54 protein-coding genes (1 of these 54 only partly in view) are annotated in these 57039 nt (G+C 58.8%); 40 read left to right on the top strand and 14 right to left on the bottom strand.

Annotated elements, in window-relative coordinates; genetic code table 11:
* The 9 genes from EJA70_RS07740 to EJA70_RS07700 form a co-directional block, all read left to right on the top strand.
* Window positions 1–11, top strand: the 3' portion of a protein-coding gene (locus tag EJA70_RS07740; RefSeq protein ID WP_158830368.1) for an SMP-30/gluconolactonase/LRE family protein. 865 nt of this gene lie to the left of the window's left edge; 11 of the gene's 876 nt are visible here — the last part of the coding sequence; its start codon lies off the left edge, out of view; it ends in the stop codon at window positions 9–11.
* Window positions 12–281: 270 nt separating this feature from the next.
* Window positions 282–1100, top strand: coding sequence for an SDR family oxidoreductase (locus EJA70_RS07735; RefSeq protein ID WP_008087255.1), 819 nt, complete (start codon window positions 282–284; stop codon window positions 1098–1100).
* Window positions 1101–1237: 137 nt separating this feature from the next.
* On the top strand, window positions 1238–2242 hold the full coding sequence (locus EJA70_RS07730) for a substrate-binding domain-containing protein (protein WP_008087257.1): 1005 nt from the start codon (window positions 1238–1240) through the stop codon (window positions 2240–2242).
* A gap of 53 nt (window positions 2243–2295) precedes the next feature.
* Window positions 2296–3840, top strand: coding sequence for an L-arabinose ABC transporter ATP-binding protein AraG (araG, locus tag EJA70_RS07725; RefSeq protein WP_158830367.1), 1545 nt, complete (start codon window positions 2296–2298; stop codon window positions 3838–3840).
* Between the two features lie 12 nt (window positions 3841–3852).
* On the top strand, window positions 3853–4821 hold the full coding sequence (gene araH, locus EJA70_RS07720) for an L-arabinose ABC transporter permease AraH (protein ID WP_026000669.1): 969 nt from the start codon (window positions 3853–3855) through the stop codon (window positions 4819–4821).
* 517 nt (window positions 4822–5338) lie between these two features.
* Entirely contained in the window at window positions 5339–6052 is a 714-nt protein-coding gene (locus EJA70_RS07715; protein ID WP_158830366.1) for a GntR family transcriptional regulator, read from the top strand.
* Entirely contained in the window at window positions 6049–7047 is a 999-nt protein-coding gene (locus tag EJA70_RS07710) for an ADP-ribosylglycohydrolase family protein (RefSeq protein WP_158830365.1), read from the top strand. The genes EJA70_RS07715 and EJA70_RS07710 overlap by 4 nt, the downstream gene beginning before the upstream one ends.
* Before the next feature lie 228 nt (window positions 7048–7275).
* A complete protein-coding gene (locus EJA70_RS07705; protein ID WP_158830364.1) occupies window positions 7276–8742 on the top strand; it encodes a cytosine permease in 1467 nt (488 codons plus the stop codon).
* Window positions 8735–9664 carry a PfkB family carbohydrate kinase gene (locus EJA70_RS07700; protein ID WP_158830363.1) on the top strand — a complete coding sequence of 310 codons (930 nt, stop codon included), beginning with the start codon at window positions 8735–8737 and terminating at the stop codon, window positions 9662–9664. Before EJA70_RS07705 ends, EJA70_RS07700 begins: the two co-directional genes overlap by 8 nt.
* Before the next feature lie 192 nt (window positions 9665–9856).
* Here EJA70_RS07700 and EJA70_RS07695 read toward each other — a convergent pair whose 3' ends face one another.
* The 4 genes from EJA70_RS07695 to EJA70_RS07680 all read right to left on the bottom strand — a co-directional run bounded on the left by EJA70_RS07695 (window position 9857) and on the right by EJA70_RS07680 (window position 12539).
* Window positions 9857–10111, bottom strand: coding sequence for a hypothetical protein (locus EJA70_RS07695; protein WP_008085501.1), 255 nt, complete (start codon window positions 10109–10111; stop codon window positions 9857–9859).
* Between the two features lie 44 nt (window positions 10112–10155).
* Complete coding sequence (locus EJA70_RS07690) at window positions 10156–10497, bottom strand: hypothetical protein (protein WP_008085503.1); 342 nt, start codon at window positions 10495–10497, stop codon at window positions 10156–10158.
* An 82-nt stretch (window positions 10498–10579) separates the two neighbouring features.
* On the bottom strand, window positions 10580–11776 hold the full coding sequence (locus EJA70_RS07685; protein ID WP_158830362.1) for an MFS transporter: 1197 nt from the start codon (window positions 11774–11776) through the stop codon (window positions 10580–10582).
* Between the two features lie 109 nt (window positions 11777–11885).
* Window positions 11886–12539, bottom strand: coding sequence for an HD domain-containing protein (locus EJA70_RS07680; RefSeq protein WP_158830361.1), 654 nt, complete (start codon window positions 12537–12539; stop codon window positions 11886–11888).
* 219 nt (window positions 12540–12758) lie between these two features.
* On the opposite strand from EJA70_RS07680, the gene EJA70_RS07675 reads away from it, so the two are divergent.
* The 13 genes from EJA70_RS07675 to EJA70_RS07615 all read left to right on the top strand — a co-directional run bounded on the left by EJA70_RS07675 (window position 12759) and on the right by EJA70_RS07615 (window position 23862).
* Window positions 12759–13238, top strand: a complete 480-nt coding sequence (locus EJA70_RS07675; protein ID WP_008085506.1) for a GNAT family N-acetyltransferase — start codon at window positions 12759–12761, stop codon at window positions 13236–13238.
* 149 nt (window positions 13239–13387) lie between these two features.
* Window positions 13388–13900 carry a hypothetical protein gene (locus EJA70_RS07670; protein ID WP_158830360.1) on the top strand — a complete coding sequence of 171 codons (513 nt, stop codon included), beginning with the start codon at window positions 13388–13390 and terminating at the stop codon, window positions 13898–13900.
* Window positions 13901–14023: 123 nt separating this feature from the next.
* The gene (locus EJA70_RS07665) at window positions 14024–14944 is read left to right on the top strand and encodes a hypothetical protein (RefSeq protein WP_158830359.1); all 921 of its coding nucleotides are present in this window, start codon (window positions 14024–14026) and stop codon (window positions 14942–14944) included.
* 297 nt (window positions 14945–15241) lie between these two features.
* Window positions 15242–15904 (top strand): hypothetical protein, encoded by a 663-nt coding sequence (locus EJA70_RS07660; protein WP_158830358.1) that lies wholly within the window; start codon window positions 15242–15244, stop codon window positions 15902–15904.
* Window positions 15901–16395, top strand: coding sequence for a PAAR domain-containing protein (locus EJA70_RS07655; RefSeq protein WP_158830357.1), 495 nt, complete (start codon window positions 15901–15903; stop codon window positions 16393–16395). Before EJA70_RS07660 ends, EJA70_RS07655 begins: the two co-directional genes overlap by 4 nt.
* A gap of 5 nt (window positions 16396–16400) precedes the next feature.
* Window positions 16401–17123, top strand: coding sequence for an alpha/beta hydrolase (locus EJA70_RS07650; protein ID WP_158830356.1), 723 nt, complete (start codon window positions 16401–16403; stop codon window positions 17121–17123).
* Entirely contained in the window at window positions 17123–17617 is a 495-nt protein-coding gene (locus tag EJA70_RS07645) for a hypothetical protein (RefSeq protein WP_158830355.1), read from the top strand. Before EJA70_RS07650 ends, EJA70_RS07645 begins: the two co-directional genes overlap by 1 nt.
* Window positions 17618–17677: 60 nt before the next feature.
* Complete coding sequence (locus EJA70_RS07640) at window positions 17678–18559, top strand: hypothetical protein (protein WP_158830354.1); 882 nt, start codon at window positions 17678–17680, stop codon at window positions 18557–18559.
* Between the two features lie 107 nt (window positions 18560–18666).
* The gene (locus tag EJA70_RS07635; RefSeq protein ID WP_158830353.1) at window positions 18667–19656 is read left to right on the top strand and encodes a 2-dehydro-3-deoxygalactonokinase; all 990 of its coding nucleotides are present in this window, start codon (window positions 18667–18669) and stop codon (window positions 19654–19656) included.
* 19 nt (window positions 19657–19675) lie between these two features.
* Window positions 19676–20296, top strand: coding sequence for a 2-dehydro-3-deoxy-6-phosphogalactonate aldolase (locus EJA70_RS07630; protein WP_158830352.1), 621 nt, complete (start codon window positions 19676–19678; stop codon window positions 20294–20296).
* 62 nt (window positions 20297–20358) lie between these two features.
* Window positions 20359–21507, top strand: coding sequence for a galactonate dehydratase (dgoD, locus tag EJA70_RS07625; protein WP_095188559.1), 1149 nt, complete (start codon window positions 20359–20361; stop codon window positions 21505–21507).
* A 180-nt stretch (window positions 21508–21687) separates the two neighbouring features.
* Window positions 21688–22998, top strand: a complete 1311-nt coding sequence (locus EJA70_RS07620) for an MFS transporter (protein ID WP_158830351.1) — start codon at window positions 21688–21690, stop codon at window positions 22996–22998.
* A gap of 60 nt (window positions 22999–23058) precedes the next feature.
* Entirely contained in the window at window positions 23059–23862 is an 804-nt protein-coding gene (locus EJA70_RS07615; protein WP_008085521.1) for an IclR family transcriptional regulator, read from the top strand.
* A 6-nt stretch (window positions 23863–23868) separates the two neighbouring features.
* Here the strand turns inward: EJA70_RS07615 and EJA70_RS07610 are convergent, their stop codons facing one another.
* Window positions 23869–24921, bottom strand: coding sequence for an NAD(P)-dependent alcohol dehydrogenase (locus tag EJA70_RS07610; protein WP_158830350.1), 1053 nt, complete (start codon window positions 24919–24921; stop codon window positions 23869–23871).
* A gap of 191 nt (window positions 24922–25112) precedes the next feature.
* Here EJA70_RS07610 and EJA70_RS07605 point away from each other — a divergent pair, with 191 nt between their 5' ends.
* Window positions 25113–26003 carry an AraC family transcriptional regulator gene (locus EJA70_RS07605; RefSeq protein WP_008085522.1) on the top strand — a complete coding sequence of 297 codons (891 nt, stop codon included), beginning with the start codon at window positions 25113–25115 and terminating at the stop codon, window positions 26001–26003.
* 183 nt (window positions 26004–26186) lie between these two features.
* Here EJA70_RS07605 and EJA70_RS07600 read toward each other — a convergent pair whose 3' ends face one another.
* Both EJA70_RS07600 and EJA70_RS07595 read right to left on the bottom strand, forming a co-directional pair.
* Window positions 26187–27851, bottom strand: a complete 1665-nt coding sequence (locus EJA70_RS07600) for an electron transfer flavoprotein-ubiquinone oxidoreductase (protein WP_158830349.1) — start codon at window positions 27849–27851, stop codon at window positions 26187–26189.
* 14 nt (window positions 27852–27865) lie between these two features.
* Complete coding sequence (locus EJA70_RS07595; protein ID WP_158830348.1) at window positions 27866–28282, bottom strand: hypothetical protein; 417 nt, start codon at window positions 28280–28282, stop codon at window positions 27866–27868.
* Between the two features lie 120 nt (window positions 28283–28402).
* Here EJA70_RS07595 and EJA70_RS07590 point away from each other — a divergent pair, with 120 nt between their 5' ends.
* From EJA70_RS07590 to EJA70_RS07545, 10 genes are all read left to right on the top strand, one after another.
* Entirely contained in the window at window positions 28403–29152 is a 750-nt protein-coding gene (locus EJA70_RS07590) for an electron transfer flavoprotein subunit beta/FixA family protein (protein ID WP_007908338.1), read from the top strand.
* 2 nt (window positions 29153–29154) lie between these two features.
* Entirely contained in the window at window positions 29155–30084 is a 930-nt protein-coding gene (locus tag EJA70_RS07585; protein WP_042560399.1) for an electron transfer flavoprotein subunit alpha/FixB family protein, read from the top strand.
* Window positions 30085–30164: 80 nt separating this feature from the next.
* Window positions 30165–30986 (top strand): ABC transporter substrate-binding protein, encoded by an 822-nt coding sequence (locus EJA70_RS07580; protein ID WP_158830347.1) that lies wholly within the window; start codon window positions 30165–30167, stop codon window positions 30984–30986.
* A gap of 9 nt (window positions 30987–30995) precedes the next feature.
* Window positions 30996–31352, top strand: coding sequence for a DUF4398 domain-containing protein (locus EJA70_RS07575; RefSeq protein WP_178116840.1), 357 nt, complete (start codon window positions 30996–30998; stop codon window positions 31350–31352).
* Window positions 31349–32161, top strand: a complete 813-nt coding sequence (locus tag EJA70_RS07570) for an OmpA family protein (protein WP_158830346.1) — start codon at window positions 31349–31351, stop codon at window positions 32159–32161. The genes EJA70_RS07575 and EJA70_RS07570 overlap by 4 nt, the downstream gene beginning before the upstream one ends.
* 304 nt (window positions 32162–32465) lie before the next feature.
* On the top strand, window positions 32466–33905 hold the full coding sequence (locus EJA70_RS07565; RefSeq protein ID WP_008087402.1) for a PLP-dependent aminotransferase family protein: 1440 nt from the start codon (window positions 32466–32468) through the stop codon (window positions 33903–33905).
* A gap of 78 nt (window positions 33906–33983) precedes the next feature.
* Window positions 33984–34454 (top strand): translation initiation factor 2, encoded by a 471-nt coding sequence (locus tag EJA70_RS07560; protein WP_158830345.1) that lies wholly within the window; start codon window positions 33984–33986, stop codon window positions 34452–34454.
* 166 nt (window positions 34455–34620) lie between these two features.
* Window positions 34621–34875 carry a YkgJ family cysteine cluster protein gene (locus tag EJA70_RS07555; protein ID WP_008087400.1) on the top strand — a complete coding sequence of 85 codons (255 nt, stop codon included), beginning with the start codon at window positions 34621–34623 and terminating at the stop codon, window positions 34873–34875.
* 41 nt (window positions 34876–34916) lie between these two features.
* Entirely contained in the window at window positions 34917–35522 is a 606-nt protein-coding gene (locus tag EJA70_RS07550) for an START domain-containing protein (protein WP_008087399.1), read from the top strand.
* Between the two features lie 306 nt (window positions 35523–35828).
* A complete protein-coding gene (locus EJA70_RS07545; protein ID WP_158830344.1) occupies window positions 35829–37922 on the top strand; it encodes an LTA synthase family protein in 2094 nt (697 codons plus the stop codon).
* A gap of 72 nt (window positions 37923–37994) precedes the next feature.
* Here EJA70_RS07545 and EJA70_RS07540 read toward each other — a convergent pair whose 3' ends face one another.
* The gene (locus EJA70_RS07540; protein WP_169432680.1) at window positions 37995–38153 is read right to left on the bottom strand and encodes a DUF3309 family protein; all 159 of its coding nucleotides are present in this window, start codon (window positions 38151–38153) and stop codon (window positions 37995–37997) included.
* A gap of 324 nt (window positions 38154–38477) precedes the next feature.
* Between EJA70_RS07540 and EJA70_RS07535 the strand changes: the two genes are divergently transcribed.
* The 3 genes from EJA70_RS07535 (at window position 38478) to csrA (ending at window position 40013) form a co-directional block, all read left to right on the top strand.
* Window positions 38478–39293, top strand: coding sequence for an SDR family oxidoreductase (locus tag EJA70_RS07535; RefSeq protein WP_158830343.1), 816 nt, complete (start codon window positions 38478–38480; stop codon window positions 39291–39293).
* 63 nt (window positions 39294–39356) lie between these two features.
* On the top strand, window positions 39357–39689 hold the full coding sequence (locus tag EJA70_RS07530) for a YnfA family protein (protein WP_008088571.1): 333 nt from the start codon (window positions 39357–39359) through the stop codon (window positions 39687–39689).
* Between the two features lie 138 nt (window positions 39690–39827).
* On the top strand, window positions 39828–40013 hold the full coding sequence (csrA, locus tag EJA70_RS07525; RefSeq protein ID WP_008088573.1) for a carbon storage regulator CsrA: 186 nt from the start codon (window positions 39828–39830) through the stop codon (window positions 40011–40013).
* Between the two features lie 3 nt (window positions 40014–40016).
* Here csrA and EJA70_RS07520 read toward each other — a convergent pair whose 3' ends face one another.
* From EJA70_RS07520 to EJA70_RS07505, 4 genes are all read right to left on the bottom strand, one after another.
* Window positions 40017–40244 (bottom strand): YheU family protein, encoded by a 228-nt coding sequence (locus EJA70_RS07520; RefSeq protein ID WP_003192759.1) that lies wholly within the window; start codon window positions 40242–40244, stop codon window positions 40017–40019.
* A gap of 201 nt (window positions 40245–40445) precedes the next feature.
* Window positions 40446–41636, bottom strand: a complete 1191-nt coding sequence (locus EJA70_RS07515) for an osmoprotectant NAGGN system M42 family peptidase (RefSeq protein WP_158830342.1) — start codon at window positions 41634–41636, stop codon at window positions 40446–40448.
* A 167-nt stretch (window positions 41637–41803) separates the two neighbouring features.
* Window positions 41804–43552 (bottom strand): N-acetylglutaminylglutamine synthetase, encoded by a 1749-nt coding sequence (ngg, locus tag EJA70_RS07510; RefSeq protein WP_158830341.1) that lies wholly within the window; start codon window positions 43550–43552, stop codon window positions 41804–41806.
* A 3-nt stretch (window positions 43553–43555) separates the two neighbouring features.
* Window positions 43556–45328 (bottom strand): N-acetylglutaminylglutamine amidotransferase, encoded by a 1773-nt coding sequence (locus EJA70_RS07505; RefSeq protein ID WP_158830340.1) that lies wholly within the window; start codon window positions 45326–45328, stop codon window positions 43556–43558.
* A gap of 358 nt (window positions 45329–45686) precedes the next feature.
* Here EJA70_RS07505 and EJA70_RS07500 point away from each other — a divergent pair, with 358 nt between their 5' ends.
* Entirely contained in the window at window positions 45687–50465 is a 4779-nt protein-coding gene (locus tag EJA70_RS07500) for an NEL-type E3 ubiquitin ligase domain-containing protein (protein ID WP_256677636.1), read from the top strand.
* 3 nt (window positions 50466–50468) lie between these two features.
* Here EJA70_RS07500 and mnmC read toward each other — a convergent pair whose 3' ends face one another.
* On the bottom strand, window positions 50469–52448 hold the full coding sequence (gene mnmC, locus EJA70_RS07495; protein WP_158830338.1) for a bifunctional tRNA (5-methylaminomethyl-2-thiouridine)(34)-methyltransferase MnmD/FAD-dependent 5-carboxymethylaminomethyl-2-thiouridine(34) oxidoreductase MnmC: 1980 nt from the start codon (window positions 52446–52448) through the stop codon (window positions 50469–50471).
* A gap of 227 nt (window positions 52449–52675) precedes the next feature.
* Here mnmC and pap point away from each other — a divergent pair, with 227 nt between their 5' ends.
* Together pap and EJA70_RS07485 are read left to right on the top strand one after the other, a co-directional pair.
* Complete coding sequence (gene pap / locus EJA70_RS07490; protein WP_158830337.1) at window positions 52676–54190, top strand: polyphosphate:AMP phosphotransferase; 1515 nt, start codon at window positions 52676–52678, stop codon at window positions 54188–54190.
* A gap of 102 nt (window positions 54191–54292) precedes the next feature.
* Window positions 54293–55477 (top strand): thiolase family protein, encoded by a 1185-nt coding sequence (locus EJA70_RS07485; protein ID WP_158830336.1) that lies wholly within the window; start codon window positions 54293–54295, stop codon window positions 55475–55477.
* Between the two features lie 135 nt (window positions 55478–55612).
* On the opposite strand, the gene EJA70_RS07480 is transcribed toward EJA70_RS07485, so the two are convergent.
* Complete coding sequence (locus tag EJA70_RS07480; RefSeq protein ID WP_158830335.1) at window positions 55613–55807, bottom strand: DUF6316 family protein; 195 nt, start codon at window positions 55805–55807, stop codon at window positions 55613–55615.
* Between the two features lie 210 nt (window positions 55808–56017).
* Here EJA70_RS07480 and EJA70_RS07475 point away from each other — a divergent pair, with 210 nt between their 5' ends.
* The gene (locus EJA70_RS07475) at window positions 56018–56971 is read left to right on the top strand and encodes a DMT family transporter (RefSeq protein ID WP_158830334.1); all 954 of its coding nucleotides are present in this window, start codon (window positions 56018–56020) and stop codon (window positions 56969–56971) included.
* Window positions 56972–57039: the final 68 nt, after the last annotated feature.

The following is a 57039-nucleotide window of genomic DNA, read 5'->3' as shown; positions in this document are numbered from 1 at the left end:
TTGCTGGATGATCCCAGAATATGGGATGCAAAATTATATATTGAGATTATTTGGCGGTCGGGTTTATAGTCGGCTGCAGCAGTAACACGCACTCACACTTAAAAAGAACAAAACAGGTGAAGTGATGCAGCGAATTTCTATCGCACTCCCGAGTGGGGTCAGCGTCTCGCAACGGCTCGATGCCGTCGGCGACGCCTGCCTGTTTCGTTCAAAACGCCTTCCAGACCGGACATCATTAGATGCCCGGTTTTTTTGTGCCTGCGAAACAGGAGTTCTGATCCATGGCTGAACCTCTTTCCCTGCCGCCGGTGCCCGCACCGCCGAAGGGCGAGCGTCTGAAAAACAAGGTCGTGCTGCTGACCGGTGCCGCGCAAGGTATCGGCGAAGCCATCGTTGCTGCCTTCGCCTCGCAGCAAGCGAAGTTGGTGATCAGCGATATCCAGGCTGAAAAAGTCGAAAAGGTCGCCGCGCACTGGCGCGAGCAGGGCTTTGACGTGCAGGCGCTGAAGGCGGATGTCTCGCGTCAGCACGATCTGCACGCCATGGCCAAACGCGCCGTTGAGCTGCACGGTCGTATCGACGTGCTGGTCAACTGCGCCGGGGTCAACGTGTTCCGTGATCCGCTGGAAATGACTGACGAAGACTGGCATCGCTGCTTTGCGATCGACCTCGATGGCGCCTGGTTCGGCTGCAAAGCCGTGCTGCCGCAGATGATCGAGCAGGGCGTCGGCAGCATCATCAATATCGCCTCGACCCATTCCAGCCACATCATTCCCGGCTGCTTTCCGTACCCGGTGGCCAAACACGGTTTGCTTGGGCTGACCCGCGCCCTCGGCATCGAATACGCGGCGAAAGGCATTCGCGTCAACGCCATCGCGCCGGGCTACATTGAAACGCAACTGAACGTCGATTACTGGAACGGTTTCGCCGACCCGCACGCCGAACGTCAGCGCGCCTTCGATCTGCACCCGCCGAAACGCATCGGTCAGCCGCTGGAAGTGGCGATGACTGCGGTGTTTCTGGCCAGTGATGAAGCACCGTTTATCAACGCGTCATGCATCACCATCGATGGTGGCCGCTCGGTGATGTACCACGACTGAGCGCTGCAGCTTTCACGCGGATAGATCCGGGTGAAATCCAATCATCATACGATATGACTATTTTCAACAGGCTTTGCAGGAACACGCTTTAACGCTTTTCAAAACATTGCTCAAAAAAAATAACAAGGAGTCAGCTTATGAAACGTCGTTTCGGGATTCGTACCCTGTGCACTACCGCCCTGGCGGTCACTGCGTTCAGCCTGAGCAGTTCGCTGCTCGCTGCCGACACCGTGAAAATCGGTTTTCTGGTCAAGCAGGCTGAAGAGCCGTGGTTCCAGACCGAGTGGGCCTTCGCCGAGAAAGCCGCCAAGGACAAGGGCTTCGAACTGATCAAGATTGCTGTGCCAGATGGCGAGAAAACCCTCTCGGCCATCGACAGTCTCGCCGCCAACGGTGCCAAGGGCTTCGTGATCTGCCCGCCGGACGTGTCGCTCGGCCCGGCAATCATGGCCAAAGCCAAACTCAATGACCTGAAAGTGATTGCCGTCGATGACCGTTTCGTCGACGCCAACGGCAAGTTCATGGAAGACGTGCCGTACCTCGGCATGGCCGCGTTCGAAGTCGGCCAGAAGCAGGGTAACGCGATGGTCGCCGAAGCGAAAAAACGCAACTGGGACTGGAAAGACACCTACGCGGTGGTCAACACCTACAACGAACTCGACACCGGCAAGAAACGCACTGACGGCTCGGTGAAATCCCTTGAAGACGCCGGCATGCCGAAGGATCACATCCTCTTTGCCGCGCTGAAAACCCTCGACGTACCGGGCAGCATGGACGCCACCAACTCGGCGCTGGTGAAACTGCCGAGCGCGGCGAAAAACCTGATCATCGGCGGCATGAACGACAACACCGTGCTCGGCGGCGTGCGCGCCACTGAAGCCGCAGGTTTTGCCGCGACCAACGTGATCGGCATCGGCATCAACGGCACCGACGCCATTGGCGAATTGAAAAAGCCTAACAGCGGCTTCTTCGGCTCGATGCTGCCAAGCCCGCACATCGAAGGCTACAAAACCGCCGAGATGATGTACGAGTGGGTCACCACCGGCAAAGAGCCGCCGAAGTACACCGCGATGGACGACGTTACCCTGATCACCCGCGAGAACTTCAAGCAAGAGCTGGAAAAAATCGGCCTGTGGAACTGATGCCGCGACGGCCCGGGCAGCCGGGCCGTTTTTCGGTGTGAAGAGGTGGCTTTATGCACGCGCAAGTCCAGACACAACAACACAGCTCCAGCGGCAGCCTGCGCTTCAACGGGATCGGCAAAACCTTTCCCGGTGTGAAGGCGCTGGACGCCATCAGCTTCGTCGCGCATCCGGGGCAGGTTCACGCCTTGATGGGCGAGAACGGCGCCGGCAAATCGACCCTGCTGAAAATCCTCGGTGGCGCTTACATCCCGAGCAGCGGCGAGTTGCAGATCGGCGAGCAGACCATGGCGTTCAGGTCGACCGCCGACAGCATCGGCAGCGGCGTCGCGGTGATTCACCAAGAGCTGCATCTGGTGCCGGAAATGACCGTCGCCGAAAACCTGTTTCTCGGCCATCTGCCAGCGAGTTTCGGTTTGATCAATCGCGGTGTGTTACGCCAGCAAGCGTTGAATTGCCTCAAAGGCCTGGCCGACGAAATCGATCCGCAGACCAAAGTCGGACGCCTGTCACTCGGCCAACGGCAACTGGTAGAAATCGCCAAAGCGCTGTCACGCGGGGCGCATGTCATCGCTTTCGACGAACCGACCAGCAGCCTCTCGGCCCGTGAGATCGACCGCTTGATGGCGATCATTGGTCGTCTGCGTGACGAGGGCAAAGTGGTGCTCTACGTCTCGCACCGTATGGAAGAAGTGTTCCGTATCTGCGACGCGGTGACGGTGTTCAAGGACGGTCGCTACGTGCGCACCTTCGAGGACATGAGCCAGTTGACCCACGATCAACTGGTGACCTGCATGGTCGGTCGCGACATTCAGGACATCTACGATTATCGCCATCGTCCACGCGGCGCCGTCGCGCTGAAGGTCGATGGCTTGCTAGGCCCTGGCTTGCGCGAGCCGATCAGTTTCGAAGCGCACAAGGGTGAAATCCTTGGCTTGTTCGGCCTGGTTGGGGCAGGGCGCACCGAGCTGTTTCGCCTTCTCAGCGGACTGGAACGCAACACCGCTGGACGCCTCGAATTGCGCGGTCACGAATTGAAACTGCGCTCACCGCGCGACGCGATTGCCGCCGGGATTCTGCTGTGCCCGGAGGATCGCAAGAAGGAAGGCATCATCCCGCTGGCCAGCGTCGCCGAGAACATCAACATCAGTGCCCGTGGCGCACATTCGGGGCTCGGCTGCCTGATTCGCGGTTTGTGGGAAAAGGGCAACGCCGACAAACAGATCAAAGCGCTGAAAGTGAAAACCCCGCATGCCGGTCAGCAGATCAAGTTTCTTTCCGGTGGCAATCAGCAGAAGGCCATTCTCGGCCGTTGGTTGTCGATGCCGATGAAGGTCTTGCTGCTCGACGAACCAACGCGCGGCATCGACATCGGCGCCAAAGCGGAGATCTACCAGATCATCCACAACCTCGCCGCCGAGGGTATTTCGGTGATCGTGGTGTCCAGCGACCTGATGGAAGTGATGGGCATTTCCGACCGCATTCTGGTGCTCTGCGAAGGCGCCCTGCGCGGCGAAATCAGCCGTGACCAGGCCAATGAATCCAACCTGCTGCAACTGGCTTTGCCGCGCCACCGCGCTGACGGCGTGGCGAACTGAGAGGTGACTATGATGACAACCCAAAACGAAACCCTGCCCAAAGAGCGCAAACCGCTGGACATGCGCCGCTTCCTTGATGACTGGGTCATGCTGCTGGCGGCGGTGGGCATTTTCGTTGCCTGTACGCTGCTGATCGACAACTTCCTTTCGCCGTTGAACATGCGTGGTCTGGGCCTGGCAATTTCCACCACCGGGATCGCCGCGTGCACGATGTTGTACTGCCTGGCGTCGGGGCATTTCGACTTGTCGGTGGGCTCGGTGATTGCCTGCGCCGGCGTGGTCGCGGCGGTGGTGATGCGTGACACCAACAGCGTGTTTCTCGGTGTCAGTGCAGCGTTGGTGATGGGCTTGATTGTCGGGTTGATCAACGGAATCGTGATTGCCAAGTTGCGCGTCAATGCATTGATCACGACGTTGGCGACCATGCAGATTGTTCGCGGTCTGGCTTACATTTTTGCCAACGGCAAAGCGGTGGGCGTGTCGCAGGAATCATTTTTCGTTTTCGGCAACGGTCAGTTGTTTGGCGTGCCGGTGCCGATTCTGATCACCATTGTCTGCTTTCTGTTTTTCGGCTGGCTGCTGAATTACACCACCTACGGGCGCAACACCATGGCCATTGGTGGCAACCAGGAAGCGGCGTTGCTGGCGGGTGTGAACGTTGACCGCACCAAGATCATTATCTTTGCCGTGCACGGTGTGATTGGTGCGCTGGCGGGGGTGATTCTGGCGTCGCGGATGACCTCCGGGCAGCCAATGATTGGCCAGGGTTTTGAGCTGACGGTGATTTCGGCTTGCGTGTTGGGCGGGGTGTCGCTCAGCGGCGGGATCGGCATGATTCGGCATGTGATTGCCGGGGTGTTGATTCTGGCGATCATTGAGAATGCGATGAATCTGAAGAACATCGATACCTTCTACCAATACGTCATCCGCGGTTCGATTTTGCTGCTGGCCGTCGTCATCGACCGCCTCAAACAACGCTGATCCCATCCTCGATACGCAAACCTGTGGGAGCTGGCTTGCCAGCGATTGCGGTAGATCATTCAACATCAACTTTGAATGTTCCGCCGCCATCGCTGGCGAGCCAGCTCCCACAGGGATTCGCGGTCAACACTGAACACCGGTTCGCCGCAAAACTGTAGGAGTGAGCCTGCTCGCGATAGCGTACTTTCAGTCACGTTGATGTTGGATGTGCCGCCGTTATCGCGAGCAGGCTCACTCCTACAGGGATTCGCGGTCAGATGTTGGATGTTCCGCCGCCATCGCTGGCGAGCCAGCTCCCACAGGGATTCGCGGTCAACACTGAACACCGGTTCACCGCAAAACTGTAGGAGTGAGCCTGCTCGCGATAGCGTACTTTCAGTCACATTGATGTTGGATGTGCCGCCGTTATCGCGAGCAGGCTCACTCCTACAGGGGATTGCGTATGCCCCTGCGCCTTTTGTCAGCTTGCTGAAATTGTTCTTGCCCGTTAGCGCCCGTTTCGGTTATCACTTTGTACATGATTAGACAGGTACGATTTGACAAGAAACAACGGGTGGTCGACGAACTCGTCCGACGCATCGAAAGCGGTCTCATGGAGGACGGCTTTCTGTTGCCCGGCGAGCATCAGTTGGCTCAAGAATTCAACGTCAGCCGTGGCACGTTGCGCGAAGCGCTGGCCGAACTGAAGCGGCGCAAATACATCGCCACGCAAGGCGGCGTCGGCTCGATCGTCACCTTCGATGGTGTCGCCCTCGACCAACGCAGCGGCTGGGCGCAGGCGCTGGCCGACAGCGGCGCGATGATCAACACCGAAGTGTTGCGCCTGGAAGCCGTGACCCGCCCCGACCTGCTGTCGCGGTTCGGCACTGACCAATTCATCACCCTCGACCGTCGTCGCCGTTCCACCGAAGGCACGCTGGTGTCCCTTGAACGTTCTTTGATGCCGGCCACCGGCGGCCTGGAAAGCCTGCCGCGCGTCGGTCTGATCGACAATTCCCTGACCATCACCCTGGCCGCTTACGGCTACATCGGCGAGCGCGGTGATCAATGGATCGGCGCCGAACCGCTGAACGCTGTTGACGCTGAACTGCTCGGCCGCCCGGAAGGCACGGTGTTCCTCAAAGCCCTGCGCACCACCTACGACCGCCAGAACCGGTTCATGGAGCAGGTCGAAAGCCTGCTCGACCCGGTGCATTTCCGTCTGCACCTGCAATTTGGAGAATCGAAATGACCCCGCTCAACCGTGCCCTCGGCGCTTTTTATGGCCTGGCTCTCGGCGACGCGCTGGGCATGCCGACGCAATCGCTGAACCGCGAAACCATCAAGGCGCGCTTCGGCCAGATCAGCGATCTGCAAGATGCCGGGCCATTGCAACCCATCGCCGCGAACATGCCCAAGGGCTCGATCACCGACGATACCGAACAGGCCATCCTGGTCGGCGAATTGCTGGTCGAAGGCAAGGGCCATATCGAACCGGCGATCCTCGCGCAACGCCTGATCGAGTGGGAAGCCGAGATGCAGGCCAAGGGCTCGCAGGATTTGCTCGGGCCGTCGACCAAACGCGCCATCGAAATGATCCTTGCTGGTCATTCGCCGGAAGAGGCTGGGCGTTACGGCACCACCAATGGCGCGGCAATGCGCATCACCCCCGTCGGGATCGCGGCGGATGTTGCCGATCCCGAGCGCTTTATTGCGGCGGTGGTGCAGGCCTGTCAGGTGACTCACAACACCACGCTGGGGATTTCCAGCGCGGCGGCGGTGGCGGCGGTGGTCTCGGCCGGCATCAACGGCATGGACCTGGGCGAGGCGTTGAACCTCGCTCAGCAAATCGCTCAGCAAGCGGAAGCGCATGGTCACTGGGTCGCCGGTGGACGAATCGCCTCGCGCATCAGTTGGGCGCGCACGATCAGTGTCGATAGCGACAAGGCTCTGCTGGCGGATTTGCTCTACGACGTGATCGGTACTTCGGTGGCGTCGCAGGAATCGGTGGTGGTCTCGTTCGCGCTGGCGCAGCAAGTTGCGGTCGGTGAGATGAGCGCGTTTGATGCGCTGTGCATGGCCGCCAGTCTGGGTGGCGACACTGACACCATCGCGGCGATTCTCGGCGCGATGCTCGGGGCCTGCCTGGGCTTTGAGAGCTGGCCTGCCGAGATGATCAATACGGTGAAAACCGTTAATCATCTTGAGCTTGAGCCGTTGGTGCAGGGGCTGTTGGCCTTGCGCTGATTGAACTGACGCTATCGCTGGCAAGCCAGCTCCCACAGGTTTTTGCTGTGAACACACATTTGTGTACACCCTGATCCCTGTGGGAGCTGGCTTGCCAGCGATAGGCGCACCGCAAATTTCGAATTTCCAACCCGCAATGGATCGCGCAGACAGGCCGAGGACGGCCGCGATGTCTTGTCGTTTTGCATCATTGCCACAACCACAAAAAAGGCAAACAGGAGCACCTTCATGAGTTCAGCAAACGCCGGGCAAAGCGCCGGGCAACTGGAAACCCGCGGCATCGAACCGGTGCCGGAAGCCGAGTGCAACGGTCATCCGCTGCAATTGTTCTGGGTCTGGTTCGCCGCCAACATTTCTATCCTCGGTCTGCCATTGGGCGCCACGCTGGTGGCGTTTCGCGGGCTGGCGATCTGGCAGGCAATCATCGTCGCAATCATCGGCGCTGCCGGTTCGTTCGCGGTGGTCGGGATCATCTCGATTGCCGGTCGCCGTGGCCGTGCGCCGAGCCTGACGTTGTCGCGAGCGATCTTCGGCGTACGCGGCAATATCGGCCCGACGCTGGTCTCGCTGATGTCGCGTCTGGGCTGGGAAACCGTCAACACCACCACCGCCGCATTTGTGCTGCTGTCACTGTGCTCGATCCTGTTCGGCTCGCCGGTCGAAGCGAAAAGCGCACCGGTACTGACGCTGATCTTCATCGCCATTTTCGTCTTGCTGACCCTGTCGGTGTCGGGCCTCGGCCACGCGACCTTGCTGGTGATCCAGAAGTGGGCGACCTACGTGTTCGGCGCGCTGAACCTTCTGGTCGGCGGCTTCCTCTGCGCGACCATCGACTGGAGCGCGGTGTTCAACGCCACGCCAGCACCGATGAGCGCCATGATCATTGGCATCGGTACCATGGCCGCCGGCACCGGCATCGGTTGGGCCAACGCCGGCGCCGATATGTCGCGCTATCAGCATCGCAGCGTCAAAGCCGTGCGTCTGGTCGCGTCCGCGGCATTCGGCGCGGGCATTCCGCTGGTGCTGTTGATCACCCTCGGCGGCTTGTTGTCGGTGGGCAACAACGACCTCGCTTCGGCGACTGACCCGATCGTGGCGATCCGCGACATGCTGCCAACGTGGATGGCCGTGCCGTACCTAATCACCGCGTTCGGTGGCCTGCTGCTGTCGAACAACCTGTCGGTGTACTCCGCCGGTCTGACCACGCTGACTCTCGGCCTCAAGGTCAAACGCGTCTACGCGGTGGTGGTCGACATCGTTGCGATCTTCGCCGGTTCGATCTACTTCATGCTGATCGCCGACAGCTTTTACGGCCCGTTCATCACCTTCATTTCCCTGCTGGCGGTGCCAATCACCGCGTGGGTCGGGATCTTCGTCGTCGACCTGATTCACCGTCACTACTACAGCCCCAAAGACCTGCTCGATGTCAGCCCGAGCAGCGCCTACTGGTATCGCGGCGGCATCGAGTGGCGCGCGTTCGGCGCGTGGGCGATTGCCATCATCCTCGGCTTCAGCTTCACCACCATCGGCACCACCGCCGAGAACGTCTGGTTCAAAGGCTTTTTGTCCGACTCCTGGCTGGGCCATAACGGCCTCGGCTGGATCGTGACCTTTGTCGTCGCCGGTGGCATTTACTTCGTCCTCGGCGGGGCGAAAGATCGCCGCGCCGCGCCAACCGAGAATGCTCATGCCTAAGATGTTGCACACCGGCCAGGTCATCATCGACCTGGTCATGGCCGTGGATAAACTGCCGCAGATTGGCGGTGATGTGCTCGCGCAGTCGGCAGGTTTCGAAGCGGGTGGCGGTTTCAACGTGATGGCCGCGGCGGCGCGTAATGGCTTGCCGGTGGTCTATCTCGGTCGCCACGGCAGCGGGCGTTTCGGCGATCTGGCGCGTGAGGCGATGAACGTTGAAGGCATTCATATCGGCATCAAGGAGCGTGCGCAGCGCGACACCGGTTTGTGCGTAGCGCTGACCGATGCGTCGGCGGAGCGCAGTTTCATTTCCTACATCGGCGCTGAAGGTGAGGTGACCGAGGACGATCTGAACAGCGTTGCCGCCGAGGCCGGCGATTACGTTTATCTCAGCGGCTACAGCCTGTTGCACGCAGGCAAGGCGCAAGCGCTGCTCGACTGGACGCTGGCGCTACCGGGCTCGATCAACGTGGTGTTCGATCCAGGCCCGCTGGTGGAGTCGCCCGACTCGCCGATGATGCAGGCGCTATTGCCGCGCATTGATGTGTGGACCAGCAACAGTGTCGAGGCGCTTAGGTTTACCGGCGCTGAAGAGCTTGCTGTGGCGCTGGATCGAATGGCTGAGCATTTGCCTGAAGACGTGTTGATCGTCGTGCGCGATGGCCCGCAAGGCTGCTGGATTCATCAGCGCGGTGAGCGTCGGCATGTGCCGGGGTTTGCCGTCAAAGCGGTGGACAGCAATGGCGCGGGCGATGCACATGCCGGGGTGTTTGTGGCGGGGTTGGCGCAGGGTTTGACTGCGCACGAATCGGCGCGGCGGGCGAATGCGGCGGCGGCTATCGCGGTGACGCGCTGGGGGCCGGCGACCTCGCCGGGGGTGGCTGAAGTGGATGCGTTTATCCGCGAGTCCAGCGGCGCCTGATTTATAGCAATCGCTGGCAAGCCAGCTCCCACATTGAATCTGTGTCGCACATAAACCCAATGTAGGAGCTGCCGAAGGCTGCGATCTTTTGATCTTCAAAGTCAAAAGATCGCAGCCTGCGGCAGCTCCTACATGATTAATGATCACACGATCACACGATCACACGATCACACGATCACACGATCACATTGCTCAGCTTTCGAGCTTGCGTGCAGCCTCGACACCGGCAGCGCTGAGCTTGATTGGCAGGTTCAACGAATGTTCGCCGGCCTCGTTGCAGGTCACATGCCCGTGGTGAATCAGGCCGCGATCCTGAAGGGCGGCGAGGGCGCCAGCCACGACCTTTTCGCCCCGGTAATTGTCCAGCACCTCCTTGCCCAGGCCACTCGGGTGGGCGTGCAGCAGGCGGGTGAGGACTTCTTTTTCCAGGTTTTTATCGACGTTCATGGTTACCTCTTCATTGGATTGAATAGGACGCTCGCGTCGGCGAACTACTGACCGGAGCCTTCGGAACCGGAGCCACCGGTGGTGGTTTTCGAGCCGATGCCGGGGCCCGCGTTGTCTGGCGTGGCAGGGGCATCGGGGGTGTTCATGCCGCCCTGGCGACCCGGGTCGCTGCCTTGGGTGCGCGGATCAGTGCCGGTGGCGGGCGGCTGATTGATCAACGGTACGCCGGAACCATCGGTGTTCATGCCGGGAGCACTGTTGATGGCGGGGGCGCGGGGCGGGGTCGGATCGGTAGGGCCGGTGCCCGCAGCGGTGGCGGATGCGGCGAAAACCGCAGGGCAGAGTAGGGCGCTGAATACGAAAGCGGTCAACCTTGACGGGATCATAGGGCTTCTCCAGTGATTGGAATCCTTACCTGTCGTTGGTCTGCCCGGTGCTCGGATTGGTGCCTGATGAACGACGAACGGTCTAGGCCGGCGTCGCCGTTTTGACGTTGAGTCGACGCCAGAGCAGACGAGCCACGGTGATCAGCCAGTTCGCCAGCGCCACGGCCAATAGCGTGAGCAGCAGTGTCGCCATCCCCTGTTCGACGATGATTTTCCCGGCCAGCAATGGAAAACCGAACACGCCGATAAAATACGAAAGACTGAACAGCAACAACGCCTGCGAAGTGCTGCCGGTCGGCGCTTCGTTGGCGGCGAGCCCGTTGATCACCGAATACGTCAGGCCATAGCCGACGCCGAGCATCAGCGCCGCCAGCAGATAGGTGAATCCACTGTGCACGCCGAAGGCGAACAGCACGATCGAGCCGAGCATCAGCCCCGACAACAGGCAGGAAGCGCGCAGCGGATCACGCTTGACCACATAACCTGCAATCAGCATCCGGCTGCTGATCGCTGCGCTCATAAAGCCGAGGAAGAACAGCGAGTAATCCAGCGAGCGCGCGGTCGCGTAACTGGTCTGGAAACTCGACAGACCGCCAAATACACAGCCGCCGAGCCCGACCATGATGATCGGAAACACCGCGCGCGAGCCGAGGACTTGAGTGGTCGCTTGCCAGGTGATTTTTGCCGCCGACGTGGCTTGGGTGCTTTTCAATCGAGCACCGAGGCGCCAGAACAGCAGCACACCGATCAGGCTCGCCAACGCCGCCAGATAAAACGCCGAAGTCACCGGCCAGCCCAGCGCGCTGGCGGCGCGCCCGAGCAACGGGCCGCTGCCGATCCCGGTCATCATGCTGCCCGAAAGCAAGGCAAAGTACTTCGCACGCTGCGCCGGGGTCACCAGGCTCGCAACGATGATCGGCCCCAGGGTGTAGAAAACGCCCCAGCCCAGACCTAACAGCAAACCGAAGAACAGCAGCAGATGGCCGAACCCCGGCGTCATCGCAAAGCCCAGGCTTGCCGCCACCAGCAACAGCCCGAACAGCGCAATCGACCGCGCCGCCCCGAGCATGTCGGACAAGTGCCCGGACACCAGCACCGCGACAAACGTACTGAGCATTGCCGCCGAAATCACACTGCCGGCATCGTGTTCATTGCCGCCGCGCGAACTGATCAGCAGCGACAGCAAAAACGTCGAGCCATACGACAGCGACAACAGGTAACTGGCGAGGCAGAACAGGCCAAACAGCTTGCCTGACACTTGCGGCGTTGCTTGCGACATGACGCGTTCCTTGACCGGAAAAAATTGAGCGTCATCTGTTTAACACGTCGCCCGGGCGGGTTAGGTCTGAGGTTGGCGAAGTCAGGTTCAGCACAGGCCGGAGTAACGCTCAGACGATGCCGATTTCTTCCAGCAATTGCTCCATGAAGCCTTTCAAGCGCTGATGACGTATCTGCGCCAGACGCTGGCCGGCGGTGGTCTGGAAGCCGTCGGCGAGGTGCAGCAGTTTGGTCTGGAAATGATCGAGGCAAAAACGTTTGTCGTCGTAGTCGCGTTGCTTCGCTTGGGGATCTTGCGGGTCGTACAGCGCCGAGCCCATGCGTCCGGCAATGTAGAAGGTACGGGCGACGCCGAGCATGCCCAGCGAGTCGAGACGGTCGGCGTCCTGGACGATTTTAGCTTCGAGGGTGAGCGGGTTGATGTTGGCGGAAAAACTGTGGGCTTCGATGGCGTGGGCGACGGCGGCGATTTTTTCGCTGGGCCAATGCATCTCCGCGAGCACCGCCGCCGCTTTTTCTGCCGCCAGACGTGAGGCGTGTGCACGCAGTGGCGAGTTTTTCTCGACGGCCACGCAGTCGTGCAGCAGTACGGCGGCGAGCAAGACTTGCAGATCGCCGCCTTCGTCTTCGTGCAACGTGCGCACGTTGTGCCAGACCCGCAGCAGGTGCGCGAGGTCGTGCGCGCCGTCGTTTGAGGGTTCCAGGGCGTGGGGCAGCAGCTTGGCAGCGAGTGAGGCGAGCGGAGCAAAAGCAGTTTCGTTCATGAGCATCCTTGCAGGCTGTCGTGGATTTTCGCTTGATGATACTTCTGTGGTGAGGGGATTTATCCCCGATGGGCGCGTAGCGACCCGCAAAAAAGGGGCTGCTGCGCAACCCGTCGGGGATAAATCCCCTCACCACAGGGTTCTCTACCACGTTTGGAGTGTGACGAGCGCCGCCCACGGCCTTAGTATGGCGTTTTCCTTTTCCGACAAGGCCCGTCCATGACGATCGAAATCCGCCCGGCGACCCCCAGTGATGCCCCGCAAATCCTCGCCTTCATCACCGAACTGGCCGATTTCGAAAAAGCCCGCCACGAAGTCATCGCCAGTGTCGCCGACATCGAGCGCAGCCTGTTCAGCGAAGGCGCCACCGCCCACGGCCTGATCTGCCTGCGTGACGGCTTGCCGATCGGCTTTGCGGTGTTCTTCTTCAGCTATTCAACCTGGCTGGGCAGCAACTGCCTGTACCTCGAAGACCTCTACATCACCCCCGAACAACGTGGCGGCGGCGCCGGCAAGACCTTGCTGCGGCACTTGGCGAAAATCGCCTGCGCCAATGACTGCGGTCGCTTCGAATGGAGCGTGCTCGACTGGAACACGCCGGCCATCGATTTCTACAAATCCCTTGGTGCGCAACCGCAGGAGGAGTGGGTGCGCTACCGCATGGATGGCAAGGTCTTGCGCGAGTTTGCCGAGGGCTGAACAACGTTGGCGTGAATTCGATTGTCGGCACTTTGCCAGTCCGGCATTCTACGCGCCATTTTTGCGCGCTCATGGATGACACCTGCAATGCTTCAGGCACCCCTTCTCCACGCCCGTGGAGCCTTCGCTGCGTCAACGAGTGACCGGCGATGAGCACACTGCGGGCGGCAATGCGCCGGTACATAGCGCTCGTCTTTTTGCTTTGCTGTTCATGTACTTCGAATCACGGCAGGCCCATAGCGAAGCTTGATTTCGAAAGTGTTGCAATGACGTCGAGCGCAAGTTCGTTTTTCGTACGGTTTTCAAGTGATACGGATCTTTTGACATTGTTCCAATCCAGGATCGGCCAAGAGCTGGTCTGTGCCTTGGACGGCGATGCGGATTTTTCGATTGGCCATTACCAGAAACGCTACGGCAGCGGCATCGTTGAGTTGAGCGGAAACGCTTCGAAAGGAAATTATATCTCCCGGGTCATTTTTCGAGAGACCGGAGCTGTGCGGGGTACACAACGTATTCTTGCGGGAGATGAATTGCGCAGAGCTTTAAGGGTGAGCGACGTGGTTGTGTGCGTTTTTAGAGTGCATACAACGAAATACAAAACCTATTTTTCAGATTTTATGCGTATCCCGGCCATGGATTTTATAAGGGCGCTCGGCACGTGAGCGCTGATTATTTGAACTGCTGTGTGCATCAAGATCGGGTTGTTGTTAATTGACAGGATCTCCCGTCGGTATTCCGAGTTCCGAATTTATTCTCGTGATAGAGCGGGGGGTAAACCGTTGAATATGCGTATCTTCAAGTGGATGCTGATTGGCAGTTTTTTATCCTGCACGGCGTGCATGCACCTGAACGTTCCCGCCGCCAGACTTGAGTTTGTTTCAATCGAGCGCGCCAACTCTTCTTATTACGACCTGCGTTTCACCTCAGATCGAAACCTTATCAATCTGTATGAGGATTACGGCAGGCAAGGCCAGATCAGTACGACGATTCATTGTTCGCTGAATGGCGATGCTGATTTTTCCATCGAACATCGAATCGAGATGGAGGCGTCGGGACGCGTCAGCGCCATGCGTCTGATCGAGGGAGATCGGCGGTACGAGATGCTTGCGCATATCAGGGTCGAGAATCACGGCATCAATGATGGTTTTAATGACATCAGGCCGATTGAACTGGTGCGCATGCTCAAACCGCAGCAATACATACCGTGCAAGGTAGTGATTACGGCGTTCCCGTTCGTGGCGTATTACTCGAAAGTCATGTACCTGCCAACTTCACGCTTTATTGATCAAGTGCGCAGTCCGCGGGTAGCACCGCCACGGGTCACTCTACTGGCCGAGGATCGCATGCGTACGCTGTTGCCAGAGGCCCCGATTTGCATCGTGCGCTGGCGACACATTGCCGAAACACCGTATGACGAACTCGATCGTATTGGCCTTTGCGACGACCTGCCCTACGTCGGATTACTTGCCTCGTTTGCACCGTATCGATTGGCTCTGAGCATCGTGTCCTCGTCGGATCTGACGCCAAAACCGCTGACGACTTACGTCATTGTGCGCGGGGATGGCCGTCAGGAACCGGGGGTTTCTGACGAGCATGGTCACACTCATCACCTTGGCGCAGAAGATTATGAGGTCGTGAAAGTGTTCGCTGAAGAGGGCGTGACCAGTGTTGATCGGTCGACGAAATGGATTGATGCCGCTCCTTGATATGCGGGCGACTGACTCGATGTGCAGCAGGATTGTCCGGTGGTTAGCTCAGCATGGTCGGCAGTGCGCAATCTCGGAACAGGGATGAGTGCGCTATCGCATGGATCGCAAGGTCCTGCGCGAGTTTGCCGAGGGCTGAAAACAATGATGGCAATCCAGTACTATTCGATTGTCGCCAGCGCTCGAGTCCGGCATTCTACGCGCCATTTTTGCGCGCTCACGGACGACACCTGCAATGCCTCTGGCACAACTTCTCCACGCCCGTGGAGCCTTCGCTGCGTCAACGACTGACCGGCGATGAGCGGACTACGGGCGTCAATGCGTCTGTATGGCCTGGTGAAAAACTCAGGCTCCACTGACAACCCCCAGCGGCAACCGGTCGATATTCTGTGCATCACAAATCGTACGGGCGCAATCGCCATTCGTGCGTTCGTGTCACGCCTCGATGCCGAGTTGATGACGCGCAGTGCCGGGCTCGACGATTACCGCGTGATACCGCTGCGCACTTTCGATCCGACAGCGTTTATCGACGCCCATCAAGGCTGGCTGACGCTGCACATTTGTTGTGGTTTCGTCGCCCCTGCCGAGCATTCGCTGCTCAAGGACGGCGGATTGATGCCGATGGGCTGGTACGCCTATTCCGAGATCGGTCAGTGGACGGCCGAACATCATCTGGACCTCGGCACACAGATGGCCGAACTGCTGCAATCGACTTACCAGCGCAATCACCTTAGCAACTACAACGCTTGGCTCAACGAACTCGACGATGCGACATCTGCCGAGCTGGCATGGCAGGTCGACGAAGCCTGGCAGCTTCTGCAATTCGCTACACCCCCCGACAGCCGTGAGCATTGCCACGCCCTGTTCGATCCCGTCGACAACCGCTGGCGCTTTGCCGCGACCGACGTCGATCTCCACCAGCCGCACCCGGAACCCCAGAAGCAAGGAGCTTTGAATTGAGTGGTAAACCCGCTGCACGCGTCACCGACCCGACCGCCTGCCCACTGCCAGGGCATGGCACCAACCCGATTGCTTCCGGCTCGCCGAACGTCTTCTTCGACGGCCTCGCCGCTGCGCGCATGACCGATAAATCGGCGTGTGGCAGCCCGATTACCGGAGCCGTTTCCGGCACGGTTTTCATTAACGGCTTGAATGCTGCAACGCTCGACAGCACCGGAGGCCATGGCAATGTCGTGGTCGGTGGCTCTGGGACGGTGATCATTGGCCAGAGCGGCGGAGGCGCAGCGTTTAGTGGGCTGTTGCCGATGCCGGTGCATTTTACGGACAAGATGCAACTGGTCGATGAGTTCTCAGGAGAGCCTGTCGCGAATCATCCCTACACGATCAAACGCGGAGATGGCAGCGAAGAACACGGCGTTACGGATGCAGCAGGCTTTACACATGCCGTCAGCTCTCATCTTGCTGAAACCATCGAACTGTTTGCGGAGTAACTGCAGTGGGAACGGATAACACGGCTGCGAATGACAAAAAAAACCTTGGCTCGCATACGCTCACATGCCCAACAGATGAGGCGGTCAAACAATTTAAATACATGCGACGGGCATCGGCTTTCTTCATCGGAGGCGCTGGTGATAAGGAAAGCTATTATGGCTTTGGGCCGAAAAATAACGTTGCACGTGCAAAAAAGTCTTTTGATGATTCAGTGGTCAAAGCCGATTATTTTCCTGGAGTAACGTCTTACCATCTTGGGTATAACCAAGTAATTGGTGAGGAAAATATTAAATTAAACGTGCTTCAGGGGCTATGTAAAAGTGACGCTATTTATATTGTGGGGCACAGCCTGGGAGGATGGAATGGCGCTCATCTGTCTAGCCACTTGAGTAGCCTGGGATACTCCGTAAAAATGCTGATTACTCTCGATCCGGTTGGAGTGGGTGCGTTGGTTGGCGGTATTTCGAATATCTACCCGGATACACCGCAACCCAGTGCCGGTTTGTGGATAAATATATTGGCGAAATCATCAGACGCTAATCTGTCAGACTGGATCGCCGGAATCGGTGAACAATGGCGCGTGGAAAGCGGGCCGAACGTAAACAGTATCATGGACGTAAATCACGAATCAGCGGGTATCATGTATACCACGGTGCTGGCGGATGGGAAGTCGGCTTTGAATTACATGATTAACTCGGTCAATAAGCATTTCAGGGGAGAAATGTAATGATAATGAGGACGGTTTTTCTACTGTGCATGTGCGTGGTGGCAGGCTGCACATTTAAACAGGCCAAGCCTCCTGCAAATCTTCAGTTCTCTAAAATCGAACGCGTTGGTAATGCGCCCTTGTACGATCTGCACTTTTCTTCTGATATTGATATTTTGGGGCCCTATAAATCGTTGATTGGCGTGGGATTGCTTTGCGCTCTAGAAGACGATACCGATTTTAGTGAGGGGCATCAGATGAAGCGCTTTATGAGCGGTGGAGTTTCAGATGATGCATCAGGGTCACATTTGGATTTTGTTTCGCCAGTGGTTTTCAGTGAATCGGTTGCCAATGGGAATAGCGAAAGGCATCTGACGCCCGCAGAAATAAGAAAATTGTTGGTTAATAAAAAGCAGTTGCCTTGTAAGTTTTTCGCCAGTGCGACAATGATAGATACTTATTTTTCCAATGTTATGTATGTTCCGGTTGAAAGTATTATTCGTGTTTTGGATTAGGAGTGAATTCTGAAAGATTGATATCTATAGTTGTTGTGTATCTGGTTTCTCGGGGTGGTGATGCATAGGTTGATTTTAATTGTCTTGTTTGTTTTCTGTTCTTCGTGTATGCAGTTGCATGTGCCAGCGCCGCGAGTTGAATTCACATCTATTGAATACAAGGGCGGAGATTATAATTTTCGCTTCAGGTCTGATAGGGATTTGGTCAATTTATACAGGGCGCACGGTATTAATGAGCAGGTTGGTACTTGGTTGAAGTGCTCGCTGGATGGTGATGTTGATTTTTCCATACTTCACAAAATTCGTCTTTACGGAAAAGGTGCCGTCAGCGATGTTCGTATTGTGGAGGGTGATCGACGTTATGAGTTTGATGTATGGTTCAGGTTTGAAGAGGATGTCAATCAGGGTAGTAGTTTCAGAATAATCAGAAAGGAGGTGTTATTGTCGTTGTTGGGCAAGCAAGACTATATTCCGTGTCAGGTGACAATAACGGCTACTTTTTATAAGGCTTATTATTCAAAGGTTATGTATGTTCCCACCTCTCGGATCATTGCTGAGGTTGAAAAAGTGATCACGGCGCCGGAGTATGTAATATTGTCGCCAGAACTGCGGCCGCTGTCATGGCTGCAATTCGAGCAGATTTGCATTACGCAGAGACGCTATCACGCAGGAGACACCATTGTTCATGGAGGCGTGTGCAGTGGCCTGCCTTACAGTGGGTTATTAAGTTCGTTTGCGCCACTGAAAGGCAAGTTTCGAATTGTCGATGCCCAGACGCGAAAACCCCGGCAGAACGTGCGATACATCATTAAACGTTCGGATGGAAGGAAAGAAGAAGGGCTGAGTGATGCTCAGGGCGATACACATGTCTTTGGTTCGAATTACCCCGAAAACTTCAGGCTTTTCCTGTTTGGAGAAGAGCTGGAAGCCGTGGCGATGTAAATCTTATGAGTCCCATAATATGGGATGCAAAATTACATATTGAGATTTCCCATCTGAGAGGTCTATAGTCCATCGCACTCACTGCCAAAAACAAAACAGGTGAAGCGATGCTGGCGCAATTGATCGCGCTCGACTGGGGGACGACCTCATTACGTGCTTACAAACTCGCGGCGGGCGGTGTGGTGCTGGAGCAGCGCGCGCTGTCGTCCGGGATCATGCAGTTGCCCAAGACCCCGCGAATCATCAACGGTCGCGAATGCGCCGATGGTTTTGAATTGGCCTTCGACGACGCGTGCGGCGACTGGCTCGATGCGCAGCCGGATCTGCCGGTGATTGCCTGCGGCATGGTCGGCAGTGCGCAGGGCTGGCGCGAAGCCGCCTACTGCGAGACGCCGGCAAACGTCGCCAATCTCGGAAACTCCCTACAAACAATTGTCAGTCTGCGCGGCACGCGGGTGCATATCGTGCCGGGCGTGATTCAGCGTTCGCACTTGCCGAATGTGATGCGCGGCGAGGAGACCCAAGTGCTCGGCGTCCTGCAGAATCTGCCGGTCGAGGCGGGCGCTGATCTGCTGATCGGGCTGCCGGGCAGTCACTCGAAATGGGTGGACGTGGTCGATGGTTGCATCACTCATTTCGATACGTTCATGACCGGCGAAGTGTTCGCCGTGCTCAGTGAGCACAGCATTCTCGGCCGGACCCTGAAGCAAGGCGCGGCGTTCGATGCTCAGGCGTTTGACCGCGGTGTGCAGATCGCGCAGTCGGCGGACGGCGAGCTCGGCGTGCTGTCGACCTTGTTCAGTGCCCGAACCCTGGGCCTGACCGGCGAACTCAGTGCCACGGCGCAGGCGGATTATCTGTCCGGCCTGATGATCGGCCATGAACTGGCAGCACTGGCTGGCGCGCAACGCCGTCGCCGTAACAATCTCAATCTTCCTTCGATCATCCTGATTGGCAACGCGCAACTTTGCGCGCGCTACAGCCGCGCCCTTGATGCCTGTGGTTTCGCCAACGTGACGCTGGCCGAGCAGGCCACCGAGCGTGGTTTGTGGCAACTGGCGCTGGCCGCCGGACTGATCGATTCCTCATCCCGTTAACCCTGACTGGAGGCCTGACATGCTCAAGCAAGCATTGGCGCAAAACGGTCTGATCGCGATTCTGCGTGGCCTGCATCCGCAGGAAGCTGCCGCTGTCGGAGAAGTCCTGTATGCGGCCGGATTTCGCGTCATCGAAGTACCGCTCAATTCCCCTTCGCCGTACGAAAGTATCCGCATCCTGCGCAAGACCTTGCCCGCCGATTGCCTGATCGGTGCTGGCACGGTGTTGACGCCGGAACAGGTCGCGTTGGTGAAAGAGGCCGGCGGCCAAGTGATCGTCATGCCGCACAGCGATGCCAAGGTTTTACGCGCAGCAAAAGCGGCGGGGCTGTTTCTGTCGCCGGGTGTTGCCACGCCAACGGAAGCGTTCGCGGCGCTGGCGGAGGGTGCGGATATTCTCAAACTGTTCCCGGCCGAGCAGATGGGTCCGGCAGTCGTCAAAGCCTGGCTTGCGGTGTTGCCGTCCGGGACGGTGCTGGCGCCGGTCGGCGGCATCACGCCGGACAATATGCAGGCGTTCATCGACGCTGGCGTGAAAGGTTTCGGCCTCGGTTCCGGCCTGTTCAAACCGGGCATGACCCCGGAGCAAGTGGCGGTGAATGCCAAGGCCTACGTGGCCGCGTGGAAGGCCCTTCGCTAAGACTTTTTGGCGCTGCGTGCGCTGCATCTAATAAGAGCTGCATTTACAAAAAGAGAGCAGAGATGAAAATCACCAAACTCACCACCTTTATCGTTCCGCCGCGCTGGTGCTTCCTCAAGATCGAAACCGACGAGGGCGTGACCGGTTGGGGCGAGCCTGTGGTCGAAGGCCGCGCGCACACCGTCGCCGCCGCCGTCGAAGAGTTGTCCGATTACCTGATCGGCAAAGATCCACGCAACATCGAAGACATCTGGACGGTGCTGTATCGCGGCGGTTTCTACCGTGGCGGCGCGATTCACATGAGTGCGCTGGCCGGTATCGACCAGGCGCTGTGGGACATCAAGGGCAAGGCCCTCGGTGTGTCGGTCAGCGATCTGCTTGGTGGTCAGGTGCGTGACAAGATTCGTGTGTATTCGTGGATCGGCGGCGATCGCCCGGCCGACACTGCGCGTGCGGCGAAAGAGGCGGTGAGCCGTGGTTTCACTGCGGTGAAAATGAACGGCACCGAAGAGCTGCAATTCCTCGATACCTTTGAAAAAGTCGATCTGGCGCTGGCCAACGTAGCCGCCGTGCGTGATGCGGTCGGGCCGAACGTCGGCATCGGCGTCGACTTCCATGGCCGCGTGCACAAGCCGATGGCCAAGGTGCTGATGAAGGAGCTCGATCCGTACAAGCTGATGTTTATCGAAGAGCCGGTGCTCAGCGAAAACTACGAAGCGCTGAAAGAACTGGCGCCGCTGACCAGCACGCCGATTGCCCTCGGCGAGCGCTTGTTCTCGCGTTGGGACTTTAAACGCGTGTTGAGCGAAGGCTACGTCGACATCATCCAGCCGGATGCTTCTCACGCTGGCGGTATCACCGAAACCCGCAAGATCGCCAACATGGCCGAAGCCTACGACGTGGCGCTGGCGCTGCATTGCCCGTTGGGCCCGATTGCGCTGGCAGCGTGTTTGCAACTGGACGCGGTTTGTTACAACGCGTTTATCCAGGAGCAGAGCCTCGGTATCCATTACAACGAGAGCAACGATTTGCTCGATTACGTGAAAGATCCGCGGGTGTTCGATTACGACAAAGGTTTTGTGAAGATTCCGAACGGGCCGGGGTTGGGCATCGAGATCAACGAGGAATACGTGATCGAGCGTGCGGCGGTCGGGCATCGCTGGCGCAACCCGATCTGGCGCCATGCCGATGGCAGCTTTGCCGAGTGGTGAGTCTGCGCTGACACACCGAAAGTCCCTGTGGGAGCTGGCTTGCCAGCGATGATGGCGGCACATCCAGCATTGATTTGACAGACACACCGCCATCGCTGGCAAGCCAGCTCCCACAGTTTGATCTCCATGGATGGGAGATTTGCGTCATGACCTCAATAAACATAAAAAGAGGCTCTCCCCATGCAACCGCAAACCCTCTCCGGGCAGGCGTCTTTAGTCACGCCCAGCCGCAAGCGGTTTTTCATCATGGTGTTGCTGTTTATCACCGTGGTCATCAATTACCTCGACCGCAGCAACCTGTCGATTGCCGCGCCAGCGCTGACCAGTGAGCTGGGCATCGATCCGATTCACGTCGGCCTGATTTTTTCCGCGTTCGGCTGGACTTACGCCGCCATGCAGATCCCCGGCGGCTGGCTGGTCGATCGCGTGCCACCGCGCATTCTCTATAGCGTCGCTTTGCTGTTGTGGTCGATTGCCACGGTGATGCTCGGTTTCGCCGCCAGTTTCATCGCGCTGTTCGTGCTGCGCATGGCGGTCGGCGCGCTGGAAGCACCGGCCTATCCGATCAACAGTCGCGTGGTCACGACCTGGTTCCCCGAACGCGAACGCGCTACGGCCATCGGTTTCTACACGTCCGGGCAATTCGTCGGCCTGGCATTCCTGACCCCGGTGCTGGCCTGGCTGCAACACGAATTCGGCTGGCACATGGTGTTCGTCGCGACCGGCGCTGTCGGCATTATTTGGGCGGCGATCTGGTACGCGGTGTATCGCGAGCCACGGGATTTCAAAGGCGCCAATGAAGCCGAAATCGACCTGATCCGCGAGGGCGGTGGTCTGGTTGATATTCAGAAAGAGTCGGCCAAGGTCAAAGCCAAATTCAGCTGGACCGATCTCGGCATCGTTCTGACCAAACGCAAATTGTGGGGCATCTACCTCGGCCAGTTCTGCCTGAACTCGACGCTGTGGTTTTTCCTGACTTGGTTCCCGACGTACCTGGTGAAATATCGCGGTATGGACTTCATCAAGTCTGGCCTGTTGGCGTCGCTGCCGTTTCTCGCTGCGTTTGTCGGCGTGTTGTGTTCGGGATTCTTTTCCGACTTCCTGATTCGTCGCGGCTACACCGTCGGCTTTGCGCGCAAGTTGCCGATCATTGGCGGGTTGCTGATTTCCACCTCGATCATCGGCGCCAACTTCGTTGAGTCGACGCCGCTGGTGATTGCCTTTCTGGCGCTGGCGTTCTTCGGTAATGGCCTGGCCTCGATCACCTGGTCGCTGGTATCGACCTTGGCGCCGGCACGCTTGCTCGGGCTGACCGGCGGGGTGTTCAACTTCATCGGCAACCTGTCGGCGATTGCCACGCCGATCGTCATCGGCTTCCTCGCCAGCGGCGATTCGTTCGCGCCGGCGATCACCTATATCGCGGTTCTCGCATTGATCGGTGCTTTGTCCTACGTGCTGCTGGTCGGCAAGGTCGAGCGTATCGAGTTGTAGTGGTCTGCGTCGGGCGACCATAATGCCGCCCGTTCCCTCGCTCAACGGTAAAGGCTGGATATGCAGGAAGACGCTCCGGAAAAAACCAAGGACGCCGCGCCCACCGGCACGCAAACACTGTTGCGCGGCCTGGGTGTGGTGCAAGCGGTGGCCAGTGGCGCCCGCGATCTCAAGGAAATTGCCCGGCTGATCGGCACCACACGCAGCACCACCCATCGTCTGGCCAGTTGCCTGGTTGATGAGCGTTACCTGCGCGTGGTGCCGCAAGTCGGTTACCTGCTCGGGCCGAAGCTGATTGAACTGGGTTTTCAGGCCCGCGAAGAATTGCCGCTGGTGACCCTGGCCGCGCCGTATCTGGACGAGTTGTCGGCGCTGACCGGTGACACCGTGCACTTGGGCATTCGTGAAGGCGACGAGGTGCTGTATCTGCTGAAGAATCCGGGGCGTAATGGCCCGGAAATGCGCTCGCGGGTCGGCCATCGCATGCCGTTGGCGCGCACCGGGATCGGCAAGGCGTTGATGCTTGATGACTCGCCGAAAGATTGGCAGCGGCTGTACGACATCAGCCTGCCGGCGGGTGGGAAAAGTCAGTTCTGGCCGCAGCATCCCCAACAATCGTGGGAACAGCTTGAGCAGCGCATGACCGAGTACGTCGCCGGTGGCTACGCGTTCGATCTGGAAGACAACGAACCGTCGATCCGCTGTGTGGCAGCGCCGATTCGCGATGCGAGCAAGGGCATTGTTGCGGCGATCAGCATCGCCAGCACCGTGCCATACATGCCGCTGGAAAAAATGGCCGAGCTGATTCCCCTGATCAAAGGAGTCACAGCCCGGCTCTCGGCGGAGCTTGGCTTGAAGGTTTAAGCGGGTTTAAACCTTGAGCGTCGCCATGTCGATGACGAAACGGTACTTCACGTCGCCGGCGATCATGCGCGCGTAAGCCTCGTTGATCTGGCGGATGTCGAGCATTTCGATGTCGCAGGTGATGTTGTGATCGGCGCAGAAATCCAGCACTTCCTGGGTTTCGGCGACGCCACCGATCAGCGAACCGGCCAGAACGCGACGGCTCATCACCAGTTTGCCGGCGTGTACCGGTGGATCAACCGGCTCGATCAGACCGACCAGAATGTGCACACCGTCGAAGCGCAGGGTGTCGAGGTACGGGTTCAGATCGTGCTGCACCGGAATAGTGTCGAGCAGGAAGTCGAAGTAACCGGCAGCGGCTTTCATCTGCTCGGCGTCGGTGGACACGATCACGTGATCGGCACCCTGACGACGACCTTCTTCTGCCTTGCTGGCCGAGCGGGTGAACAGCGTGACTTCGGCGCCCATGGCCTTGGCGAACTTGATGCCCATGTGGCCCAGACCGCCCATGCCGAGAATCCCGACCTTGTCGCCGGCCTTGACGCCGTAGTGCTTGAGCGGCGAGTAGGTGGTGATGCCGGCACAGAGAATCGGCGCAGCGCTGGCCAGTGCGAGTTTTTCCGGGATGCGCACAACGAAGTGTTCGCTGACGACGATGCTGTCCGAATAACCGCCCATGGTGTTGCTGCCATCGAACCGATCCGGGGTGGCGTAGGTCATGGTCGGGCCTTCGAGGCAGTATTGCTCAAGGTTCGACTGGCAGGCTTCGCAAGTGCGGCACGAGTCGACCATGCAGCCAACCCCGACCAGATCGCCTACCTTGTGCTGGGTGACATTCGCACCGATCGCGGTGACTTTTCCGACGATCTCGTGGCCAGGCATCAGCGGGTAAACGGCGATGCCCCATTCATTGCGCGCCTGGTGGATATCGGAGTGGCAAACGCCGCAGTAGAGGATCTCGATCGCGACGTCGTCGGCGCGCGGGCTGCGGCGTTCGAATTTCATCGGGGCGAGGGGCGTGGTGGCCGATTGGGCGGCATAGCCGATGGCGGTGTACATGTGAAACCTCGCAAAAGCAGGAACAAGTGAGGCGGCGCATTCTGGGCGTCGACTGACCGGTCGGCCATGACGATTCCTCCGGGTCTCATGCCTAATCCTCCGGCATGCGGGTTTGATCGGTCGCATTGGCAAAAGGATCTGCGATGATGCTTGCATCCCTTTTTTCGCTCCATTTTCAGTGAAGAGCTTTGATGCAATTAACCCGTCATCTTGATGCCAATGCCCGGCTGGTTTCGCTGATCGAACCGTTGGCGCTGCGCGATGGTTATTCCCCGACCGGGTTGCCCGGTGTGCAAGTGTTGCGCGCCAGTTGTGACGTCGCCCGTGGCCCGCACATTTATGAGCCGAGCCTGATGATCATCGCGCAGGGCAGCAAACTGGCGTTTCTCGGGCCGCGGACGATGGAGTATGGCGCTGGGCATTACCTGATTCAGGCGCTGCCGGTGCCGTTTGAGTGTGAGACGTTTGCCTTGCCGGATGCGCCGTTGCTCGGGGTGTCGGTGGCGATTGATCGAGTGTTGCTCGGTGAGTTGGTGCTGGCCATGGGGCTGGCGCCGGGGCGGCATATTCCGGCGCAGACGCCGGAGTCGATGACTTCGGTGGTGCTCGACGATGACATGCGCGGTTGCGTCGAGCGTTTGCTCAGTTGCCTGCACGATCCGCTGGAATGTCAGATTCTCGGGCCGGCGCGGGTGCGTGAATTGTTGTTTGTCGCGTTGCGTGGACCGCAGGCGGATGTGCTGCGCGCGTTGGTGGAACAGCAGGGACAATTTGCGCGGGTCGCGGCGTCGATCAGTCATCTGCATGCGCATTACACCGAGCCGTTGAATGTGGAGACGCTGGCCGGTTGCGCGAACATGAGCGTGTCGACGTTTCATGAGCACTTCAAGCGCAGCACGTTGTTGTCGCCGGTGCAGTATTTGAAACGCTTGCGACTGTTGAAGGCGCAGACGTTGCTGGTGGCGGAGGGCTTGGGTGTGGCGCAGGTGGCGCATCGGGTGGGGTATCAGAGTACGTCGCAGTTCAGTCGCGAATATAAGCGCTACTTCGAGCGCAGCCCGGGTGATGAACGCGCTGCCTGAGGATTTACACACTCCCTGTGGGAGCTGGCTTGCCAGCGATAGCGGTGGTTCAGTTTGCCGTGATGTCGTTTGACACGGCCCCATCGCTGGCAAGCCAGCTCCCACAGGGATTTGTGTTGCTAGCGGAATTGCGGGCAACAAAAAGGCCCCCAAATCGGGGGCCTTGATGTTCAGCGGTTCGACTTACATATTCGGGTAAGTCGGGCCGCCAGCGCCTTCCGGCGTGACCCAGGTGATGTTCTGCGAAGGGTCCTTGATGTCACAGGTCTTGCAGTGCACGCAGTTCTGCGCATTGATCTGGAAGCGCTTCTCGCCGTCTTCCTTGGTGATCACTTCGTACACGCCGGCCGGGCAGTAGCGCTGCGCCGGTTCGTCGTACAGTGGCAGGTTCTTGCTGATCGGGATGCTCGGGTCTTTCAGCTTCAAGTGGCAAGGCTGTTCTTCTTCGTGGTTGGTACCGGAGATGAACACCGAGCTGAGTTTGTCGAAGCTGAGTTTGCCGTCCGGCTTCGGATAGTCGATCTTCTTGCAGTCGGCCGCGAGCTTGAGGCAAGCATAATCCGGCTTGGTGTCGTGCAGGGTGAACGGCAGTTTGCCGCCGAAGATGTTCTGATCAAGCCAGTTGAAACCGCCGCCAACGATAGCGCCGAACTTGTGGATCGCCGGGCCGAAGTTACGGCTGGCGAACAGTTCGTCGTAGAGCCAGCTCTTCTTGAACGCGTCCACATAAGTGGTCAGTTCTTCAGTGCCGTCCTTTTCAGCGAACAGTGCGTCAGCCACCGATTCTGCGGCGAGCATGCCGGACTTCATCGCGGTGTGGCTGCCTTTGATCTTGGCGAAGTTCAGGGTGCCGAGATCGCAACCGATCAGCGCGCCGCCCTTGAAGACCATTTTCGGCAGCGAGTTCAGGCCACCTTTGCAGATCGCACGAGCGCCGTAGCTGATGCGCTTGCCGCCTTCCAGGTACTGAGCCAGCACCGGGTGATGCTTGAGGCGCTGGAACTCGTCGAACGGCGACAGGTAAGTGTTGCTGTAGGAAAGATCGACGATCAGACCGACCACCACCTGGTTGTTTTCCAAGTGATAGAGGAACGAGCCGCCGGTGTTCTCGGTGCCCATGATGTCCAGCGGCCAGCCGGCGGTGTGCACTACCAGGCCTGGCTGGTGCTTGGCCGGGTCGATTTCCCAGATTTCTTTCAGGCCGATGCCGTAATGCTGAGCGTCGGCATCGCTGTCGAGGTTGTAGCGCTTGATCAGTTGCTTGCCGATGTGGCCACGGCAGCCTTCGGCGAACAGCGTGTATTTGCCACGCAGTTCCATGCCCGGGGTGTACAGGCCTTCCTTCGGATTGCCTTCGCGGTCGACGCCGAGATCACCGGTGATGATGCCGCGCACCACGCCTTGCTCGTCGATCAACGCTTCCTGAGCGGCGAAGCCCGGGTAGATTTCTACGCCGAGGTTCTCCGCCTGTTGGGCCAGCCAGCGGCACAGGTTGCCGAGGGAGATGATGTAGTTGCCTTCGTTGTGCATGGTCTTGGGCACAAAGAGGTCTGGAATTTTCTGCGCGTTTTCGGCGTTTTTCAGCACGAAAATATCGTCGCGGGTGACGGGCGTGTTCAGCGGGGCGCCGAGCTCTTTCCAGTCCGGGAACAGTTCGTTCAGAGCGCGTGGTTCGAACACGGCACCGGACAGGATGTGCGCGCCGACTTCGGAGCCTTTTTCGACCACGCAGACGCTGATTTCCTTACCGGCTTCGGCGGCCTTCTGCTTCAGACGGCAGGCGGCGGACAGGCCAGCGGGGCCGGCACCGACGATGACCACGTCGAATTCCATGTATTCGCGTTCCACAGGCTATCTCCTACTCAAGGCTCAACAGTTTTTTTTCTAATTTGGAGGTTCGGTGTCGCATCCGTTATTGCCTTTACGTTAACGTCAAGGGTAATAATGGGCAAACCACCTTTCTCTCTAGGCGGCGCATTATATCTACACCACTCCGAGCGTCCAATACAAACGTTTGTTTGAATTGGCTCCAGCCCAGAGAAATCAAAGAAGCGCGGCTTATGAATGGTCATTTTGCTGTATTGACCGGAATAGGCGTTCCGGTCAAGATACGGGCGGTTTTGCGCTCGTCGTAGGCAGACTGGCGGTTTCAAGAGCACCTCTAAAGACAGGGCACAGGCAATAAAAGGTGATGCGCGGCGCAGTCCGGCGCGCAGTTTACACAGCGTGAAGATCCATGACTCGTCGGTCACCCCTGACGAACGGTCGCAGGTCTTCATACCGTGCAGCCACCAGACACCCGAGTCGGCGTTTTTAGAGGTGCCCTTTTAGCCTGATGAGCATCAACCGCCAGGTTCGCCTAGGCGACTTTCTTTTCACCGGAGAGTAACGAGGAATCCATGAAGGTTCTTGTAGCTGTCAAACGCGTTGTGGATTACAACGTCAAGGTCCGCGTCAAGGCGGACAATTCCGGCGTCGATCTCGCCAACGTCAAGATGTCGATGAACCCGTTCTGCGAAATCGCAGTGGAAGAAGCCGTACGCCTGAAAGAGAAAGGTGTTGCGACTGAAATCGTCGTCGTCTCCATCGGCCCGACCACCGCTCAGGAGCAGCTGCGTACCGCACTGGCTCTGGGTGCCGACCGTGCCATCCTCGTCGAATCCGCTGAAGATCTGACCTCGCTCGCCGTGGCCAAGCTGCTCAAGGCTGTGGTCGACAAGGAACAACCGCAGTTGGTGATCCTCGGCAAACAGGCCATCGACAGCGACAACAACCAGACCGGCCAGATGCTCGCTGCACTGAGCGGCTACGGTCAGGGCACGTTCGCCTCGAAAGTCGAAGTCTCTGGCGACAGCGTTGCCGTGACCCGCGAAATCGACGGCGGCGCGCAGACTGTTTCGCTGAAACTGCCGGCCATTGTCACCACCGACCTGCGTTTGAACGAGCCGCGCTACGCGTCCCTGCCAAACATCATGAAAGCCAAGAAGAAGCCTCTCGAAGTGCTGACTCCGGACGCTTTGGGCGTTTCCACCGCCTCCACCAACAAGACCCTGAAAGTCGAAGCGCCGGCTGCACGCAGCGCTGGCATCAAGGTCAAGTCGGTGGCTGAACTGGTCGAGAAACTGAAAAACGAAGCGAAGGTAATCTAAAAATGACTATCTTGGTAATCGCTGAACACGACAACAAAGTGCTGGCCCCGGCCACACTGAACACCGTGGCTGCTGCTGCCAAAATCGGCGGCGACATCCACGTTCTGGTTGCCGGCCAAGGCGCTGGCGCCGTGGCTGAAGCTGCTGCGAAAATCGCTGGCGTGAGCAAAGTTCTGAACGCTGACAACGCGGCTTACGCGCATCAGTTGCCGGAAAACGTTGCGCCATTGGTTGCTGAGTTGGGCGCTGGTTACAGCCACATCCTGGCTGCCGCCACTTCCAACGGCAAAAACATCCTGCCGCGCGTTGCTGCGCAGCTGGACGTTGACCAGATCTCCGAGATCATCTCGGTAGAAAGCGCTGACACCTTCAAGCGCCCGATCTACGCCGGTAACGCTATCGCTACCGTACAGTCGACCGCCGCGATCAAAGTGATCACCGTGCGTGCCACCGGGTTCGACCCGGTTGCTGCTGAAGGTGGCTCGGCTGCTGTTGAAGCAGTCGGCGCTGCACACGATGCGGGCACTTCGAGCTTCGTTGGCGAAGAACTGGCCAAGTCTGATCGTCCAGAACTGACCGCAGCCAAGATCGTCGTTTCCGGCGGCCGCGGCATGCAGAACGGCGACAACTTCAAACACCTGTACGCCCTGGCCGACAAGCTGGGCGCTGCTGTCGGTGCTTCGCGCGCCGCAGTCGACGCAGGTTTCGTACCGAACGACATGCAGGTCGGTCAGACCGGCAAGATCGTTGCGCCACAGCTGTACATCGCCGTCGGTATCTCCGGCGCGATCCAGCATTTGGCCGGTATGAAAGACTCCAAAGTGATCGTTGCGATCAACAAGGACGAAGAAGCGCCGATCTTCCAGGTGGCCGATTACGGTCTCGTGGCGGATCTGTTCGAAGCAATCCCTGAGCTGGAGAAGCTGGTTTAAACCGGCGGCTTCACTTATAAAGAGCCCGGCCTGTTGGTCGGGCTTTTTTTTGTCTGGGATTTGAGTGGGAGCGTTTAGCCATGGATCTGCGCTGCGGATGGTTGTTGGGTTTGGCCCTGTTGCCCGGTTTGGCCATGGCCGCTGGCAAGTGCGAGCGCCTCGTTGTCACCGGCAGCCCGGACGCGCCGCCGTACCTGTGGCAGGACCCGCAAAATCCCAAGCAACTGATCGGCGCCAGCGCCGACCTGCTTCAACAAGTGGCCAAGGATCTCGGCATCAAAGTCGAGTTGCTCTACGCCGGTAAACGCTCGCAAGCCCTCGACGAAGTGCGCAGCGGGCGCATGGACATGCTCGCTGACGCGCCGCTGACCTTCAACGAGCTGGAAAATCTCGACTACATCTATCCGCCGCTGCTGGAAAACGACTATCTGGTATGGACGCGTAAAGGCTCGACACTGGTCTACAGCGAAGCCAAAGACCTGCAGGGACACGCGGGCGCGCTGTCGGAAAAGTCTCGAATGACGCAAGGATTTGGCACTTTCGCCGAGCAGAATCTGACCCTGACCAAGACAGCCAACCTCACCCAGGCCCTGCAGAAATTGCTCCTCGGTGAAGTGGAATATGTACTCGCCGGCCGCTACTCGGGCATGGCCGCCGCGCAGGCATTGGGCATGGCCAATGATCTGCTGGCGTTCGAGCAACCCATCGACCGGCCGGGGCTGTTCCTCGCGGTTTCCCACAACTCGGCCTGCAACGATCCGTGGTTGCGCGGACAGCTGGCCAAAAAGATGACAGAATTGCCCGCGTCCGGACTGACGGAAGCCGCGCTGCAACGCAATATCGAGCGCTGGAAGGCGCAGCAGCAACAGCCGCAACAACCTGTCAGTGCCCCAAAACAGTAGGGATTCTTAGTGAGTATTCGACCTCTTTTCGCGGCTGTGGCCGTTCTGGCCCTGGCCGGTTGCGCCAGCGATCCGGCACCTAACGAACAAATGCGCCTCACCGAACAAGCCATCACTCAGGCCAAGGCTGTCGGTGCCACTGCCGACGACGTGCCGGAAATGAAACTGGCCGAAGCCAAGTACGCCCGCGCCAAAGGCAATATGGCTGAAGAGTCCTATCGGAATGCGCGCATGCGTGCCGAGCAGGCCGAGCTGGATGCGCGTCTGGCCGAAGCCAAAGTGCTGACCCAGAAAAGTGAAGAACAGGTGAATGTGCTCAATACCCGCATCGTCCGTCTGCGCAAGCAACTGGGAGATGCCCAATGAGCCTCAAATCCAAAACCATCGGCGCGCTGATTCTCGCCGGTTGCGCCAGCCTTTACGGCTGCGCCGGTCAACACAGCGAATCGGCTCTGCAAGAGGCGGGTGCTGACTTCCAGAAAGTCAAAGAAGACTCCAACGTGCTGCGCATCGCGCCGAAAGACGTGATCCGCGCTGGCGAATCCCTGGCCCGCGCCGATCGCCTGTCGACCTATTGGGGCAGCGGTTCGGACGTGGTGCATTACGCCTACCTGAGCCAGCGCTACAGCGAAATCGCCCGCGAGCACACCAATCAGGTGCTCAACGAAGAGCGCGCGGCCAAACTCGAACTGGAACGTCAGCGCCTGCAACTGGCCCTGCGTGAATCGAAGCTGCTCAGCGTTCAGCAGCAAGGCAAATGGCTGGAGGAACAGATCGTTGCACTGGCCACCACGCAGACTGATCGTGGTCTGGTGATGACCCTTGGCGATGTGCTGTTCGACACCGGTGAAGCGGAGTTGAAAAACTCGGCCAATCGCGTGGTGCTGAAGATTGTCCAGTTCCTGCAACTGAATCCGAAACGCGTGGTGCGTATCGAGGGTTACACCGACAGCACCGGCGGCAAGCAGGAGAACATCAAACTGTCCCGCGACCGCGCACAAGCAGTGGCCGACGTGCTGATGGATCTCGGTATCGAGGACAAGCGCATTCAGGTCGAAGGTTACGGTGACGAATACCCGGTGGACGCCAATGCTTCCGAGCGTGGGCGGGCACAGAACCGTCGCGTGGAAATTGTCTTCTCCGACGAAAAAGGCCAACTCGGCGCCGCCCGTTAAGGGCGTTTGCTCTTGTAGGAGCTGGCGAAGCCTGCGATCTTTTGATTTCGCTTTTGATTTTGAAAAACAAGGATCAAACGATCGCAGCCTCGTTGCACTCGTCAGCTCCTACAGTGTTCCATTACATAGCCCGGCAAGCACCGGGCTTTTTTACGTCTGTCGAATGGGTCGCAAATCAGTACAGTCAGGGGCAGACACCGCACTGTATGGTCGACTAAAGTGGCAACTGTCCCAGTACACTTCTAAACTGTTCCGGTATTGTTTCACACAAGAATAAAATGCCCGTGAAATCGAGTGCTGCGTCATGACCAATCTCTTGCTCTACCAACGTATTGCTCAGCAACTGGCCGAAGACATCCGCCGTGGTGTCTATCAACCGGGGGAGCGCGTGCCTTCGGTGCGCAAGATGAGTTCGCAGCTCAACGTCAGCCATGCCACGGTGTTGCAGGCCTACGCCAATCTCGAAGATCAGGGGCTGATTCGCGCACGTCCGCAGTCCGGGTATTACGTGCACCAGACGCCCGCGCTGACAGCGCCGACGCCGGATATCGCCCGGGTCGAGCGTCCAGGCCTGGTCACCCGCAGCAGCATCATTCAGCAAGTGCTGGTCGAGTCGCGTCGTGAAGGCGTATTCCCGCTCGGTGCCGCTGTGCCCAGCGTCGATTATTTGCCGGTGCGCGCGCTGCATCAGCAATTGGCCAAGGTCACCCGGTTCCATAGTCCGCGCGCCTTCAGTTACATGTTCAGCCCCGGTTTTGAACCGTTGCGCCGGCAAGTGGCGATTCGTATGCGCGATGCCGGCGTGGTGGTCGACCCGTCGGAAGTGGTGATCACCCACGGTTGTGTCGATGCCCTGCAGATGTCGCTGCGGGTGCTGACCCGGCCGGGCGATCTGATTGCCGCCGAGTCACCGACTTACTACGGTCTGTTGCAACTGGCGGATCTGCTCGGCCTGAAAGTCATCGAAATCCCCAGCGATCCTGCTACCGGCATGAGCCTCGAAGCCCTGCAACTGGCGGCCAACCAATGGTCGATCAAAGCGCTGGTGCTGACCACGCGCTTGAGCAATCCACTGGGCGGCACCATGCCCGAAGAGCGGCAGAAGCAGTTGCTGCGGTTGGCTTCGGATTTCGATATCCAGATTGTCGAAGATGATATTTATGGCGAACTGATGTTCGAGCAAGGCAAAACCAAAGCCCTCAAAGCCTACGACCGCCTGGACCGAGTGATTTACTGCTCAAGTTTCTCCAAGACCCTGTCGCCCGGTGTGCGCATCGGCTGGATGATTGCCGGCAAGTACCAGCAGGAAATCCAGCGTCTGCAGACCTTCAGCACCCATTCGGCGTGCAGCGTGACGCAGATGGCGATTGCCGCTTATCTGGAAAACGGCGGTTATGACCGGCATTTACGGTACATCCGTCAGGAATACCGAAAAAACCTCAGCGCTTTCCAGTTGGCGGTGCAGCAGTACTTCCCCGAAGGCACGCAAATGACCCGGCCCACGGGCGGTTTCATCCTTTGGGTGAGTCTGCCGGGGAGGGTGAACACTCAGGAGTTGCATATCCGCGCGTTGCAGCAGGGCATCAGCATTGCACCGGGGCTGATCTTCAGTAATACCGAGCAATTCAACCACTGTATCCGTCTCAATTGCGGCATTCCGTGGAATCGCGAGGCCGAGCGGGCGTTGATGACCCTGGGGCTGCTGGCGACCCAACTGTGTCAGGAAACGGCTGGCGGATTCTGAACGAGCGGACGTTCATGCTTGTCTTGTCGCGCCCAACAAGCGAGCATATGGCCCTCTGCCGTTAGCCACGTTGGGTCCATGAAAGCGATTGTTCCTGCCGCCTGGGTTGTGCTGTGTATGCTGATGATCGGTCATGCACCCGGTGTCATGGCGGCTGCGGTTCAGGAAAAACCGCCAGCAACGACCAGTGCCAAGAAGGCACCGGCGGCGAAAAAGGCAGTCCCGGCGAAGAAGCCGCAAGCCAAACCCGTGAAGAAACGCGCGCCGATTGCGTCCAAGTCGAAACCCGCCAGTGAAGTGGCGAAAACCAGATTGCCGGCGGCCAGACTCGACCTCAGCCTGCCCAAAGACATGGTTCAGGAACTGAAACCCAAGGGCACCGTCGACCTGCCGAAACGCGAGCCGATCCTGCCGCAGATGTTTGGCGAGAAAAACAGCGGCTTTCAGCTCAATGGCCGCTTGCTCAGCAACGAAATGCAGTTGCAGTTGCGCAACGATGAGCGCCGCGAAGTGGAAGGCGCTGCGCTGGATTTCGAATTCAAGCAGTAAATTCGTCCCCGCTGTGACCCGCTGACCAGACGCTTTGTCGGAGACTGGTCAGTCACATTCAGTAATCTCTAAAAACCCCGGTTCAGGCAATTTAAAACAGCCGTTTTAGCGGTTACTCTGTTCCGCGTCCCTTTTACACATCGCCCGTCGCGAGGAATTGTTCGTCATGAAATGCCGTGAAGGCTGTGGCGCTTGCTGCATTGCCCCTTCCATCAGTTCGCCGATTCCCGGCATGCCTGATGGCAAACCTGCCGGCGAACGTTGCGTGCAACTCTCGGTCGAAAACCTGTGCAGCATTTTCGGCCGCCCGGAGCGTCCGGCAGTCTGTTCCGGCTTCTCTGCCGACATCGAAGTCTGCGGCAGCAGTTCGCAAGAAGCGATCAGACTGATCGGCTGGTGGGAGCAAATGACGGCGGCGTGATGTGTCAAACGAACGGAACTTCAACAATAAGGAATAAGACTATGGGTTCGCTGCATCGTATCGCTGTGTTGTGTGGTTTGACCGCTGTGCTGGCCACTTCGGTCGCTCAGGCAGAAGACTGGAAAGTCGCCAAGAACGAAGAAGGCATCAAGGTTTCACTGAGCGAAGTGCCGGGTTCGGACTACAAGTCCTACCAGGGCGTGGCGCTGATGAAGACCACCGTCGCCAAACTGCGCGCGTTGCAGGAAGACGTTTCCGGCGCCTGCGCCTGGATTCACGAGTGCAAGACCCAAAAATTGCTCAAGCACGAAGGCGACCAGAGCTGGACCTACACTCAGTTCAATACGCCTTGGCCGGTTACCCCGCGTGACTCGGTGCTGCACATCACCACCGTTGAAGGCGCCGATGGCAGTCTGACCCGTAACCTGGAAGGTGTGCCGAAGTACCTTCCGGAAGAAAAAGGTTTCGTCCGTGTGGCCCAAGTCAAAGGCTTCTGGAAATTCGTGCCCAAGGGTGATCAGGTCGAAGTGACCTATCAAGTGCACACCGAGCCAGGTGGCAGCGTGCCGGCGATGGTGGCCAACAAGTTCGTGGTTGACGCACCGTTCAACACACTTAAAGCCCTGAAAGAGCGCGCCGAGAAGTAATCGTCGTGCTTTGCAGATAACGCCCCGATCGATTCGGGGCGTTTTTGTTTTGTATCTATATTGTGTTTCCAGATATGCGTTGCACGAAATTTTCACAAAGTGTTCCAGACAATTCGCCCGCGCTGTTACACGCTGTGCCTGCTCTAAATGAAAGTGTCTGGGGGCAGGGCAGTAATCAATGGCAATGGTGCGGGTGATCGTGCAACATTTGCGCTCCGCGCACGCCCCGGGGTCTGGAATGACCAATAGAGGGCATGGCGCCGCTGTATTTTTGCAACTTCAACTTTCAATGGGTCCTAAAACGACATGGCAAACCCGGACGCCCTGAATCAGCAGCGATCTTCCAGTCGCCTGCTGCAACCGACCGTCAAATCGCATCTGGCCTACACGCTGCTTTGCGCACTGGTCATGATGGTGATGTTTTCCGTGCTGCGCCTCGCGCTGCTGGTCTACAACCGCGAGATGATCCTCGATACCCCGGCTTCGACCTTCCTCGAAGCCTTCGCCAACGGTCTGCGTTTCGACCTGCGTCTGGTGGTCTACGTGTGTATTCCGCTGGTGCTGGCGCTGTTCAGTGCCCGCGCGATGGCCGCACGCGGATTCTTCCGTCTGTGGCTCACCGTCGCCTCGAGCGTCGCGTTGTTTCTCGGCCTGATGGAGATGGACTTCTACCGTGAGTTCCACCAGCGCCTCAATGGCCTGGTGTTTCAGTACGTGAAAGAAGATCCGAAAACCGTGATGAGCATGCTCTGGTACGGTTTCCCGGTCGTGCGTTATCTGCTGGCGTGGGTCATCGGCACAGTGATTCTGACGCTGGCGTTCAAGGGCGCCGATCGTGCAACACGTCCGCGCGGGCCTTTCAGCGGCGGTAGCGTCGGCACGCGTCAGGTCGCGCCGTGGTATGCGCGCCTCGCCGTATTCGTGGTCTGCCTGCTGATCTGCGTGGTCGCTGCGCGTGGCACGCTGCGTCAAGGCCCGCCAATGCGTTGGGGTGACGTCTACACCACCGAATCGAACTTCGCCAACCAACTCGGCCTCAACGGTACGCTGTCGCTGATCGCCGCTGCAAAAGATCGCATGGGCGAAGACCGCGACAACATCTGGAAAGCCACACTGCCGCAAGAAGAAGCGCAGAAAGTAGTGCGCCAGATGCTGGTCATGCCGGACGACAAACTGGTCGATGCCGACATCGCCGCCGTGCGCCGCGACTACACGCCGCCCGCCGACAAGACCCTGCCGATCAAGAACGTTGTCGTAATTCTGATGGAAAGCATGGCCGGTCACTCGGTCGGTGCTCTGGGCGCGCCAGGCAACATCACGCCGTACCTGGACAAACTGTCGAAGGAAGGCCTGCTGTTCGACCGTTTCTTCTCCAACGGCACACACACCCACCAGGGTATGTTCGCGACCATGGCCTGCTTCCCGAACCTGCCAGGTTTCGAATACCTGATGCAGACCCCGGAAGGCAGCCACAAACTGTCTGGCCTGCCGCAATTGCTCAGCGCCCGTGACTACGATGATGTCTATGTCTACAACGGTGACTTCGCCTGGGACAACCAGTCAGGCTTCTTCAGCAACCAGGGCATGACCAACTTTGTTGGCCGTAATGATTTCGTCGATCCGGTGTTCTCCGATCCAACGTGGGGCGTATCCGACCAGGACATGTTCGACCGTGGTCTGATCGAATTGAAGAAGCGCGAAAACGGCAAGCCGTTCTATGCGCTGCTGCAAACCCTGTCCAACCACACGCCATACGCCTTGCCGTCGCCATTGCCGGTCGAGCGCGTCACTGATCGTGGCAGCCTCAACGAACACTTGACCGCCATGCGCTACTCCGACTGGGCGTTGGGTCAGTTCTTCGAGAAGGCGCGCAAAGAGCCGTACTTCAAGGAAACCCTGTTCGTCATCGTCGGTGACCACGGTTTCGGCAACGAGCGCCAGATCACCGAAATGGATCTGGGCCGCTTCAACGTGCCGATGCTGATGATCGCCCCGGGCATCCAGGAGAAGTTCGGCACCCGTGACCACACCGTGGGTACGCAAATCGACATCGTGCCGACCATCATGGGTCGTGTGGGCGGCGAAGTGCGCCATCAGTGCTGGGGTCGTGACCTGCTGAACCTGCCGGAAGGCGACACCGGTTTCGGTGTGATCAAGCCGTCGGGCAGCGAGCAGACCACCGCCATCGTCACGGCTGACCAGATTCTGGTGCTGCCGAAAGACAAGGACATGTCGGCGAAGGTCTATCAGTACCAGTTGGGCGCCAACCCAAGTGCCGAGGTCATTGCTGATGCACCGCGCGCCGCCGAGTTGAAACACAAACTCGAAGCGTTCCTGCAAACGGCGACCAAGAGCCTGATGGACAACACCGCCGGTGTGGTTAATGGCAAGCCGGACTAAGCGATTGAAGTAAGTCCGCGCAATAAAAAAGAGGCCCTGAAAAGGGCCTCTTTTTTTTTGCCGGTTAGACGCTTATATCCGGCCAAGTAGCAACAGTACCAGCAGCACGACCAACACCACACCGATGATGCCCGACGGGCCATAACCCCAACTTCTGGAGTGTGGGAAGACCGGCAGACCACCGATCAGCAACAGGATCAGGATAATGATAAGAATTGTGCCCATGTCGATTTCCTTGTTGAGAGAGTTCGAGAAGTCTTGGTGTTCAAGGGGCGACTGGAGACTAAGTAATTCCAGACGGCTTACAAAATCCGACTGGTGCGAATGAAAGAAAATTCAATGTTTTTTTAATGTATTTGGATTAGTCGATTATTTCCTTTGACGCGAAAAGATCGCAGCCTCGTTTCACTCGACAGCTCCTACACAAATCCATGTAGGAGCTGCCGAAGGCTGCGATCTTTTGACCTTGTATTCAGCAACTTGATGGAGCGTGGGCGCACACACAACCTTCGCTACACTCCGCGCATCTTCCCCAGAACAACAAGGCTGTCTGCTATGCAAAATCGCATGATGATCACTGGCGCGGGCTCAGGCCTGGGTCGCGAAATCGCGCTGCGCTGGGCGCGTGAAGGCTGGCAACTGGCCTTGTCCGACGTCAGCGAACCCGGCCTGCAGGAAACCCTGAAAATGGTCCGCGAGGCGGGCGGCGACGGCTTCGTCCAGCGCTGCGATGTGCGCGATTACAGCCAGCTCACCGCCTTCGCCCAAGCTTGCGAAGAAAAGCTCGGCGGCGTCGACATCATCGTCAATAACGCCGGCGTGGCATCAGGCGGTTTCTTCAGCGAACTGTCGCTGGAAGACTGGGACTGGCAGATCGCGATCAACCTGATGGGCGTGGTCAAAGGCTGCAAGGCTTTCCTGCCGCTGCTGGAGCAAAGCAAAGGCAAGATCATCAACATCGCCTCCATGGCCGCTTTGATGCAGGGCCCGGCGATGAGCAACTACAACGTGGCCAAGGCCGGCGTGGTGGCACTTTCCGAGAGTCTGTTGATCGAACTGGCGCAACAGGAAGTCGGCGTGCATGTGGTCTGTCCATCGTTCTTCCAGACCAACTTGCTTGACTCGTTCCGTGGCCCGACGCCAGCGATGAAAGCGGCGGTCGGCAAGTTGCTGGAAAGTTCGCCGATTACCGCCGCCGATATCGCCGACTACATTTATCAGCAAGTTGCTGCTGGTGAATTCATGATCCTGCCCCACGAACAAGGGCGCATGGCCTGGGCGATCAAGCAGAAGAATCCGCAACTGCTCTACAACGAAATGACCTCGATGGCCGAGAAAATGCGCGCCAAAGCCAAGCAGAACAACGGTTGAGCTTGCCCGTTGCAGACTGCATCGTTAGGGTGGCCACAATGATCACCCTGACGAGATGCAGCAATGCTCAATTACCTGTGGTTCTTCCTCGCGGCATTGTTTGAAATCGCCGGCTGTTTTGCTTTCTTCATGTGGCTGCGCCAAGGCAAAAGTGCGTTGTGGGTGATCCCTGCGCTGCTCAGCCTGACCCTGTTCGCGTTGTTGCTGACCCGTGTTGAAGCCAACTATGCCGGTCGCGCCTATGCCGCTTACGGCGGCATCTACATCGTCGCGTCGATTGGCTGGCTGATGGTGGTCGAGCGCGTTCGTCCATTGGGTTCGGACTGGATCGGTGTGGCGTTGTGTGTAATCGGTGCCAGCGTGATTCTGTTCGGGCCGCGCTTCTCTGCGGCCTGAATTGATGGTTTTGTGGGAAGCGTCTGACGGCTCCAAACCTGAGAGCGTGTAAGGCAAAACTGATTTGCCGGTCACGCATTGTCGCGCGCCGGCAAGCCGCGCATCTTCAGGGTTTGCTAATCCTGAAGGACGAACCCCATGCTTGTACTCAGCCGTGTTGTTGGTGAGTTGATTTCCATCGGTGACGACATTTCCCTGCGTGTGCTGTCGGTCAACGGCTCCAGCGTACGCTTTGGTGTCGATGCGCCGCAGAACGTCAATGTGCACCGTGCCGAAGTCTACGACCGAATCCAGCGCAAACAGCGCGCGGAAAAGGCCCGCTGAGGGTCAGTCGAACAGGTGCTTGGGCACGTCGTGCTTGAGCATCAACTGGCACTGCTCGCTTTCCGGGTCGAAGACGATCAGCGCCTGACCTTTGGTCAACGCTTGCCGTACGCGCAGCACGCGGGTTTCAAGCGGCGTGTCGTCGCCATTGTCGGTACCGTCACGGGTGACGAAATCTTCGATGAGGCGGGTGAGGGTGTCGACCTCAAGAGCGTCGTAGGGAATGAGCATGGGCACCTCGGCTGAATCAATGTCGGGATGCTACGGCGAATGCCGGTTGCCTGCCAGTTTTGTGTAGTCAGTACCGCCCTCATCGCTGGCAAGCCAGCTCCCACAGGGTTTGAAGGCGTTCACGAATATGCGATTCACCGCAAAAACTGTGGGAGCTGGCTTGCCAGCGATGGGGCCAGCCCTGCCATAACAAAAACCGGATCAGCTATCCGAACGCTGCCCCACCAGACTGTCCACCGACGGCACCCGCGTATCGCTTTCCATCTGTGTGTCATGTTCAATCTGATGACTGAAGCGATCCAGCGAAGCATTCGCCGGCGCCGCATCACTCGCAAACACCGGCGGGCTCAGAATATACGCGCCCAACAACCGGCTCAACGCCGCCAGACTGTCGATGTGCGTGCGCTCATAACCATGCGTCGCATCACAACCAAACGCCAGCAACGCGGTACGAATATCGTGCCCGGCCGTCACCGCCGAATGCGCATCGCTGAAGTAATAACGGAACAGATCACGACGCACCGGCAGCTCGTTTTCAGCGGCCAGGCGCAGCAAATGCCGCGACAAGTGATAGTCATAAGGCCCGCCGGAATCCTGCATCGCCACGCTCACCGCGTGTTCGCTGGAATGCTGCCCCGGCGCAACCGGTGCGATGTCGATACCGACAAATTCACTGACGTCCCACGGCAATGCCGCCGCCGCGCCACTGCCGGTTTCTTCGGTGATGGTGAACAGCGGATGGCAATCGATCATCAACTCCTGGCCGCTGTCGACGATGGCTTTCAAGGACGCGAGCAGTGCCGCGACGCCAGCCTTGTCGTCGAGGTGTCGGGCGCTGATATGGCCGCTCTCGGTGAACTCCGGCAGCGGATCAAATGCCACCACATCGCCGACGCTGATGCCCAGCGAATCACAATCGGCCTTGGTCGCGCAGTAGGCGTCCAGACGCAATTCGACGTGATCCCAACTGATCGGCATCTCATCCACCGCGGTGTTGAACGCATGCCCGGACGCCATCAACGGCAACACACTGCCGCGAATCACACCGTTGTCGGTGAACAGGCTGACCCGGCTGCCCTCGGCAAAGCGACTCGACCAGCAACCGACCGGAGCGAGGGTCAGGCGACCGTTGTCTTTCACCGCGCGGACGGCGGCGCCGATGGTGTCGAGGTGCGCGGAGACTGCGCGGTCAGGGCTGTTTTTCTTGCCCTTGAGCGTGGCACGTATGGTCCCGCGCCGGGTCATTTCGAATGGGATGCCGAGTTCTTCGAGACGCTCGGCGACGTAGCGCACGATGGTGTCGGTGAAGCCGGTAGGGCTGGGAATGGCGAGCATTTCCAGGAGGACTTTTTGCAGGTAGTTGAGATCCGGTTCGGGGATTTGTAGGGTCATGGAAACTCCTGATGGGTTGAGCACATCGATGGTTTCGATGAGAGATCGTGTTGTATTGCCTGATCGGGCCTCATCGCTGGCAAGCCAGCTCCCACAGGTGTTGTGTACACCGCGAAACCTGTGGGAGCTGGCTTGCCAGCGATAGCGTCAGCCCAGTCACTAGAGGATCAAGAAATGGCCGGCTGGCTGTGCGGAAACAACAAATCGACAAACCGCTCCGCCGTCGGCTGCGGCTCATGGTTGGCCAGCCCGGCGCGTTCGTTGGCCTCGATAAACACGTACTCCGGTTGATCCGCCGCTGGCACCATCAAGTCGAGCCCGACCATCGGAATGTCCAGCGCCCGCGCCGCACGCACCGCCGCATCGACCAGCGTCGGATGGAGAATCGCCGTGACGTCTTCCAGCGTGCCACCGGTGTGCAGATTCGCCGTACGGCGCACGAACAGATGCTCACCCGCCGGCAGAATGCTGCTGTAGTCATACCCGGCCGCATGCAAGGTGCGCTGGGTTTCGTGATCCAGCGGAATCTTGCTCTCGCCACTGGTGGCCGCCTGGCGACGCCGACTCTGCGCCTCGATCAACGCACCGATCGAATGCTGACCATCGCCGACCACTTCCGCCGGTTTGCGAATCGCCGCCGCGACCACTTCAAAACCGATCACCAGAATTCGCAGATCAAGGCCTTCGTGGAAGCTCTCCAACAGCACGCGGCTGTCGAACTGCTTGGCCGCTTCGATGGCCTGCTGCAGCTCTTCGATGTTCTGCAGATCCACCGCGACGCCCTGGCCCTGTTCACCGTCGAGCGGCTTGACTACCACCCGTTGATGCTCATCAAGAAAGGCCAGATTGTCGTCGGCATTGCCCGCCAATTGCTGAGACGGCAGATTCAGACCGGCCGCTTTCAGCACCTTGTGCGTCAGGCTTTTGTCCTGACACAGGCTCATGCTGATCGCGCTGGTCAGGTCGCTCAGCGATTCGCGGCAGCGCACGCGACGGCCGCCATGGCTGAGGGTGAACAACCCGGCATCGGCATCGTCGACCTGCACATCAATGCCGCGCCGATGCGCTTCTTCAACGATGATCCGCGCGTACGGATTGAACTGCGCCTCCGGGCCGGGACCAAGAAACAGCGGCTGGTTGATGCCGTTTTTGCGCTTGATCGCGAAGGTTGACAGGTTGCGGAAACCGAGCTTGGCGTAGAGGCTTTTTGCCTGACGGTTGTCGTGCAGCACCGACAGATCGAGATAGCTCAGACCGCGACTCATAAAATGCTCGACCAGATGACGCACCAGCACTTCGCCAACACCCGGCCGCGAGCATTGCGGATCAACCGCCAGGCACCACAGGCTGCTACCGTTTTCCGGGTCGTTGAACGCCTTGTGATGGTTCAGGCCCATGACGCTGCCAATCACCGCGCCGCTGTCCTCATCCTCCGCCAGCCAATACACCGGGCCGCCCTGATGGTGCGGGGTGAGCAGCGTGGCATCGATCGGCAACATGCCGCGTGCCGAATACAGCAGGTTGATCGCCTGCCAGTCCGCCTCGCTCTGCGCACGGCGGATACGGAAGCCGCGGAACACGCGAGTGGCCTGGCGATAATCGCTGAACCACAGGCGCAGCGTGTCGGATGGGTCGAGAAACAGCTGCGTCGGTTCCAGGCCGAGAATCTGCTGCGGCGCGGCGACGTACAAGGCAATGTCACGCTCGCCGGGTTGCTCATTGAGCAACTCGCGAGCCAGCGATGCCGGGTCGGGAAAGGTGTGGCCGATCAGCAACCGGCCCCAGCCGCAATGCACCGCAATGGGGTCGGCCGTCAATGTGCTGCCATCTTCGGCCAGCCGTGCCTGCAAGCGTTCGTAGGACGGTGTCTGACCGCGAATCAGGCGTTGGTTGATGGCCGTGGCGTGGGGTTTCATCGATCAGATTCCTTGTTCACTGAGCCACAGGTTCAGGGCCGCCAGTTGCCACAGTTTCGAACCGCGCAATGGCGTCAGTTGGCCTTGCGGATCAGTCAGCAGTTTGTCGAGCATGGCCGGGTTGAACAGGCCGCGATCCTGGCTCGGATCGAGCAGCAGTTCGCGCACCCAGTTCAGCGTGTCGCCTTGCAAGTGCTTGAGACCGGGCACCGGAAAGTAACCTTTCTTGCGGTCGATCACTTCACTCGGAATGACCCAGCGCGCGGCTTCTTTCAGCACCTGCTTGCCGCCATCCGGCAGCTTGAATTTGCCCGGCACACGGGCCGACAGTTCAACCAGTCGATAGTCGAGAAACGGCGTGCGCGCTTCCAGGCCCCAGGCCATGGTCATGTTGTCGACGCGTTTGACCGGATCGTCGACCAGCATCACCGTACTGTCCAGACGCAAAGCTTTGTCGACTGCCGCATCAGCGCCGGGCTGTGCGAAATGCTCTTTGACGAAGTCGCCAGCGGCATCATTCGCGGTCAGCCATTTCGGTTGTACGGTGGCCGCATAGTCGTCGTAACTGCGGTCGAAGAACGCGTTGCGATAGGCCGCATAAGGATCGGCCGCGCCATCGACTTGCGGGTACCAGTGATAACCGGCGAACAGCTCGTCCGCGCCCTGGCCACTCTGTACCACCTTGCAGTGCTTGGCCACTTCGCGCGACAGCAGATAGAACGCGATGCAGTCATGGCTGACCATCGGTTCGCTCATCGCGCGGAACGCGGCGGGCAGTTGCTCGATGATCTCTTTCTCGTCGATGCGCAGTTGATGGTGCTGCGTGCCGTAGTGCTTGGCGATCAGATCCGAATACTGGAACTCGTCGCCGCGCTCGCCGCCGGCATCCTGGAACCCGATGGAAAAGGTCGACAGGTTTTCCACGCCGACTTCACGCAACAGACCGACCAACATGCTCGAATCGACACCGCCGGACAGCAGCACGCCGACATCGACGGCGGCACGTTGACGAATCGCTACCGCTTCGCGAGTGCTGTCGAGCACGCGGTCGACCCAGTCTTCCAGCGTCAGATTTTTCTCGTCGTCGTGTGGGCCGTAAGGCAGCGTCCACCAGGTTTTCTGCTCGGTGGTGCCGTCGGCTTCAACACGCATCCAGGTCGCTGGTGGCAGCTTTTCAACGCCAGCCAGCAGGGTGCGTGGCGCAGGGACCACGGCATGGAAATTCAGGTAGTGATTAAGCGCCACCGGATCGAGAATCGGGTTGATGTCGCCGCCCTTGAGCAGCGCCGGCAGGGCCGAGGCAAAACGCAAACGCTGGCCGGTGCGCGACAGGTACAGCGGCTTCACGCCGAGACGGTCACGGGCGATGAACAGGCGCTTGGCGTCGCGCTCCCAAATGGCAAACGCGAACATGCCGTTGAGTTTCGGCAGCAGCGCTTCGCCCCAGGCGTGGTAGCCCTTGAGCAGCACTTCGGTGTCGCCACCGGAATAGAAGGCATAGCCCAGCGCTTCGAGCTCAGCGCGCAATTCCGGGAAGTTATAGATCGCGCCGTTGAAGGCCAGCGACAGGCCGAGTTGACTGTCGATCATCGGCTGCGCCGAGCCGTCCGACAGGTCCATGATTTTCAGGCGACGATGGCCCAGGGCAATCGGCCCTTGGGCATGGAAGCCCCACGCATCAGGGCCGCGAGGCGCCAGGTGATGGGTGATTCGCTCGATGGCTGCAAGGTCTGCAGGTTGTTGATCAAAACGTAACTCGCCAGCTAATCCGCACATAAAGTCCTTACCGGTTTTTCCGTTGGGGAGGGTGTTTCTTCAGCGGCCAAATGGCCGGTACTCAGAAACTGACCCGGTGCGGTGGTGGGAGTTTTAGAACGATGAGTTATAAGCGCGTGGATTCGACCCTGCGCAATGACGCGACTTGCCTCATCTCACTTAACAGCTGATTGAAATCGAATGGCGGTATATAGATATTTTATCGATGCAAAAAACTGTTGAATCAGCGGGATTTCAGGCGTTTTTTTAGATTTTTTATTCTTCCTCGGTGTTGATATGGTCGACGTTCGAACCTCGCAATAAAGGACTATTGCAGATGCCGACCACAGAAATAAAAACGCAGTCTCCGGATTTGACTTTGAACACGTTGCTTGACGCCACTGGCGATCTCGACAGCGCCGAAGCCTTGCAAAAAAGCCTGCCTGCTTTTTTGCTGAAATGTTCAGCCATCCAACTCGCGGCGATTGATCGAACCACCCGGGAGTTGCATGCCGTTCAACTGACAGTCCAGAGGGAGCTGGACACGCTCAAGCCGTTGCACACCTTTTGTATCGATGAGCTGAACCTCGCGCTGCGCCACAAATGGCCAGTGAATTTCGACGTAGAAAAAGATTTCCTGAGCTTGCCGGGTGCCGATTGCGGTTGCGAGCCCCTATCGACGGACGAAAACGGCGTACAAACCTTTCCGGCTGCCACGCAGACACTGTTACAAGCGGCAATGCAGAACTTCACCGCTGAGGAAACCGCAGGTGATTTTCCTGTCGGCGGTCAGGTTGTCGTGCACAGCGCCACGGCTGGCGTCAGCGGTTTGACCGTGGCGGCCTTTGCCGGACTATGCCGAGAGCTGGACCTTGGCAAACGCTACCAGGCGCATTTTCAGCAGGTCTTCGGTCTTTTGGGGGCTGACGGCAAGGTCGTGGTACGCAACACCATGATTCGCGACATGGCGAAAATGAAAAAGCTGTTGTTGCAAATGGACACCCACCTTGCCGCGATCAGACATCACATCTCACCTGCCGGTTTGCAGGCCGTGCAACGGCTGATTGACGCCGAGGGTGTGGCGTCGGCAGCGACGCTGCACTACAACGACCAGACACTGATGATGCAAGGCCTGGAGATTTTCAACAGCTGCGTCTGGGGTGTCGTGGTGTTTTGCGCCCATTCGTTCGAAACGCATCCTCAAGAACCGTGCCTGGTGTATATGGCGGGAGAGCCCGAGCGCGCGTTGTACGAGTACCCGAGTTTCAATGCGTTCAAACAGTACCTGACGCAAAAGTTGAAGGATCGGCGCTACAAGGATTACTTCGCCAACAGCATTGATGAAGATGACAAGGCAGATTTTTTCAAGGCTGTTGCCGATTCCGCCGAGCTGGAATCCATCAGGTCATTGCCGATCACGGTGCCGTTGTTCGAGTTCATGGTGCAAAGTCACGTGGGCAAAATGCAGGTTGATGCACGCAAACTGGCGGTGCCGACCGCCGATATTGATGATGATGCACGCCGCAAACGTCTGCTGGACTTTCTCCAGCTCGGTGTCAGCGTTGCCTCCGTAGCAGGACTCTTTGTACCGGTTCTCGGCCAACTGATGATGGGTGTTGCGGTAGGGCAATTGCTTGGCGAGGTGTATGAAGGCGTCGAGGACTGGCAGCGGGGCGACCAGCAGGAAGCGCTGTCCCATCTGCTCGGCGTCGTGGAAAACATCGCACTGATGGGCGTGTTCGCGGGGGGGCAGAAAGTCGTTGGCACGCTCGGACGCCATCTGGTGCGCTCCCACCCGACGTTCTTTGGCCAGTTCACCGCGATTTACAATCAGGCCGGCAAACCGCGTCTGTGGAAGCCAGATTTAGGCCCTTACGAGCATGACCTTCCGCGCGGATTCACGCTGGCCGACGGTGCCGAAGATCTTCATCAAATCGGCAGCAGGTTTTACGGTCGGGTCGGGCACCGAATCCTTGCGGGCACTACCGATTCGGCAACGCGTAGCTGGCGTCTGCAACATCCCGGGCGCCCTGAAGCGTTCACCCCTGTGCTTGAACGTCACGTCGAAGGTGGCTGGCGCACTCCGGCCGAAGACACCGAACAGTGGCGCAGCGCGGCGTATACCCTCAAACGTATCGATCCACAGCTGTGTGATTTTACAGATGCCGAACTGGACATGATGCGCAGGATCAGCGGCAACCGCTACGAAGCGTTGCAGCGTGCCTTGCGCGACAATCTGCCGCTGTCATCGCGGCTGCGCGACAGCGTAGAGCGACTGCGTACGGAGCGACGGTTACGCGTGCTCATCGGCGAGCTTGAGCGGGGCGAAACCCACTCAGGGCAACCTGTGCATGAACAATTGCGTGCGTTGCCAAGGATGCCCGGCTGGCCGACAGACCGCTACATTGCGGTCACCGATGCCGCCGGCGAAGTCACGGCAACCTACCCCCTCACCACGGTGCGCGATGATCGACTGAGTGTGGTGATCACTGAAGACCAGTTGGCTGAAGGTCAATTGCTGCAAACGGTGATCGATGGTTTGTATCAGAGGGAAGTCGATGCCTTGCTGGGGGGCAATCTCGGTCGTCAGAACGAACGCGAGATTCTCGCTAGAAAACTCGGCTCAGGGCTCAAGGCTGATCGTCCGGCGGTGTTCCAGCGAATGTATGAACGCTACGACCGGATCGAGGCTGACGATGTGCAGAAGCTGCGCAATACGTTTGTCGACCTGCCGGCGCGCCATGCGCAGCGTCTTATCGATCAGGCGCCGAGTGTCGAGCGTGTGCATCTGCGTTCTAGCGGTCGAGTGCCTGTCGGTCTGGCGCAGAAGGTCAGGGCCGCGACCCATCAGGTACGTGTTGATCGTGCGCTGATCGGGCTTCATTTGCCGGCAATGGCCAATCCGGACACTGAAAAGCTGGCCATACAGTTACTGCCTCATTTGAGCGGCTGGGATGCGCAGCTGCGGCTTGAGTTACGAGAAAAAACCCTGAACGGGTCTTTGCTGGAAGCGATTGGTGCTGAGCCGGCGACGCCCTTGAACACCCGCTATTTGGTTAAATCCAATGGCGGGTATGAGGTGTTTGACGGCGACAGCAAATCGCTGGGACGGGTTGAAGCGGGGGCTGACGATCTCTATCACGCCATTCTCAAGGCGCTGGCTCCTGCGCAACGTGCCGCCGCCGGATTCCCCGATCCGGTGCCTGTTGATGGTGCTCGACTACGCAACAAACTGCTTGAAACTGCACTGGACGAGCGCGAGGTCGCTGCGCGTACATTGACCACCGGCAAGTCTGAGTCGGTTGTTTTCGAGCCGACTTGTGTGCAGGCCGATCAGGTGATGACAACGACTCATCCGCGAGCACTGCTGCGCAAAGTCTTGAGGCTTTTCCCCAGCTACAGCGAAGCCCAGGCCAGCCAATTTATCGATCAACTGGGCAATGACCCGCTGACCCGGGCAACCGGTGTTAAAGCGTTGCGTGAGGATCTGCGCAGCCTGCGCGATGCACTGGAACTCTGGAGCGACGATGAGCCCGCGATAAGGGCGCTCGGCGGGGATGGGCAAGAGGTGCGTCGTAGTCGCAAAGCCACCGCTGAACTGATCGAGGACAGTTTTCGGCGACTTTTATGGGTCAGAGACGTCAATGGTCAACCCGTTTGTACGTTGAATCTGGACGGCATGCGAGTCGGCAAACTGCCCACTCTGCCACCTGGTCTGAAGTTCGACCACATCAAGCGATTGTCGTTGAGGAACATGGAGCAAGGGGACGATATCGCGTATTTCCTCCGCTCGTTCAAGCAAGTTGAATCCCTGGAGCTTGATCGCAATAAGCTCACCCGGCTGCCGGAAATTCTCTCGTTCATGCCTGATCTGGGTCGGTTGAGCCTGGCGGGTAACCAGATCAAGCTGACCGAGCAGACGCTGCTGAAACTGAGCCAGTTGCGCACGCTTCACAGTTTGAACCTGAGCGGCAATCCGCTGGGGGCAACCCCGGATGTCAGCCATATGTTGAAATTGCGCTCTCTGGCACTGCGCGAGACCGGTGCTACGGAGTTGCCCAACGGTCTGGCACGTTTGCCGAATCTGGATTGGGTGGATTTGCGCAACAACGAAATAAAGGTATTGCCGGATTGGCTCTTCAAAACCCCGCGACGTTTCAGTCAGACACTTAACCTGCGATTCAATCCACTGTCCGATGTCAGCAACACGCACCTGTCGAATTACCGGGAAAACATCGGCGTCGGCATGGGCTATCTGGATAACGATAATGCCCGTCTCGACGAAAACCAGGCGCGATCGCTCTGGTTCACTGACGGCGCGGGGGAGGACTGGAATCGTCGTAACCGAATCTGGACGGCATTCAAAGATGATCCGAGGGCCGAAGGATTATTCCATCTGCTGGCGGAACTCAGTCATACCGCCGATTCCGAGAAAGCGACCCAAGACATGCATCGACGGGTCTGGGCGGTACTCGAAGCGGCGGAGCAGCGAGCGCCGTTGTACGAACAGATCCTCGATCTGGCGGCCAATCCGATCAACTGTACGGACAGTGCGGCAATAAACTTCAGTCATCTGGAAATCGCCGTTGAAGTCGACAGGGTGATCAACCCTGCTGAAGGTCGGGTAAATGGTGCCAAACCCCTGATCAAACTCGGCCGTGGTCTGTTTCGCCTGGATCAGTTGAACCAGATCGCTCAAGAACATGCTGACAAGAATCCCACCGCCGATCCTTTGGAGGTCAACCTCGCGTATCGCACCGGCCTCGCCGATGACCTGGATTTGCCGGGCCAGCCGCGGTTCATGCGTTATGCACTACTGGGCGGTGTGACCCCTGCCGATCTGGACATCGCGAAGAACAGGATCGTTGCGGCTGAAGCTTCAGCGCAGTGGGTGACGTTTCTGCAGCGCCAGCCATTCTGGTGTGATTACCTCAAACGCACGTTCAGCCGCCAGTTCACCAGTATTGACGAGATTTTTTCACCGCAGCTGGATGCCGTGTTCGGGCAGGCGAGCACACTCAGTTCCGCGGATTATCTCAGTCAGATGGATGCGATCAAGTTCCAGCGCGAACTGGCTGAGGAAGCAGTGCTGACACGCCTGACCGACGATGCGATACGTCTGGTTAATCTGGGGATCTGCGCCATGCCCCAAGGGTAAGAGCTACTTGCCGCGAATCAGACGGCGCAGCGCAAAGCGATTGGGGTGGCACGCCTCGGCGACACTACGAGGCAGCGGCAACGGTTCGTTGTCGACCCACGCGGCGAGCAATTCACCGGACAGCGGCGCGGTGATCAGGCCGCGAGAACCGTGGCCGCTGTTGACGTAGAGCCCGTCAAGCCATGGGCAGGCCACGTCCGGGACTTGGCGGGCATCTTTGGCTAACGTGGCGTATGCCTGATTGAACGCTTCGCGGTCGGAAACGGGGCCGACGATCGGCAAATAGTCGGGGCTGGTGCAGCGGAAGGCAGCGCGGCCCTGAAGGTTTTCGACAGGCTGTTCGCTGATGAGCAGACGCGACACGAGGTCGCTGGAGATTTCTTCGAGCATCGCCAGATTGCCTTGGTGTTCGGCGATGGTCGGGGTCAGGTCGTCGCTGTTGAAATCGAAGCTCGCACCGAGGGTATGTTCGCCCAAACGTGCCGGGGCGACGTAGCCTTCGGCGCAGACCACGGTAGTCAGGGCTTGGCTTTCTGCGGTCTCGGCAAGGCGAGTGATTTGTCCGCGAATGCGCTTGAGCGGCAGTTCGGCACTTTGCGCAAAACGTTTGATCTCGGCAGCGCCGGCCAGCACCACGACCGGTGCGCTGGCCAGTAAGCGGTCACCGTCGAAGGCTTGCCACTGATCGTCGACTTTGCGCAATTCCAGCACATCGCGATGACTGAGCAGTTCGATGTTCGGTTGCGCCGCTTGCGCCTGACACAGCGCCGGCGGATGCACCCAGCCGCCCTCGGGGTAGTACAAACCGCCCTGGGCCAGACCGATGCCGGCGCGTTGTTGCGCTTCGGGCTGGTCGAGCCATTGCAGTAAGTCTTCGGGGAAGGCTGCGGCCAATTGCGCGTGGCGCTCGGCTTCTTTGGCATTGAACGCCAGTTGCAGCACGCCGCAATCGTCCCAATCGGTGCCGCGTTGCAGGGTTTCCAGCAAGCGACGGGTGTAGCCGAAACCGCTGACGATCAGTTGCGACAACGCCGTGCCGTGGGCGGAGAGCTTCAGATACAGCACGCCCTGCGGATTGCCCGAGGCTTCTTGCGCCACGCCATCGTGGCGCTCCAGCAAACTCACTTGCCAACCGCGCGCGGCGAGGCTGGAAGCAGTGGCGCATCCGGCCAGTCCAGCGCCGATCACCAGCGCCCGACGTTCGCCTGTCACCGGAGCAGGGCGGGCGAACCACGGTTTTTCCGCGGCGGGCGGTGCAACCTCTGACGGCCAGCCGAGGAATTCGCCCCGCAGGATTTCCCACTTGTGACCAATGCCCGGCGTGCGTTTCATTTTGAACCCGGCGGCGTTGAGCAGACGGCGTACCCAACCAGTGCTGGTGAAGGTGCTGATGGTCGAGCCGGGTGCCGCCAGTCGTGCCAGTTCGACGAACAGTTCGGCGGTCCACATGTCGGGGTTTTTCGCCGGAGCGAAACCGTCGAGAAACCAAGCGTCGATCTGTGCATCGAGTTGCGGCAGTTGTTCCAGCGCATCGCCGATCAGCAGGGTCAGGGTGACGCGACCGTTGGCCAATGTGATGCGCTGAAAACCCTGATGGATCGCCACGTAATGGCGCAGCAACTGGTCGGCCAGCGGCTTGAGTTCTGGCCACAGGGCCAGCGCCCGTTGCAGATCGGCCGGGCTCAGCGGGTATTTTTCGACACTGACAAAATGCAGCCGCGCACCGGCCACGGCGTGTTGCTCGAACAATTGCCAGGCACAGAGAAAATTCAGCCCGGTGCCAAAACCGGTTTCGCCGATGACCAAGCGACCGCTTGCCGGCAGCGCAGCAAAACGCTCGGCCAGGCGGTTTTGTTCAAGGAACACATAACGGGTTTCATCCAGACCGGATTTGTCGGAAAAATACACGTCATCAAACACTCGCGAACGCGGGCGTCCTTGGTCATCCCAATCGAGTTGGGCGTGGGGCAATACGGGTTTCATGGCAGGCTCGGCAACGACAAGGCGGCCATTCTAGCTGATCGGGCGAGGGGTGCTTGATCCATGGCAATGTCTGATCCAGGGGGGCATGGAAAATGTCAAAAGATCGCAGCCTTCGGCAGCTCCTACAGGGTGGATTGCATTCCAGTGTAGGAGCTGCCGCAGGCTGCGATCTGTTCAGAGGTTGTCATCATCCGCTAGTCTTGCTGAACCCTGGAAGGAGCCGTCCAATGTTTGAATCCGCTGAAATCGGTCACGCCATCGACAAAGACACCTACGAGGCCGCCGTCCCGGCATTGCGCGAAGCGCTGCTGGAAGCCCAGTTCGAGTTGCAGCAGCAAAAACGTTTCCCGGTGATCATTTTGATCAACGGCATCGAAGGTGCGGGCAAGGGCGAGACGGTCAAGTTGCTCAACGAGTGGATGGATCCGCGGCTGATCGAGGTGCGCACCTTCGATCAGCAGACCGATGAAGAACTCGCACGGCCACCGGCCTGGCGTTACTGGCGGATGCTCCCGGCCAAAGGGCGGATGGGGATTTTCTTTGGCAACTGGTACAGCCAGATGCTCCAGGGGCGGGTGCACGGCTTGTTCAAGGACCCGCGTCTGGATCAGGCCATTGCCGGCGCCGAGCGTCTGGAAAAGATGCTCTGTGACGAAGGCGCGTTGATCTTCAAATTCTGGTTTCACCTGTCGAAGAAGCAGATGAAGGCGCGACTCAAAGCGTTGGCCGACGATCCGCTGCACAGCTGGCGCATCAGCCCGCTCGACTGGCAGCAATCGGAAACCTACGACAAATTCGTCAAATACGGCGAGCGCGTGCTGCGCCGCACCAGTCGCGACTATGCACCGTGGCATGTGATTGAAGGCATGGACGCTCACTACCGTAGCCTGGCGGTCGGCAAGATCCTCCTTGAAGGTCTGCAAAATGCGTTGAAACGTCCGGACGTGCATCCTCATGATGTCAGCGCCGCGCCGCTGGGCACCCCGGTCGATCAATTGAATTTGCTCGACAGCCTTGACCTGACCCAGCGCCTCGACAAGAAAGATTACGAAGAACAATTGATCACCGAACAGGCGCGGCTCTCGGGCTTGATGCGCGACAAACGCATGCGTCGCCATGCACTGGTCGCGGTGTTCGAAGGCAACGATGCGGCGGGCAAGGGCGGGGCGATCCGTCGGGTCGCGGCGGCGCTCGACCCGCGTCAGTACAACATCGTGCCGATTGCCGCGCCGACTGAAGAGGAACGTGCGCAGCCGTACTTGTGGCGGTTCTGGCGGCACATTCCGGCGCGCGGCAAGTTCACCGTGTTCGACCGCTCGTGGTACGGCCGCGTGCTGGTGGAGCGGATCGAGGGCTTCTGCACGCCCGCCGACTGGCTGCGCGCCTACGGGGAAATAAACGACTTCGAAGAGCAACTGGCCGATGCCGGGGTGATCGTCGTCAAGTTCTGGCTGGCGATCGACAAGGACACGCAGATGGAGCGCTTTCAGGAGCGCGAAGAGATCCCGTTCAAGCGCTTCAAGATCACCGAAGATGACTGGCGCAACCGCGACAAGTGGGATGCCTATCGCGCCGCCGTCGGCGATATGGTTGATCGCACCAGCTCCGAAATCGCGCCGTGGACACTGGTCGAAGCCAATGACAAGCGCTGGGCGCGGGTCAAAGTGCTGCGCACGATCAACCGCGCGCTGGAAGACGCTTTCGAAAAATCCGACAAGCATGCCAAGAAGCACAAGGACTGAGGCGATGGGCACGCATACGCGGGGTGAATGATTGTCGCGGTCGGCAATCGGGTGGACTTATGCTCGGTTCACTCTCAACCGACCACAACAATGAGGTATGCCATGCGTGAAGTGGTGATCGTCGACAGCGTGCGGACTGGCCTGGCCAAATCCTTTCGCGGCAAGTTCAACCAGACCCGCCCCGATGACATGGCGGCTCACTGCGTCAACGCGCTGCTCACGCGCAATGACATCGACCCGGCCAGCGTCGAGGATTGCATCGTTGGCGCCGGTTCCAACGAGGGCGCGCAGGGTTACAACATCGGCCGCAACGTCGCGGTGCTCTCGCGTCTGGGCACTGGCACGGCCGGCATGACCCTCAATCGGTTCTGCTCGTCTGGCTTGCAGGCGATTGCGATTGCCGCCAACCAGATTGCCTCGGGTTGCAGCGACATCATCGTCGCCGGCGGTGTCGAGTCGATCAGCCTGACGATGAAAAGCGTCAACACCGATCACCTGATCAACCCGCTGCTCAAACAGCAGACGCCGGGCATCTATTACACGATGGGCCAGACCGCCGAAGTGGTCGCGCGGCGTTATGGCGTCAGCCGTGAGGCGCAGGATCGCTACGCGTTGCAGAGCCAGATCCGCACTGCGCAGGCGCAGGCGGCCGGGTTGTTCGACGATGAAATTGTGCCGATGGCGGTGAAGTATCGCGTTGAAGACAAGAACACTGGCGAGGTGCAGATTCTCGATGGCGTAGTTGATCGCGATGACTGCAACCGCCCGGACACCACTTATGAAAGCCTCGCCGGGTTGAAACCGGTGTTCGCTGAAGACGGTTCGGTGACGGCGGGCAACTCGTCGCAACTGTCCGACGGTGCTTCGATGACGCTGGTGATTAGCCTGGAAAAAGCGCTGGAATTGGGCCTGAAGCCGAAAGCCTTTTTCCGTGGCTTTACCGTGGCCGGCTGCGAGCCGGACGAGATGGGCATCGGCCCGGTGTTCTCGGTACCAAAACTGCTCAAGGCGAAAGGTTTGCAGGTAGCGGACATTGATCTGTGGGAGCTGAACGAAGCGTTTGCTTCGCAGTGTTTGTACAGCCGTGATCGGCTGGAGATCGATAACGACAAGTACAACGTCAACGGTGGCTCGATTTCGATTGGTCACCCGTTTGGCATGACCGGATCGCGGCAGGTCGGGCATCTGGTGCGTGAGTTGCAGCGGCGTAATTTGCGTTATGGCATCGTCACCATGTGTGTGGGGGGCGGGATGGGTGCGACCGGTTTGTTTGAGGCGGTGCGTTAAATCGAGCGTTATTTATCGCTTGTGAAATCGTCATCGCTGGCAAGCCAGCTCCCACAGGTTTTGTAGAGTTCACACAATTTGTGTAAGCCAGCAATCCTGTGGGAGCTGGCTTGCCAGCGATTGGATCACCACCGCCTAACGTTTCGAATCCAGACCTTGCATCCGCGCAATGTAAACCTGAATTTCCTTCGAAATTTGCTCGGCACTCTCAAACGGCCCCTCAAGGGTGTTTTCCCGAGTACTGAAAAACAGTTCGCCATTGATCCGGCACACACGGTCGCTGCGAAAGTGCGTGGCGGGGGCGCTGTCGTGGGCGCGCATTCCTAACATGATCGGTCTCCTTGGCTGTTGCGCTGGAACGGATCCAATCAGCTTATGCCTGAAGCACTTGGCCTGCCCGGCCAGCCGATCAACGGCAACGCGTCAATTTAATGCTGCGACCTGCACAGTTTCATTCGCGTCCTGGCCTTAACTGTCCCTGTGTCGCGCCCGGCGGCACGCCTAGAATGAGCGCACTCGTCAGCAGGCTTTGGGGTTCGCATGCACATTTCATCCGGTCGTTGGGTCTACGGATTGTTCCTTGCGCTGCTGACTGCGTTCCTCTGGGGCATCCTGCCGATCAAGCTCAAACAGGTGTTGCTGGTGATGGACCCGATCACCGTGACCTGGTTTCGTCTGCTGGTGTCGGGCGGGTGCCTGTTCATTTACCTGGCCTCGGTCAAACGCTTGCCCAGCCGCAAGGTACTCGGGCCGAAGGGCGGCTGGCTGGTGCTGATGGCGGTGCTCGGCCTGGTCGGTAACTACGTGCTTTATCTCATGGGCCTTAATCTGCTCAGCCCCGGCACCGCGCAACTGGTGGTGCAGATGGGCCCGATCATGCTGCTGATCGCCAGTCTGTTTGTGTTCAAGGAGCGTTTCAGCATTGGCCAGGGCATCGGGTTATTGGTGCTGTTGATCGGTTTTGTGCTGTTCTTCAATCAGCGTTTGGCTGAACTGCTGACCTCGTTGTCGGATTACACCGCCGGCGTGTTGCTGGTGCTGTTGGCGTCGACGGTCTGGACGTTTTACGCGCTGGGTCAGAAGCAATTGCTGACGGTGTGGAATTCGCTGCAGGTGATGATGGTGATCTACCTGTTCTGCGCGTTGTTGCTGACGCCGTGGGTGCATCCGCTCGAAGCGCTGGAACTGAGCCCGTTGCAAGGCTGGTTGCTGCTGGCGTGCTGCATGAATACGTTGATTGCCTATGGCGCGTTTGCCGAAGCGCTGGCGCACTGGGAGGCCTCGCGGGTCAGTGCGACGTTGGCGATTACGCCGTTGGTGACGTTTGGCGCGGTGGCGATTGCGGCGGGAGTCTGGCCGGAATACGTGCATGCCGAGCAGATCAACGCGCTTGGGTATGGCGGGGCGGTGTTGGTGGTGTTGGGGTCAGCGTTGGTGGCGTTGGGGCCTTCGTTGATTGCCGGGCTCAAGGCGCGGCGGATGCGTATGGCCTGAAGATCAAAGATCGTCCGATCGCGGCCCGAGCCTGCGGCAGCTCCTACATGAGACCTGTGTAGGAGCTG

It is taken from the genome of Pseudomonas sp. PB103 (genome assembly GCF_009764635.1).
GTDB lineage: Bacteria > Pseudomonadota > Gammaproteobacteria > Pseudomonadales > Pseudomonadaceae > Aquipseudomonas.
Note: the sequence above shows the minus strand (reverse complement) of the source record. Positions and strands in the feature narration are given on the sequence as shown.

What these genes read in the sequence shown, in the direction of transcription:
- EJA70_RS07735 (WP_008087255.1), top strand. Translation starts at nt 282, where the DNA reads ATGGCTGAACCTCTTTCCCTGCCGCCGGTGCCCGCACCGCCGAAGGGC.
- EJA70_RS07730 (WP_008087257.1), top strand. Translation starts at nt 1,238, where the DNA reads ATGAAACGTCGTTTCGGGATTCGTACCCTGTGCACTACCGCCCTGGCG.
- araG (WP_158830367.1), top strand. Translation starts at nt 2,296, where the DNA reads ATGCACGCGCAAGTCCAGACACAACAACACAGCTCCAGCGGCAGCCTG.
- araH (WP_026000669.1), top strand. Translation starts at nt 3,853, where the DNA reads ATGACAACCCAAAACGAAACCCTGCCCAAAGAGCGCAAACCGCTGGAC.
- EJA70_RS07715 (WP_158830366.1), top strand. Translation starts at nt 5,339, where the DNA reads ATGATTAGACAGGTACGATTTGACAAGAAACAACGGGTGGTCGACGAA.
- EJA70_RS07710 (WP_158830365.1), top strand. Translation starts at nt 6,049, where the DNA reads ATGACCCCGCTCAACCGTGCCCTCGGCGCTTTTTATGGCCTGGCTCTC.
- EJA70_RS07705 (WP_158830364.1), top strand. Translation starts at nt 7,276, where the DNA reads ATGAGTTCAGCAAACGCCGGGCAAAGCGCCGGGCAACTGGAAACCCGC.
- EJA70_RS07700 (WP_158830363.1), top strand. Translation starts at nt 8,735, where the DNA reads ATGCCTAAGATGTTGCACACCGGCCAGGTCATCATCGACCTGGTCATG.
- EJA70_RS07695 (WP_008085501.1), bottom strand. Translation starts at nt 10,111, where the DNA reads ATGAACGTCGATAAAAACCTGGAAAAAGAAGTCCTCACCCGCCTGCTG.
- EJA70_RS07690 (WP_008085503.1), bottom strand. Translation starts at nt 10,497, where the DNA reads ATGATCCCGTCAAGGTTGACCGCTTTCGTATTCAGCGCCCTACTCTGC.
- EJA70_RS07685 (WP_158830362.1), bottom strand. Translation starts at nt 11,776, where the DNA reads ATGTCGCAAGCAACGCCGCAAGTGTCAGGCAAGCTGTTTGGCCTGTTC.
- EJA70_RS07680 (WP_158830361.1), bottom strand. Translation starts at nt 12,539, where the DNA reads ATGAACGAAACTGCTTTTGCTCCGCTCGCCTCACTCGCTGCCAAGCTG.
- EJA70_RS07675 (WP_008085506.1), top strand. Translation starts at nt 12,759, where the DNA reads ATGACGATCGAAATCCGCCCGGCGACCCCCAGTGATGCCCCGCAAATC.
- EJA70_RS07670 (WP_158830360.1), top strand. Translation starts at nt 13,388, where the DNA reads ATGAGCACACTGCGGGCGGCAATGCGCCGGTACATAGCGCTCGTCTTT.
- EJA70_RS07665 (WP_158830359.1), top strand. Translation starts at nt 14,024, where the DNA reads ATGCGTATCTTCAAGTGGATGCTGATTGGCAGTTTTTTATCCTGCACG.
- EJA70_RS07660 (WP_158830358.1), top strand. Translation starts at nt 15,242, where the DNA reads ATGAGCGGACTACGGGCGTCAATGCGTCTGTATGGCCTGGTGAAAAAC.
- EJA70_RS07645 (WP_158830355.1), top strand. Translation starts at nt 17,123, where the DNA reads ATGATAATGAGGACGGTTTTTCTACTGTGCATGTGCGTGGTGGCAGGC.
- EJA70_RS07640 (WP_158830354.1), top strand. Translation starts at nt 17,678, where the DNA reads ATGCATAGGTTGATTTTAATTGTCTTGTTTGTTTTCTGTTCTTCGTGT.
- EJA70_RS07635 (WP_158830353.1), top strand. Translation starts at nt 18,667, where the DNA reads ATGCTGGCGCAATTGATCGCGCTCGACTGGGGGACGACCTCATTACGT.
- EJA70_RS07630 (WP_158830352.1), top strand. Translation starts at nt 19,676, where the DNA reads ATGCTCAAGCAAGCATTGGCGCAAAACGGTCTGATCGCGATTCTGCGT.
- dgoD (WP_095188559.1), top strand. Translation starts at nt 20,359, where the DNA reads ATGAAAATCACCAAACTCACCACCTTTATCGTTCCGCCGCGCTGGTGC.
- EJA70_RS07620 (WP_158830351.1), top strand. Translation starts at nt 21,688, where the DNA reads ATGCAACCGCAAACCCTCTCCGGGCAGGCGTCTTTAGTCACGCCCAGC.
- EJA70_RS07615 (WP_008085521.1), top strand. Translation starts at nt 23,059, where the DNA reads ATGCAGGAAGACGCTCCGGAAAAAACCAAGGACGCCGCGCCCACCGGC.
- EJA70_RS07610 (WP_158830350.1), bottom strand. Translation starts at nt 24,921, where the DNA reads ATGTACACCGCCATCGGCTATGCCGCCCAATCGGCCACCACGCCCCTC.
- EJA70_RS07605 (WP_008085522.1), top strand. Translation starts at nt 25,113, where the DNA reads ATGCAATTAACCCGTCATCTTGATGCCAATGCCCGGCTGGTTTCGCTG.
- EJA70_RS07595 (WP_158830348.1), bottom strand. Translation starts at nt 28,282, where the DNA reads ATGAAGACCTGCGACCGTTCGTCAGGGGTGACCGACGAGTCATGGATC.
- EJA70_RS07590 (WP_007908338.1), top strand. Translation starts at nt 28,403, where the DNA reads ATGAAGGTTCTTGTAGCTGTCAAACGCGTTGTGGATTACAACGTCAAG.
- EJA70_RS07585 (WP_042560399.1), top strand. Translation starts at nt 29,155, where the DNA reads ATGACTATCTTGGTAATCGCTGAACACGACAACAAAGTGCTGGCCCCG.
- EJA70_RS07580 (WP_158830347.1), top strand. Translation starts at nt 30,165, where the DNA reads ATGGATCTGCGCTGCGGATGGTTGTTGGGTTTGGCCCTGTTGCCCGGT.
- EJA70_RS07570 (WP_158830346.1), top strand. Translation starts at nt 31,349, where the DNA reads ATGAGCCTCAAATCCAAAACCATCGGCGCGCTGATTCTCGCCGGTTGC.
- EJA70_RS07565 (WP_008087402.1), top strand. Translation starts at nt 32,466, where the DNA reads ATGACCAATCTCTTGCTCTACCAACGTATTGCTCAGCAACTGGCCGAA.
- EJA70_RS07560 (WP_158830345.1), top strand. Translation starts at nt 33,984, where the DNA reads ATGAAAGCGATTGTTCCTGCCGCCTGGGTTGTGCTGTGTATGCTGATG.
- EJA70_RS07555 (WP_008087400.1), top strand. Translation starts at nt 34,621, where the DNA reads ATGAAATGCCGTGAAGGCTGTGGCGCTTGCTGCATTGCCCCTTCCATC.
- EJA70_RS07550 (WP_008087399.1), top strand. Translation starts at nt 34,917, where the DNA reads ATGGGTTCGCTGCATCGTATCGCTGTGTTGTGTGGTTTGACCGCTGTG.
- EJA70_RS07545 (WP_158830344.1), top strand. Translation starts at nt 35,829, where the DNA reads ATGGCAAACCCGGACGCCCTGAATCAGCAGCGATCTTCCAGTCGCCTG.
- EJA70_RS07535 (WP_158830343.1), top strand. Translation starts at nt 38,478, where the DNA reads ATGCAAAATCGCATGATGATCACTGGCGCGGGCTCAGGCCTGGGTCGC.
- EJA70_RS07530 (WP_008088571.1), top strand. Translation starts at nt 39,357, where the DNA reads ATGCTCAATTACCTGTGGTTCTTCCTCGCGGCATTGTTTGAAATCGCC.
- csrA (WP_008088573.1), top strand. Translation starts at nt 39,828, where the DNA reads ATGCTTGTACTCAGCCGTGTTGTTGGTGAGTTGATTTCCATCGGTGAC.
- EJA70_RS07520 (WP_003192759.1), bottom strand. Translation starts at nt 40,244, where the DNA reads ATGCTCATTCCCTACGACGCTCTTGAGGTCGACACCCTCACCCGCCTC.
- EJA70_RS07515 (WP_158830342.1), bottom strand. Translation starts at nt 41,636, where the DNA reads ATGACCCTACAAATCCCCGAACCGGATCTCAACTACCTGCAAAAAGTC.
- ngg (WP_158830341.1), bottom strand. Translation starts at nt 43,552, where the DNA reads ATGAAACCCCACGCCACGGCCATCAACCAACGCCTGATTCGCGGTCAG.
- EJA70_RS07505 (WP_158830340.1), bottom strand. Translation starts at nt 45,328, where the DNA reads ATGTGCGGATTAGCTGGCGAGTTACGTTTTGATCAACAACCTGCAGAC.
- mnmC (WP_158830338.1), bottom strand. Translation starts at nt 52,448, where the DNA reads ATGAAACCCGTATTGCCCCACGCCCAACTCGATTGGGATGACCAAGGA.
- pap (WP_158830337.1), top strand. Translation starts at nt 52,676, where the DNA reads ATGTTTGAATCCGCTGAAATCGGTCACGCCATCGACAAAGACACCTAC.
- EJA70_RS07485 (WP_158830336.1), top strand. Translation starts at nt 54,293, where the DNA reads ATGCGTGAAGTGGTGATCGTCGACAGCGTGCGGACTGGCCTGGCCAAA.
- EJA70_RS07480 (WP_158830335.1), bottom strand. Translation starts at nt 55,807, where the DNA reads ATGTTAGGAATGCGCGCCCACGACAGCGCCCCCGCCACGCACTTTCGC.
- EJA70_RS07475 (WP_158830334.1), top strand. Translation starts at nt 56,018, where the DNA reads ATGCACATTTCATCCGGTCGTTGGGTCTACGGATTGTTCCTTGCGCTG.